Raw genomic sequence first — 57,553 nt, forward strand, 5'->3', positions numbered from 1 at the left:
CAACGACGCCTCGGCATGGCTTCCTCCACAACTTGAGGAAGATGATAGGATATATTCTATAGACTTTCAACGGCAAAATTTTTGGACGATTCGATCGGGGAGCGACGCAGCATGACGATAAAAACAGCGGTTGTCGTTGGGGCTGGGCAAGCAGGGGCATGGGTTGTCCAGACACTGCGTACTGAGGGGTACGACGGTCGGGTAGTGCTGATCGGGGAGGAGCCGTACCCACCTTATGAACGGCCGCCGCTATCAAAAGATGTCTTAGCGGGTAAGTTCGCCGCCGAGACAACTTACCTCATGCAGCAGCATCAATTGAACGCGTTGAATATCGATTGGTGGGCATCGGAAAGAGTCAGTCGGTTAGACATTCGGAGTAAGGCCATCGAATGTGAGAGCGGGAAATCGCTGTCGTATGACATCGCTTTTTTGGCAACCGGGGGTGTCCCGAAAACGTTGGCTTCGTTGCCCGCAGGTAATCGAGTGCACTATTTGCGTGATATCACGGACGCGCAACGATTGGGTAAGGCATTGGGGCGGGCGTCCTCTCTGCTAGTAGTCGGCGGCGGGTGGATCGGATTAGAGGTCGCGTCAACAGCAAGGCAGGCGGGCAAGACTGTGACGGTGATCGAGGCAGGTCCGAGATTGTGCGGCCGTTCCCTCCCTCCTGTGATTGCCGCTCGATTGGCGGATCTGCATCGGAAAAGCGGAGTGACATTGCACCTTGGCATAAGCGCCGAGTTCGAAGTCAGCGCAGAGAACGTTTCCGCGCATCTACCGGATGGGTCTGTTCTAACAGCTGATATCGCTGTAGTTGGCATCGGTATGTCGCCCAGGGTGGATCTGGCGGCAGCGGCTGGTTTGCAGCTTGACAACGGCGTGGTTGTTGATGACCAGGGGCGTACTAGCGATCCGTCGGTATTCGCAGTGGGAGACGTCGCCAGTTTCCCTGGAGAAAATGGCGGGCCACGCATTCGATTCGAGTCCTGGGCAAACGCGCAGAATTCCGCCATCGTTGCGGCTCGGGCCGCTCTTGGCTTGCCAGATCGCTATAACGAAATTCCATGGTTCTGGTCGGATCAATTCGGCGTGAATATTCAAGTTCTTGGCATCGTGCCTGACAATGTCGAACCGGTTGTCAGAGACTATGGGTCGGGAAAATGCAGCCTGTTCTTTCTAAAGGAAAGACACCTTTGCTCGCTTGTTGCCATTAACAGCGGGCGGGATGTCAAGTTGGCAAAGCGCTGGATGGTATCGCGGGTACCGTTGGAGGCAGAGGTCCTGGAGGACGTGTCGCTAAACCTGCAGAAGATCTCTAGATGATTGATACTTCCAGTACAGACCTTGACAAAGACGCGCCAGCACTGATGAGTTCCGTGTCAGCTGCCTTGCGGTTATTGAAGGCGTTCGGTGAGGAGACTGAGCTGGGGACCACTGCACTCTCGCAGCGCCTTGGTTTGTCGAAGAGCACCGTCCACCGCTTAGCCAACTCGTTGAAAGCAGAGGGCTTCTTAGAGCAAAACACAGAAACCAAGCGTTATCGGTTAGGGCTTCAGTTCTATTCTCTTGGTGCGCTCGCTAGAGGTCGGATGAAGTTGGTTGATCTTGCAATGCCGCTACTTCAGTCATTAAGAGACTCGTCGCAGGAAGCAGTCGCACTGGTGGTGCTTGACGGTAGCTACACTGTAGTCGTCGCGAACGTAGAAAGCACGCATGCTGTTCAGTTCAAGTTCACAGATGGCGAAAGAAAGTCGGCTAACGGTACATGCGCAGGAAGATTGCTCTTAAGAATGAGTGCCAAAGGCTGCAACACGCGGACTTTCAAAGAGACAGTCAAGGATGCCGCGCATTATGACCAGGGGCTTGATGGTCAAGGAATGCGTAGCGCAGCTGCGTTGGTGTTTGGTGCTAATGGTGAGGTCGTCGCAGCGATCGTCCTTGCTGGTCCTGCAGCGCGTTTCACGGGTAGAGTCTTGGCGAAGTTTAGGCCTTCTCTACTTGATGCGGCCAGATATCTATCGTCTTTGTTGGGCGCAGTTATGTAGCTCAGTCGTCTCTCGATTCTCTTTCGGGAGCCCAGATGCGCACGCAATCAACGAGTAACTGTTTGCGGCGCTCCAGCGCTTTGGTTAGGCTTTTGCCAGCAAAACACTAGGAAAGGACGCGGACCGTACCATCCATCTCATTTTGTATTGCGAAAAATAGAAGGCCTCGAGCCCAAGAAGCCTTCGAAATACGAAACCCGCATCGTCGCTGGCCATGCGGGTTTTTTCTTCCTATGCCGACCATAAGGTGAATAAAACGAGCGTCGGCTCCCTTGAAATGCTGTAGATACACATCGTTTCAGCGGACTGTCAGCCAGGACAGCTAGCATGCAGCCCAGTGCGTACGCACTTCTGCACTGGAGGCCATGTTGAGTAAGAAAAAGCCAGGCGCCTGGGCGGCGCTGGGGGTGGCTGCGGCCATCGTCGCCGCCTACGCCTACGCGCAGCAACCCGATACCGGGGCATCTGCCGCGCCCGCCGCCCAAGCCGCGGACACCACGATGATCGAACGCGGCGCCCGCCTTGCGGCCGTTGGCGATTGCATGGCCTGTCACACGGCCAAGGGGGGCGAGCCCTACGCGGGCGGTCTGCCCATCCATACGCCATTCGGCACCATCTATAGCACCAATATCACGCCCGATGCAGAGACCGGTATCGGCAAATGGTCGCTGGAGGACTTCAAGCGCGCGATGCGCGAAGGCGTTTCGCGCGACGGGCACAAGCTGTACCCGGCCTTCCCGTATCCGCGTTTCACCAAGACGACCGACGAGGATATCGCGGCCTTGTACGCCTACATGATGGCGCGTACGCCCGTGAAGCAGGCCGCCCCCGAGAACGACCTGATGTTCCCGCTGAATTTCCGGCCGCTGATGACGGCGTGGAACCTGTTGTTCCTGGATGAGGGCGAACTTCCCCCGCCGGACACTCCGCAATCGGACGAGTGGCTGCGCGGCCGTTATCTGGTCGAAGGCCTCGGCCACTGCGCCTCCTGTCATACGCCCATGAACATGTTCGGCGCCGAGAAAAGCAGCGCCGCCTATGCGGGCAGCGTGATCGACGGCTGGACCGCGCCGGCGCTGACCGAGCTGGGGCAGGCGCCCAAGCCCTGGACCGCCGAGCAGCTGGTGTCCTACCTGCGCACCGGCCTGGCCACCGAGCACGGCGCCGCTGCGGGTCCCATGCTGCCCGTCACCCAGAACCTGGCCGACGCCGATCCGGCCGACGTCCAGGCGATGGCGACATATCTGCTGTCGTTGCAAAAGCCGGCTGCGAACCAGCCTGCGGCGGCCGCCCCGGCCAATGCCGATACGGCCAGTATCACGCGCGGTGCAGCGCTGTTCGCCGCGTCCTGCGCCGGGTGCCATAGCGCCAGCGCCCCCATGAGCGAGATCGGCCAGCGTCCTTTGCTGGCGCTGGGTTCTTCCGTCAACGGCAGCAGCGCGCGCAATGCCATCAATATGGTCCTCTGGGGCAACTCCTGGCAGGGCTCGTCTTCCGCCCACTACATGCCTCCGTTCTCTGCGGTATTGACCGACGATCAGGTCGCGGACGTTCTTGCCTACGTCCGGCAGGAATACGCCAAGAAACCGGCCTGGCAGGATTTGCCGGGCATGGTCGCCAACGTTCGCAAAGAGGCACAGCCGCAATGATTACGCTCAACGTCAATGGGGTCGATCATGAACTGGACATCGACCCGTCCATGCCGCTGCTCTATGCGCTGCGCAACCATCTTCAGCTCAATGCCGCCAAGTACGGTTGCGGCGTGGGGCAGTGCGGGGCATGTACCGTCATGCTGGACAAGGAAGCGGTGTTCTCCTGTCTGGTACCGGTGTCGGCTGTCGGCAAGCGCGCCGTACGCACGGTCGAGGGTCTCGGGACAGCCGAAAATCCGGGGCCGCTGCAGCAGGCGTTTATCGAAGAACAGGCAGCCCAGTGCGGCTACTGCATCGCCGGCATGATCATGCGCGCCCAGGCGCTGCTCGATCGCCGTCCCGACGCCAGCGAAGAAGAGATCCGCGAGCATATGCAGCCCAATCTGTGCCGGTGCGGCACGCAAACCCGCATCCTGGCGGCCATCGTGCAGGCCTCCAAGAGCATGACGGCGTCCGCGCAGGGAGGCGGCAAATGAACCAGCGCGATCCGCACCACCTCCTGGAAAACGCCGGCCGCCGCCGTTTCCTCGCGGCCGGCTCGGTCACGGTCAGCTTTTCGCTCCTGCCCGGCGCGCTACTGGCGGCAACCAAGCAGGCCGCCACCGAATCGGCCCAGCCCATCGGCACCGATGCTGCGGCCGCGAGCCGGCCGGGCAACCTCAAGGGCACGCCCATGCTCGATGCCTGGATCCGCATCGACGAGCAGGGCCGGATCACCGTGTTCACCGGCAAGGTCGAACTCGGCACCGGCATCAAGACCGGCTTTATCCAGATCGCGGCTGAAGAGCTCGCGGTCAAGCCGGAAGCCATCACCATGATCACGGCCGATACTGAGCGTACGCCCAACGAGGGCTATACGGCGGGCAGCCACTCCACGTCCGACAGCGGTACGGCGATCTTGCACGCCGCCGCCCAGGTGCGTGCCCTGCTGGTGGCCGAGGCGGCTACCAAGCTGGGTGTGGACGCCGCCACGCTGAAAGTGGCCGATGGCTTCATCAGCGCGCCGGATGGCCGCAAGATGAGCTACGGCGAGGCCGTGAGCGGCGTGAACCTGCACCAGGAAGCCCAGTCGAGCTCGCCGCTGACCGATCCCAAGAACTACAAGGTCATCGGTCAGCCCATGCGGCGGGTGGATATCCCGGGCAAGGTGACCGGCGCTGCCAGCTACGTGCAGGACCTGCGCCTGCCCGGCATGGCGCACGGCCGGGTGGTGCGTCCGCCCTCGTATGGCGCCAAGCTGCTCAAGGTCGACAGCGCTGCGGTCGAAAAAATGCCGGGCGTGATCAAGGTCGTGCGCGACGGCAACTATCTCGCCGTGGTAGCCGAGGACGAATGGCAAGCCATCGTTGCGATGCGCGCCCTGGCCGCAGCGGCCGCCTGGGAGGAAACCGCCGTACTGCCTGCGCCCGACAAGGTCTACGACACGCTGCTCAAGCTGCCGGCGCAGGAAGTCCACTCGGGCCAGCGCACGGGCGCCGCCGCGCCCGCCGCGCGCACGCTTCAAGCGCGTTTCACCAAGCCCTATCTGGCGCATGCTTCCATCGGGCCTTCGTGTGCCGTGGCTCATCTGGACCAGGACAAGATGACGGTGTGGACCCATGCCCAGGGTGTGTATCCGTTGCGAGGCGGCTTGGCAGAACTCCTGAGCATGCCCGCGGACAGGATCCACTGCATCCATGTGGAAGGGTCAGGTTGTTATGGCCATAACTCCGCCGACGACGTCGCCGCGGACGCGGTGTTGATGGCGCGGGCTGTGCCTGGCCGGCCGGTGCGCGTGCAACTGATGCGCGAGCAGGAGTTCACCTGGGAGCCCTTCGGCCCGGCCATGGTGACCGAGGTCAAGGCCGCGCTCGACGAGAACAACACGGTGGTCGACTGGCAGTACGAAATCTGGAGCAATTCGCACAACCAGCGCATCGAGAATGCCGGCCGCCTGATGCCTGCCCAGCATCTGGCCACGCCGTTCACGCCGGCGCCGCCCAAGCCGATTCCCATGCCCGAGGGCGGGGCGGACCGCAACAGCCTGCCGCTCTACAACTTCGCCAATTTCAACGTCCAGCTCCACTTCCTGCCCGATATGCCGATCCGGCAATCGGCGCACCGTGGCCTGGGTGCGTTCATGAACGTCTTCTCGATCGAGACGTTCATGGATGAACTGGCCCACGCGGCCGGCGTCGACCCGGTCGAGTTCCGCCTCAAGCACCTCGACGACCCGCGTGCGCGCGACGTGATCCAGCTGACCGCGGAGAAGTTCGGCTGGGGCCCCAAGCGCCCGCGCCAGCGCAACAAGGGGGTGGGCTTCGCGTTCGCCAAGTACAAGAACCTGATGACCTATCTGGCCATGGCGGTGGAGATCACCCTGACGCCGGAGACCGGCGGCATACGCATAGACCGCGTGGTGGCCGCGGGCGACTGCGGCCAGATCGTCAATCCCGACGGCGTGCGCAACCAGCTCGAAGGAGGCATTCTGCAGGCGGCCAGCTGGGCGCTGTTCGAGGAGGTACGCCACGACGAGAGGCGTATTCGCAGCTTCGACTGGAGCACCTACCCGATCATGCGTTTCTCGGAAGTGCCGCGCAACGTCGAGGTCCACCTGATCAACCGTCCCGGCGAGCGTTTCCTGGGCACGGGCGAGGCCACACAAGGGCCGACCCCGGCCGCGCTGGGCAATGCCATTTTCGATGCCACGGGTCGGCGCCTGCGCAGCTTGCCTTTGGCGGCAGGCGGCAGGCTGCGGGAGTTCAGGAGTACTTGAAGGTTGCCGGGGCAACTCGGCGCGTTCAAGGCAAGGGGGCACGCTGGGACGACAAGCGAACGAAAGTCCCGGCGTGACCAGGCGACAAAATGCCGGGCACCCGCGCGAGGCGGCATGCCCGGCAGCCCGCAACCCGCAACCCGCAACCCGTTCAGTCCGGGTTCTTCGCCCCCAGCCTGACGGCGAGGAAGATCGTGTACAGCGCGGCCAGCCCCACGAGCCCGTAAACGATGCGCGCGCCCACGGTGCCGGCGCCGAATATCGACGCGACCAGATCGACCCCGACCGCGGCGATGAGACCCCAGTTCAGGCCCCCGATGATCACGAGGACCAGCGCGATCCAATCCACCGGATTCAAATGCGCGGATACCCTTGTTCGTTCGTTGTACGGCGACGTCTCCACTGTGCTCATATCGTGCTCCCTGAATGTAATGCGGCTAGCCTGCCTGGGCAGCCGGGGTGCCCGGGCACCCGGTGTATCCTGAGCACGTTTCATTCCCGCAATGGAGATTACGGACGCCAGACCCCGATGTGCGGAGCGCTGGCGGCGTCGATCAAGGCCGGGCCGACGCATTCAATGAGGTGAGGCGAGGCCGCGAACACGTCCCGGCACGACAGTTCGGCGTCGCGCTGCTCGGGGCGTTTACCCCGAAATACGCGGAGCCGGACGGCATCGATGCCGTACACCACGCGCCGGATGTTGGACCAGAAGATCGCGCCTGCGCACATGACGCAGGGCTCGGCCGACGAATAGATCGTCGCCCGGGCAAGGGTCTCGCGGTCTACCTGCGGCGATACTTGGCGTAGCGCCATCATTTCGGCATGGCCGGTGCAGTCGCCGGTTTCAGTGCCGTTGCACCAGGCCTCGGCCAGCACCTCGCCATTGTCGGAGACTACGACCGCGCCAAAAGGGCGGTTGCCCCGTTCACGGCCCGTGCGCGACCACGCGATGGCGCGCATCAGGTAGGTGCCATCGCGCTCGTCCAGCGCGACTTCCCCCGGCAGGGCGGATGCCGCGCTGCTTTCGGCGACCTGCAGGGGCGGAGCGGTGACGCCCGCGGGAAGGTCTTGGGCGCCGATCCGAAAGACATTGTCCTCGGGATCGGCCAGCACGGCCTGCCACTGGCCGTAGTAGGTAGGGTAGGGGCCCTGGATCACATGGCCGCCGAGTTCGGTTACGCGTGCGGCGAGCCGGTCCACCTCGGCGTGGTCCTGGAGCATGAAGGTGGGGTAGCCGGTCAGGGGTTGCGGCGACGGCGCGGCAGGAGCACGCTGGCGCAGGCCCAGCAGGTCATAGGCCGGTTGCGCGTGGAATCCGAACTGGAAGTGTTCGGTTTCCACGGCCCGGAAGATGGCGGAACGGCTGTGTACCGATTCGGGCAGGCCCAGCAATTCCTGGTAGAAGCGCAACTGGGCCTCGATGTCGCGGCAGAAAAAGTTGAACAGCAATTTCATGCGGCGGCCTCGGCGCTGCGGTGTTTCAGCCCATAGGTCTTGGCGTACATTTCCTTGAGATGCTCGCCGGCGGTGCAGGGATGGAACTTCGGCGTTTCTCCGGGCGGCACCGTGCCGGGCACGGCCCCGATGCGCGCCAGGAAGTCTGGCTCGTAGAAGAACGGAATCGAGTAGCGAGGCGCGCCGGCCGAGTACAGGTTGCGCACGCGGTGGGGGTTGGAGTGATACAAGCCGTTGGTCCAGCGGGGAATCATGTCGCCCAGATTGACGACGAATGTATCCGGTATGGGGGTGGCAGGCACCCAGCTGCCGTCCGGCATCTGCACCTCCAGGCCGCCGTGTCCGTCCTGGGCGAGCACGGTAATGGCGCCCCAGTCGGTATGCGCGCCGGCACCGAAGGTGCGCTCGTCCGCTTCGCGGGGGTGAGCGGGATAGCGCACCATGCGCAGTGTGACCATGGGTTCGCGGCAGGAGGCGTCGAAGTAGTCCTCGGGCAGGTCTAGCGATAGCGCCAGCAACTGCATGAGCCGCAGCGACAGCTTGTTCAGCGCGTCGATATAGGCTTGGCTCTGCGTGCGGGCCTCAGGCAGTTCTTCCGGCCATTGGCTCGGACCGTAGGTCTGGTAGCCGGCCACTACGTACGGGTGGTCCGCCGGCCAATCCATGCCGCAATAGAAGCTTTCCTTCAGGTCGGGCTGCGCGTGTTCGTCCAGGGTCTGGGCGCCCAGCGCTTCAAAGCCGCGCATGATGGGAGAGTGGCGGATGGATAGCGCCTCACGCCGGGCCAGGGGCAGGTCCATCAGCCGGCGCGCCGTGTCGAACTGGCGAGCTACCAGGTCCGGCGGCACGCCATGGTTACGCACATAGAAGAAGCCGGCGCTCATCGCAGCGGCGCGTATCTGCCGCGCCACGTCGATGCGGCGCGGACCGCCGGGAGCCAAGGCGCCGGCGAGATCGATGACGGGTATGCTCATGGGCAAATCTCAGGCCTTGAGCCGGCGATCGGCAGGTGCCGGCAGGAACCGGTCGGTCCAGAATTGGTCGAGCGTGAGCGAACTCTTCAGGCCGAAGGCCGATACGGTTTCGTCGATGGTGGCCTGCAGGCGCGCCGGCGTCGCGGCGCCCCAGCCGTTGGCCATGGTGTCGGCCGTTCTCATCGTGCCGTCCACAATGAGCTGGAGCCGTTCCAACTCCAGTTGCTGGTCGGCCAGCGGCTCACGGGCCTTGACGGCGGCGGCGCCGGCTTTCGGGTCGGCGATGCAGTCGATCCAGCCGCGCGTGCTGGCCTTGATGAATGCAGCCATGGCCTCCGGTGCGCGCGTCATGCTCAGGGGATTGGCAACGATGCCGTTGCCGTAGGACTTCAGGCCGAGCTCCGAGAAACGGAACACGGTGAGCCGTTCCGGCCCCATGCCGCGGGCCTTGAGATTGAGCAGGCCGGTGAAGTAGAAGTAGGCGGCCGCATCGAAGTCGCCTTTGACGAAGCGCGTGTCGCCGATGTCCGGCGTGACGTTCTCCCATTTCACACCGCTGGGATCGAAACCCTGGGCCTTGGCGAATACCGGGAACAGTTTGCGCGAGGCATTGAAGGGCTGCCCCAGGATGGACTTGCCGGCAAGGTCCGAAGGTTGCTTGATGGGCCCGTCCTTGCGGACGATGACGGCGTTGGGGTTCAAGTCGTACTGGATGGCGACCGCCTTGAGGGCGGCCTGCGGGTTGCCGACGTTGAATTCGATCATCGTCGACAGGTCGGCCGAGGCAACGTCGTAGGCGCCGCCTGCTACCAGGCTGATGGCCGCGGCCGAACCGTTGCCGGTGTCGATGGTGACGTCCAGGCCCGCGTCCCTGTAATAGCCGCGCTGCTGCGCGAGCAGGAAGCCCGCGCCCGAGGCTTCGATTTTCCAGCCCAGGTTCAGCTTGAACTTGTGTAGCGAGCCCTGGGCCCGGACAAAAGGAGTAGCGGCGAACAGGGTAGCGGCGCCGGCGGCGCGCAGCAGGGAACGGCGTTGCATGTAGAGCTCTCCGTACGAGTCGGCAAAACTGATCCTGCACGGCGGATGGACCGCGCTGGATAACAGCAGGCGGCCGATCCCGTGCAGCCATTGCGATGCACATTTAGAACTGCAAGAGCAATTTCCGGGCGGCCGGGGAGGCCGCTGAACGCTTCTACCCTTCGCTCGCTGCTGCAAGCAGGTTCCATGCCATTCGAAAGCCCGTAGGAGGCCGGTCCGTCTTCGCCTGTTTTCCGCACCATTGCGCGGCATGGCGGCAGCGGGCTAGGCGAGGTGGCAGCCCCCGGTGCACCGGTTGGGTGCCCGGGGACAGGGAGGCATGGAGGGACTGCGTCATGGCCGTACGCCGCCTCGGCGCACGGTGGCTCCGCCCTAGCCGGCGGCGGCTTCGAGCAGGATTTGGGCTATCCGGTCGGGCATGTCCAGCATGACGTCGTGACCGCATGCCAGCTTGTACGCTTTCCAGCCGGGATCGTTCTTCGCTTTCTCGTAAGAAGCGTCGAACGCGTCGCGCGCATACTGCTCGCCGCGCACATAGACCTTTGTCTTCACGCGTTCACGGGCACCGGTAATGGTCAGCGTCTCGGTGAACGTCCGGATAGGCTGTGGCGTGCATTTGGCGTCCACCATGGCGCGGTCCTTCTCGTTCACCGCGAATACTTGCGCGGGTGGAGCGGGAAGAGAGACCGTGCCGCGGGCCTGCGAGGCCAGGACGTTATCCCGGCTGGCCGGAGAAAGATCGATGATCCTCTCCCCGGTTTCGGGCATGAAGGCATCGAGGAACACGATGGACCCGATCTTCGGCAGCATGGCCTCGGCAACACCCGAGATGACGGCGCCGCCATAGGAGTGGCCGCACAGGACGATGTCGTCGAGATCCTCCCACTTCATGAGGTTCACCACGTCGTCGACGTGCGTCTGCAGCGTGATGGCGGGGCTCATGAGGTGAGAGCGGTCCGCCAGGCCGGTCAGCGTAGGCGCGTAGACCTTGTGGCCCGCGGCGGCCAGTCGTTCGGCGACGCGCTGGTAGCACCAGGCGCCATGCCAGGCACCGTGGACCAGTACGAAGGTACGCTTGGCGGAAGCGGCGTCGGCAGCGGCCGGGATCAAGGCGGACGCAGATAGGGAGAGCGTGCCCCCGATCATGGCGCGCAAGGCAGTACGGCGGTTCGTGGAAAGTCTAGCTGTCTTGGACATCCTTGCTCCTTGTTGCGAGGAGCAGGAATATTCCCAATTAATAGCTTTGTTAGCAAGATTTCTTTTAAATTGAAAGCCGCCATCGCGCTCAGGCTGCGTCGGGCAGTCCTACAACGATGGCGGCTGTGCGAGGCGGTCCCGCCGGCGATGTCCGCACAGTTCCGCCCGGCCGGCGTTATGCCGGTGCCATCCCCATCAGTTCTTCCTTGCGGGCTGACATCATTTCCGCGGCTTCCCGCAGGTCTATTTTCTTTGCCACGATCTTGGGGAACATTTCTTCTTCCTCTTCTTTGACGTGGTGGTTGATGTACTCGCAGAGAACCGTGACCTTTGCGTCGTACATGTCGTCGCCCGGCTTCATCGACTGGATCTGTGCGATGAGGTCCTTGGCGCTGGCGTGTTCGACGACGGCTTCGTCCAGCATGTCGGAAAAGGGCTGGCCGCCTTCGCGCCGGACGAGAGGATAGAAAACCTCTTCTTCCAGCATCGTATGAATGGTCAGTTCCTTACAGACCGTTTGCGCGATGTCTGCTTTTTCGCGGTCCGAGCTGGCTTCCTTGAATTGCTTGAACAATTTCTTGACGTTGCGATGGTCGTCGAGAAGCAAACTCAAGGCGGCTTTTTGCGCCGTCGGGATGGTCGATTTGTTCATGGGAATCTCCAAAGTGCCCTCTTGCCGAGGTGTCGCTTGTTCAGCAAGCGGTGTGCCCGCAGGCACCGGGATTCCTTCGTACTGCCATGCCACCGACCGGATCGCCGGGCTGGCGTCCGGGCGAGGCGGAACAGGTTCGGGAGACTTTCGCCCCCGCCGTTACTCGCCAGGTGCGACCTTCGGGTGCAGCCGCAACGCGGGCTGGGGACTCTGGCGCATCGTTCGCATGTCGGCGACGTTCTCGATGCCTTCGTCCTTGACCCGCTGCAAAAAGCTCACCCGCTCTCGGTAGTACTCGGCATATATCAGCGCATCGCGAACCCGCTGCTCCGCGCGATAAAGCGCCAGACGCGCCTCGTACAGTGCCTTCTCCGCCTCCTTTTCCGGCGTCGGAGCGTGGCTAAGTGCCCACCTACGAAGCCACTCGAGCATCGTGTCCTCCAATTGGGGATAAGGTTGGCAAAGCTTAATACACCCAGTTCGCAAGACGCCGATTTTGCGGGTCGTGTAGTCCTTTTTTATATGTAACGCTTTCTCTTTGCAAAGCAGTATCAACCCCAATACCTGGCGGTATACCGGCGGGCGCAGCCGGGCGGGCGGTTACAACACGTAGGAATAGTGTTGCGGACAGGCGAATCGCCCCCGCCGTTTTACTCGGCGGGGGCGACCGACACGCCGCTGACCTGGTGGCGGCGGAGCGCCTCGGCGACGAAGCCGTTTGCCTTCATGTCTTCGACGAAGGCTCGGAGGTGAGCAATGGCTTCAGGCGGGCGTCCCTTAGGAATTCCCATCGCCTGGCGGATCTCCATGAATCGCCCGGGAAGCAGGCGCAGACCGCCGAGCCGGGCGGCATCTGCCTCCAGTTGTTGTTTTACTCCCGCGGCGACGTCCGCCCCTTCGGCAAGGAAAACCTCGACGACGGCAGGCGAGGTGGGTGCCCGGACGATGGTGGCGCGGGACAAGGTCCGTGAAAGAAACAAGTCATAGGCGCTGCCTTTGCCGACCACCACGGTGGTGCTGTCGCGGTCGACCTGCTCCATGGCCGTGAGCGGCGAGTCGTCTCGGACCAGGTAGTAGCCTTCGATGATGACGTAGGGAGCGGTGAACGCGATGCCCGCTCCCCGCTCCGGATCGACGGCGAAGAACCCGATGTCTGCCTCGCCTTGTGTGACGGTTTCCACCGAAGCGCCGGCGCTCTTGAGCACTTTCAGTTCGAGCGGCACTCCCAGGCGTTTCGCCAGCGCATCCGCGAGGTCGACGGATACCCCTTGCGCAGCCCCGGTTGCGGGGTCGGAGTAGGCCAGGATGGGGTTGCCGACATTGATGGAGGCACGCAGCACGCCGGTAGGGGCGAGCAAGGTGCGGGCGCTGGGATCGACGGACATTGGAGGACTCCTGTGGAGGGTTGGCGGGCGGACTCTTGCCGCCACTGTACGACACTTCGCCGGCGCAGCTCCCTGCGCTCCGTGTCGCCTAAGAATGCAGCCGAAGTTTGATATGGATGTTCTTTTCCTGCGTAAAGGCCAGAAGTTCCCCCAGGCACTCTTCGCGGCCTAATCCCGACTGCTTGGCACCGCCGAAGGGGGCACCGAGGAAATGCTTGCTGACCTCGTTGATCCAGACATATCCGGCCTCGACCTGGTTCGCCACCCGGTGGGCCCGGTTCAGGTCACGGGTGTAGATCGCGCAGGTGAGCCCGTACTCGACGCCGTTGACCTCCTCCAGCATGCTTGCTTCGTCGCGCCAGCGCAATACCGATAGGACCGGGCCAAAAATCTCTTCCCGGGCGATGCGCATGTCGGCCGTCACGTCGGTGAAGATAGTAGGCTCGATGTAGAAGCCGCAGGCCAGTTCCGGAGCCGTTGGGCGGCCGCCCCCTGCGACCAGGCGGGCGCCTTCGGCGATGCCGCTCTCGATGTAGTCGAGAATGCGCTCGCATTGCCGCGCGTTGATGATGGCGCCCATGGTCGTCGCCGGGTCCGTGGGCAGGCCTGGCTTGAACGCGCGGATCTTCTGCTGAAGGTGCGACAGCACCGCGTCATGAATGTCGTCATGCAGGTAGAGGCGGCTGGTCGATCCGCAGGACTGGCCGCACCACGCGAAGTTCATGCCGGCGACGGCCGCGTCGGCCACCTCTTCGGGATCGGTGTCGGGAAAGGCGATGAGGGCGTTCTTGCCGCCCAGTTCCAACAGGACCGGTTTGAGCGTGTCGGCCGCGGCCCGCATGACGGCGCGCCCGGTACCGACGCTGCCGACCAGGCCCACCATGGCGACCTTTGCGTGCGCGGTCAAGGCGGCGCCCAGTTCCTGCCCCCCGGTCAGCAGGCTGAATACGCCCGGCGGCAACAGGTCGCCTACCAGTTCGGCAAGGCGGATCGACGAGAGGGGTGCCTGTTCGGCCGGCTTGATGATGACGGCATTGCCGGCCGCCAGCGGGGCGGCAAGTTTGCTGGCCGAGAACATGAAGGGATGGTTGAAGGCGACGATGCGGGCCACCACCCCCCAAGGCTGCCGTATGGAGAAGTTGACGGAGCCCGGACCCATGGGAATCGAGTCGCCCTTCATTTCGCTGACCAGGCCGGCAAAGAAGTCGATGCGGGCTGCCGCCACGTTGGCATCTTCGAGCATGGCGGTGACGGGGTTGCCGCTGTCCGCCGCGTCCAGCAGCGCGAGCTCATGTGCATGGGCCCGGATGATTTCCGCCATACGTTTGAGCGTCCGCGCGCGGGCCATGGGGGGCGTATCGCGCCATTGCCGGAAACCTTGGCGCGCGGCGGCTACCGCGGCGTCGACGTCTTCGGCCGTGCCCACGGCGACGTCGGCCAGCCGCCGGCCATCGCCGGGCGATACGACCTCGGCATAGCGTCCGCCCGCCGGCGCGTGCCAGGCGCCGCCATAGAACAGGTCACGGTGGGAGGGAAGAACGATGCTCGCGGCTTGCGCGTCAGGCTGGGACCTCGTCATGGTGTTTCCTTAGTGCTGAATGGGGCGCATGTATCAATGGCGGCCTTCTTTGACTTCGCGCAGCAGGCCCTTGGCCATCAAGGAGTCATAGCCCGGTACGACGCGGGCATCGATGACGCAGACCCTGCCGGACCGCACATCCGCGATCCCTCGTTCCAGGGCCTGTGCCAGCTCGGCCACGGTGCTCACGGGGCCATAGCCGACGGCGCCCTGGCAGCGGGCGATACCGGCGATGTCGATGTCGGGGTCTCCGATATGCTGGCCGATGGCCTTGTTCTCGGTGGGGCGGGAACGGGTGCGCGCCACTTTCTCCTGATGCAATTCGTCGTTGAAGTAGGCAGTGTTGTTGGCGACTACGAACAGCAGCGGAATGCGGTAGCGCGCGGCGGTCCAGATCGCGCTGACGCCCATCATGTAGTCGCCGTCGCCAATGACCGCAAGAGGCAGCCGCCCTGTACCGCGCAAGGCCAGCGCTGCGCCGACGGACATGCCGGGACCGGATCCGAGTCCGGCGCCGCCGTCCTTGCCGAGAAAGTCCAGCGGATGGCGGAAATGCCACGCATTGCCCGGCCAGCCCAGCGGGGTACGCAGCAACGAGACTCCCATGCCTTCGGTTGCTCGCCGCAAGGCATGCGACAAGGTATGCAGCGTGATTTCGGCATCGCCGGCGGGGGGCGGAGAGGGGGGACGCTCCGGAGCCGCAGCCGGAGGGCGTGCACGGCCGTCGAAGCACTGTTCTTTCGCGTCCAGCGCCAGCAGCGCATCCACCAGCATGTCCGGCTCGCACAGCAGGTGCTGGTCCAGCGGCGGGAGGGCCTGGTAGTCCATGCTCCAGCCTTTGTGGGAATACTGGTCGGGCGAGCAATGGACGACGCGCGCTTCCAGCGGCCCGGCCTGGGAGGCAACCTTGAGCGTGCCGCCCAGGTCGAGCCAGTCGAGGCTGAGGACAAGGTCCGCGTCGCGGAGGAGGGCGCCGCCCTCGTCGCCCATGAAGAAAGCCGGTGCCACAGGATGCAGCGGGTGGTCGGTCGGGAACGCTGCGGGTTGCTTGAGGTCGGTCAGTACCCGGGCCCCGAGCCGCTCGGCCAGTTCGATGCGACGTTGCCACGATTCTTCGCTGCGCGAGACACGGCCCGCGAGCAGGACCGGGCTGCGGGCCTGCGCCAAGGCATCGGCGAGGCGGCGCACGCTGGCAGGATCGGGATAGGGAGGAGCCGGCGGCGCAAACCGGCCAGGCTCCGGCAACTTGATCGAGGGATCCAGCCGGGCTTCTTGCAAGGAAACGTCGAAGCACAAGTACACCGGTCCGCGCGGCGCCGTATTGGCGATCAGGCTGCCTCGTATCATCGCCTCAGCCGCCGCTGCCAGCGAACCCGGCTGGTCATCCCATTTGGTGAAGTCGCGTACCAGCCCGCCCTGGTCGCGCGAGGTGTGGATCCAATCTATCCACGGTCGCCTTTCTGCGGCGTCCACCGGGCCGGTGGCGCCGATCACGATCATGGGAGCGCGGTCGCACCATGCGTTGAAAATGCCCATGGAGGCATGCATGAGTCCGACGTTGCTATGGACGACTGCCCCCATGGGCTTGCCGGTTACCTTGGCATAGCCGTGGGCGATCGAGACGGCGTGGTCTTCATGGAGGCACAGCAGCATCTGCGGATTCTCGTTGCCCAGGTAGTTGACCAGGCTGTCGTGCAGGCCTCGCAGGCTGGCTCCGGGATTGATGGCAAGAAAGGGCAAGTCCAGCCGGCGTATGACTTCGGCCAGGTAGTCGCTGCCCCATTGCATCTCGACGGGTCCGTCGATGACCGGTTTTTCTACGTCCATGAAAGGGTCCTGGGAGTATGGATGAGAGGAAGGGCGGGAACGGCAGGGCGGCACGCCGTCAGGGCTGGGCGTCTTTCCGTGCGGGTTGGATATAGGGTTTCCAGTGTTCGATCTCCGACTTCACGTAGCGATTGATCGCCGCGACGTCCATGTCCATGGTTTCCATGTTCTGGCGTCGCATTTCGTCGACCACGTCTGGTGCACGCAGGGCCCGACGCACTTCCGTGTTGAGGCGTTCGACGATGGCTGCGGGCAGGTTGGCCGGGCCGGACAACGAGAACCAGGTCGTGCCTGTGAGCGCGGGGTAGCCGAGCTCGGTGAAAGTCGGGACGTTATCGAAGCCCTCGACCCGCTTGGTGGAGGTGATCGCCAGGGCGCGCAGCTTGCCTGACTGGATGTATGGAGTGGTTGTGCCGAACGACATGAAGGCCGACGTGATGTGCCCCGCGAGCAGGTCCGTCATGGCGGGATTGCCGCCCTTGTAGTTGACCGGAACCATCTTGACCTTCGCAGCGGCTGCGAACGCTTCGCCTATCATGTAGCCGTGCGTACCTTGGCCGGGCGATCCCCAGCTGATGGCGCCGGGACGCGCTCGCGCCTGTTCGACGAAGCTCTTCAAGTCCTTGTAGGGCTGGTCGGGATGGGTGACCAGGACAGTGGGAGGGCCGCCCAGAAACGCGATGTGCGTGAAGTCCTTGATCGGATCATAGGTGTTCCCTTGCAGCAGCGGCGCGACGACATGGGACCCGATGCCGGAGACCACCAGGGTGTAGCCGTCGGGTTCGGCGCGTGCGACCATTTGCGACCCGATCACGCCTGCGGCTCCGGCGCGGTTCTCCACTACGAACGGCTGTTTGAACGTCTCGGACAAGTGCTTGGACACGAGCCGGCCCAGGGTGTCGGAGCCGCCGCCGGGCGCATAGGGAACGATTACACGTACCGGCTTGGTGGGCCAATCAGCGGCGGCATGCGCGGCGTTGGCGGCGGTGAGCGAAAGCAGCGACGAACTGAGCAGCGTCACACACGCAAAGCGACGATCCATGGGGTCTCCTGGTACGCAGCGCGCACGGCCCCGCTGGCGGGAGTGGGGGCTGCGTCTTTATTCGAATGTTCCTTTATAAGGAACAATGATTCTCTATACGGAATACGCAAAAAATATAGAGGCTGCGCATGAAGCGTGTCAATGCGCGGCGACCGGATACCATGCGCTTGCCGCGGCTAGTGCGTACTCCGGAAAATCGCGTCCCCGGCTTTGTAGGAGATGCGCCAGCCTTCGCTGGTCAGTTTCAACCCGTCTTGCCCTGGCGCTCCCATACCCCGTCGGGCAGCATTTGCGCGGCCAGCGCTTCGTAATCGCCCGGCGTCTCGTTGTTCATTGCTCATCCGCTACGGTGTTGGCCAGGGTGCCGATTGCGGTGATCTCGACTTCGATGCGATCGCCGTGCTTCATCCATACCTGCGGATCCCGGCGGTGCCCGACGCCGGCGGGTGTGCCTGTGGCTATCACGTCTCCGGGTATCAGTGTCGTGATTTCGGACAAGTAGGAAAGGATCAGGGGCACGGGATAGATCAGCATGTCGGTACCGGAATGCTGCATCTCGTTGCCGTTCAATCGGGACGTCAGCGTCAGCCTGGAGGGGTCGGGTATCTCGTCCGCGGTCACGATCCATGGCCCGTAGGCGCCGCTGCGGTCGAAGTTCTTGCCGGCGGTGACCGAGAATTTCTGGTAGTCACGAACGCTGCCGTCCATGAAGCAGCTATAGCCGGCAACGTACTGGAGCGCTTCGCGTTCGGGCACGAGGTGCGCGGTCTGGCCCACTACGGCCGCCAGCTCGCCTTCGAAATCGAAGCGGGTCGACACCTTGGGGCGGATGATGGGGGTTTCGTGGGGGACGATGCTCTCGTGCACGCGGATGAACACCGAAGGCCGGGGGGATACCTCCCGGCCGGTCTCTTCGGCGTGGGACTTGTAGTTCACGCCGACGCAGAACATGCGGTTGGCCGCGTCGATGGGGGCCAGCAGCGACACCTGGCCGAGTGGGTAATCCGCGGGCCGGTGGCCGGCCAGCCTGCGTACTTCGTCCAACGCCGACAGCATGGCCTGCATCGTGCCGAGATGCGGCGCATGGCGGCCGATGTCTATCACGCCGGAGTCGACGACGACGCCCGTGCTGGTCTTGCCCTGTGTCTCGAACTTGATCAGTTTCATGGGGTTCCTTGGGATAGAGCGGTTCAATCCGCCTTCGCGCCCGACGCCTTGACGACCTTGCTCCACTTGGCCACCTGCTCGTCCAGATATTTCTGGGCTTGCTGCGGCGTGCTGCCCACCGCGGTGGCGCCCAACTCGGTCAGGCGTGCCTGGATCGCCGGGTCGCGCATCGCCTCCCGCGCTTTCTCCGAAAGCTGGTCGACGATATCGGTGGGTGTGCCCTTGGGCGCGACCAATGCAAAGAAGGAGGTGGACTCGGCTTCGGGAAAGCCTTCCTCGGCCAGAGTCGGCACATCGGGCAGTTGCGGAATGCGCTGGTTCGATGTGGCCGCGAGCGCCCGCAGCTTCCCGGCGCGAATTTGCGGGATGACGTTGGGCGTGTTGTCGAACATGACTTGGATCTGGCCGCCCATCAGGTCGGTCATGGCCGGCGCATTGCCGCGATAAGGTACGTGCAGCATGGTGGTCCCTGCCTGGCTGTTGAAAAGCTCGCCGGACAGGTGGAACGGCGACCCGCTGCCGGGAGAGCCGTAAGCCACGCCCTTAGGGTTCGCTTTCGCGTACGCAATGAATTCCTTGAGCGTCCTGGCCGGTACGGCCGCGTTCACCACCATCACGCTGGGAGACTCGGCCAGGATCGACACCGGCAAGAAATCTTTCACCGGGTCGTAATCGAGCTTGGAGAACAGGCTGGGATGGATGGCCAGCGTACTGGTGTTGCCCAGCATAAGCGTGTAGCCGTCTGGCGCTGCGTGGGCGGCATGGGATGCGCCTATGGTGCCGTTGCCGCCGGTACGGTTCTCGACAACGAAAGTCTGCTTGGTGAGCTCGGTGAGTTTCTGCGCGACGATACGTGCCACGATATCGTTGGTGGCACCTGCCGCCAGCGTGACCACGATGGTCACCGGACGGGATGGATAGTCGGACCGGGCCTGGGCGATGCCGGATGCCAGCACTGCGCTTGCGGCGATGGAAAGGATTAGTTGGCGTCTCATCCTGAACCTCCTGGTGATCGGGGTTTCTTGACTTATCGGGTGGTGGTTGCCGTGCGTTCCCATCCCAGCATGCGCATGAGCGGCGCGTCGGAAACGCGCAGCAGCACGGCATCGCTCGAGGCGTGAACGCGATGATCGTGCCAGCTCGGAATCGCGATCATGTCGCCTGGATTCCACTGGAACGAGTATTCGCCGGAAGTGGTGGTGCCGCTGCCCTGGACCACCACATAGATCTGGTTGATGGTCGTGCGCGGCCGCTCCCACTGGGCGCCGGCGATCAGGCGCACGACTACGCGATCGAAGGTGGCGAGGCGTGGCGGCCCCAGTTCCATGCATTTGATGCCGGGTGCGGCATCCTGGACGGCCGCCAGGCTCACGCTGTATTCGCTGTAGGCGAAGCGCATGCTCGACAATGGCTCGACCTCGTTTCCTTGCTCGAGCGTATCGGGATGGATCTCGAAGAAAATGGGGCCCAGGTATTCCGCCAGCGGCACATCGAGGAAGTCGATCCAGTAGGCGTCCTGCCTGCTCTGGTTGTGATGGCCGTGGTAGCACCAGTTCGGCGTCAGCAGGACGTCGCCCGGCAGCATGGGAATGCGCTTGCCGTCGACGATGGTGTAGGCTTCGGGCGACCCCTCGAGAATAAGGCGCATGGCGTTGGGGGTATGGCGGTGGCTGCGCGCGAATTCCCCCGCCTTGACCATCTGGTAGGCACCCACGATGGTACGGGTGGTGCCGTAGTCGTTGCCGGGAACCGGGTTGGCCATGATGAGATTGCGCCGCTCCGCCCGGTCGGTTCCAACGAGCCGGCCCGCGGTGTGCAAGGCCGCACGCGCGTCGACATAGCGCCAATGCGCCGGAATGAAGGGGCGCTTGGGTTCCGGGTAGAGCGAGGGGGTGGGCTTGGCCCAGCCGTTCTTCATCCGGACACCGTCCAGCATGGCGTGCAGTTCGTCCAGGCTTTGCGCGTCGTCGAAGGCCAGCACCGGTTTCAAGGTTTTAGTCATGGTGGTTCTACCCTTTTCTATCTGACGTCGAGGGTCATCTCGCCGATGTGCTCGATGGCGATCCGCACGCGGTCCCCCCGCTTGACGGGCCCCACGCCTTCCGGCGTACCGGTCGCGATGATGTCCCCGGGGTAGAGCGTGGCGACCCTGGATGCGATTTCGATCATCTCGGGTATGTCGACGATCAGGTCCCGCGTGTTGGCGTCCTGGCGCAGTTCCCCGTTGACCCATAGCCTGGCCTGGAGGTTGGCGGGATCGGGAATTTCGTCTGCGGTAACGATCCACGGTCCGAACGGGCAGAAGGTGTCGTAGGACTTGCGCATGACCCGTTCTTCGTTGCCGCGGACCACCATGTCGATCAGGCAGGCATAGCCGAACACGTGCCGATAGGCATCGGCGCGGGAGATATGCCGGCCGCCCTTGCCGATCACGATGCCTACTTCACATTCGTGATGGATCTCGCGGCCGGGCAGGTCGGGAAGGACGATGGGATCGTTCGGACCGGACAGCGACGAGTTCGCCTTCAGGAAGAACCCATTGCGGTCGGCCCGGTTGGTCGAGTTCATTTCCAGCCCGTGCTTCACGTAGTTCACCGGATAGGCCAGCAGTTTGTTGGGCCACTCGATGGGCGTTTCCAGCCGCAACTTGGACAGGTCGTCGATGGGGCGGGTCTTCGTGTGCTTCTCGATGCCGGCCATGCGCTCGTCGAAGTGTGCGATCAGTTGCACCATCTGCACGGGCGGCCACATGGACGTGGCTATCCCCAGCGCGTCGGTGACGTCATAAGAGTCGCCGCCGATGGTGACGCCGATGCGGCCTCCATTGAATCGGAAAAGTTTCATGGGATCAGCTTCCTTTGTGACCGGTTACAGTGGCGAGGAGCGCCGGCGCATCCTCGGGAATGCGGTTGCCTCGCCAGGCGACATGGCCGTCGGGGCGAACCAGGACGAAGTTCTTTTCGTACAGTGCGGCCACGTCGGCCTGGGCGATGTGGACGTGCTCGACGGGCGTGCCCGCTTGCCGGGCGGCATCGGCAAAGGCTGCGCCTTGGCCACCGTGGTCGCCGAAGCTCAGCAGCACGAACTGCCGCCCGAACAGATCCAGCGTCGACCGGCCGTCTTCCAGCCAGGCGTGGGGTGCCCGGCAGCCCGGGCGGGAGGTCGGGCGATAGTGGATCGCGTCGTTGAACTCAGCCTCTATCGCCGCCGGGTCTTCCGGCTCCGAATAGACGATGACCGGCGAGGAGGTATAGCGGTTGCCGAGGTGGATGTTCATGGAAAACCACTCCTGCTTCAGCCCTTCGGCGAGTGCACGCCCCGCCATTGCGCGCGCCTCGGCTCCTTCTGCGCTGTCATCGAACAGCTTTGCGCTGGTCGGGACCTGTTTCATGGTCTGCAGGTTCATGGTCGAGAACGCCGTGATCCGTTTGGCAATGGGCCGCCGTTCATTGTCGTAGGCATCGAACAGGGCCGGACCGCCCCAGCCTTCGAGGTGAGCCGCGAGTTTCCAAGACAGGGTGACGGCGTCGCCGATGCCTGTGTTCATGCCCAGGCCCCCCGTCGGAGAGGTCAGGTGGCAGGCATCGCCGCAGATGAACACCCGGCCTTCATGGTAGCGGTCGGCCACCAGTTCCATGCGCGCCCAGCGTAGTACCGACAGGATCTCCAGATCGAATGGCCTGCCCAGGGCGCGGTAGGCGAAGGCCTTGATCTGCTCGTCCGTGTACTCGGGGCGTTCGTGGGCATTGCCGATGATGGACATGCGCCACTGGTCGTGTCCGTTGATGGCGACGATGGTGGCCCATATGCCGTCGGGACCGACGAACATATAGCGATAGCCCGGCTTCTTGTCGTGCAGCCGGTTGAACTCCGGGCAGCGGAAGATGACGTTCGTGGTATTGGTCAGGAGCCCGCGGCCCTGCATGCCGATGCCCAATTGCGTCCGGACGACGCTGCGGGCGCCGTCGCAGCCCACCAGGAAGCGGGCGCGTACCGTTTTCTCGACACCGGCGGCAAGGTCCATGACCTTGGCGGTTACGCCTTCGCTGTCTTGCTCGAAAGAGACCAGCTCGTGCCGGTACGACAGGGTGGTCGTTGGTTGCGATGCGGCGAACTTGCACAGAATGGGATCGAACATGTTCTGCGGGCAGCGTTCGCGGTGTTGCGGGCTTTCCGGCGGCGCCTGCTCGTCGTTCATGGACGGCATGGGCTGCCGTTCGAGCTCGTAGCCGTTCAAGGTGGTCAGGTAGACGTTGTCCTGGGGATAGTCACGGTTGTAGGGGCTGGCTTCGACGTCGGCCACCAGTCCCCAGCGGCGGCAATATTCCATGGTGCGAATGCCGACCAGGTCCATTCTCGGTTGGCCGATGACCCCGTCGCCGCGTTCGACGACCAGGCATTGCCGGCCGCGCCATCCCAGGTCGCCCGCGAGGGCGAGGCCGACCGGCCCCGCGCCGACCACCAGAACTTCTGTTTGCAAATGCATATGCCTTCTATCTGTATGGAGGTTGAGCTATGGGGCGCGATGGGTCACAGGCTGCCGGGTTGAGAATTTCCCACAGCACCGCGGACGTAGCGGGCATGGGGATTTCCTCGGCCGTCACATCGCGCAAGGCATCGGCCAGCGCGTTGAAGATGGCCGCCGTCGCCGGCGTGATGCCGCTTTCGCCGCCGCCTTTGATGCCTAGCGGGTTGCCGCGGGTGGGCGACTCGGTCATTTCTATGCGTAGCGGAGGGACCGCGCCCGCACGCGGCACGCCGTAATCCATGTACGAGCCGGATAGGACCTGGCCGCTCTCCTGGTCCACGTAATAGGCTTCCGACAGCGCCTGGCCGATGCCTTGGGCCAGTCCGCCGTGGACCTGGCCCTCCACCACGAGCGGGTTGACCGGGCGGCCGACGTCGTCCACCGACGTATAGTTCAGCAGCTCGACTTCGCCCGTTTCGGGGTCGATCTCCAGCTCGCATACCGCGGCCCCGGTCGGATAGGCGGGAATGCGGCCGGTGAAGTCCGCGGCCGCGGCGAGCGTCCTGATGGAGCGGTCCGCCGGCAGTCCCGCCGCTGCTATATGCGTCGCGACCTCGAACAAGGTCGCCCGCCGGGTTCCGTCGGGTGTCGCGTAGGCGCCATGCTCGAAACTCAGTTGCTCTGCGGCCAGCAGCTCGCGGGCGGCTTGCCGGCCGGTTTCGATCAGTTGCACAGCTGCTTCTACCAGCAGGGTGCCGACCAGGCGCATCGAGCGGTCCGAGTGCGTGCCGCCGCCGGCCGTGACGAATTCGGTGTCGCCCGTACGCAGTCGGACCGAGTCGAGCGGAATGCCCAGCTGCGAGGCGAGGACTTGCGCGAATGTGGTGGCGTGGCCCTGTCCCTGGCTTTGCGTGCCGGAAACCAGATCGATGATGCCAGCCGGCAGGACGGTTATTTCGACGCGCTCGCGTGCTGCGCCCACCGGCGACTCGATGTAGTTGGCTGCGCCTATGCCGCGCAGCCTGCCGCGAGCGCGCGCCTCCCGGCGCCGCGCCTCGAAGCCATCCCACTCCGATAGCGCCACGGCGCGGTCCATGTTGCCTTCGAAGTCGCCGCTGTCATAGGTCAGTCCCATCGGATTCCGGTAAGGCAATTGCCCGGGCTTGACGAGGTTGCGCCGACGAATCTCGATACGGTCGATCGAGAGCTCGCGGGCAGCGATGTCCAGCATCCGTTCGATGACGTGCATCGCTTCCGGCCGGCCAGCGCCGCGGTAGGGCGCAGTGGGCACGGTATTGGTGAGCACTGCCGTTACCAGTACGGAAGAGGCGGGAATGTCGTAGACCGACGAGACCACGCGCGAGCCGTTGCCCATGGATACGAAAGCCACCGTATGGGCGCCCAGATTGCCGAGCCATTCGTAGTCCAGGGCGAGGACGCGGCCGTCCCGCGACAGGCCCATCGTGGCGCGGATCACCTGGTCGCGGCCCTGGTAGTCGGAAACGAAGGCTTCGCTTCGATCGCCGGTCCATTTCACCGGGCGGCCGATTACCCGGGCGGCCCAGACCACGGCCACCTGTTCGATGTAGATGGCCGTGCGCGCGCCGAAGCCGCCGCCCACGTCCGGGCAGACGACGCGTACCCGGTCCGGGGCGGCGCCCAGCGCCTCGGCCAGCGTGAGCCGGAGCCGGATCACGCCTTGGCTGCCCGATATAAGGGTGTAGCGGCCGTGCGCCGCATCGTAGAGGCCAAGCGCCGCCCGCGGCTCCATCTGGCAGTTCACGACGCGGCTGATACGGAATTCGCGGCTGACACGCAGATCGGCGCGGGCCAGCATCGCGCGCGCAGCCTCCCGGTCGCCGCACTGCTCGCGGAACGCAATATTGTTCGGCGCGTCGTCCCAGAGTTGCGGGGCGCCGTCGCGGGCGGCCGCATCGGCTTGGACGACGGCATCGAGCACCTCGTAATCGACCTGTACCATCTCGGCCGCATCCCGCGCTTGCGCCGCGCTTTCCGCGACCACCATCACCACCGCTTCGCCGACGTGGCGGACCTTGTCGTGCGCAAGGGGCAACTGCGGATTCTGGAACAGGAAGCCGTCCACGGTATTCCTGAACCAGGGTTGCGAGACGTCGTTGGCGTCGGGCGGGTTGGCGGCATGGCGAATGGGCTTGCAGCCCGCCTCGAGGTAGTCGGCAGCCGTCAATACCGCCAGGACGCCCGGAGCGCCCTTGGCCGCGCCCGTGTCGATGGCCAGGATGCGGGCATGCGCGTGCGGCGAGCGCAGGAAGACGGCATAGGCTTGGCCGGGCTCGTTGAGGTCATCGGTGTAGCATCCCCGGCCCAGGACCAGCCGGCGGTCTTCGAGGCGCGGGATGGGCTGTCCGATCATGCATGCGCCCCTCGGGCGGCATTGCCGCCCCACGCCTGGGGATACATCGCGGCCGCGGCATGGCGGACCGCCGCGATGATGTTCACATAGCCCGTGCAGCGGCAGATATTGCCTTCCAGCGCCTGGTGGATGGTTTCGTCATCCAGCGACGATGGGCAGGTGGAGAGGAAGTGCTCGACCGCCATGATCATGCCAGGCGTGCAGAAGCCGCATTGCAAACCATGGCATTGCACGAAGGCTTCCTGTACGGGATGCAGGCGGTCTTCCCGCGCCAGTCCTTCCACGGTGACTACCTGCCCGCCGTCGGCCTGGCAGGCCAGTACGGTACATGACTTGACGGCAGCGCCATCGAGTTTGACGGTGCATGCGCCACACTGCGAGGTGTCGCATCCCACGTGCGTGCCGGTCAAGGCGCAATGCTGGCGAAGGAATTCGACCAGCAGCGTCCGGTCGTCGACCTCGTGCTCCACGGGCCGTCCGTTGACGTGCATCTGAAGGTTCACGCTGCCTCCTGATTGTCTTGTTGCATCTGTGGCGCCGCGATCGTCCGGGATCCAGAAAATTCCATCGATGCAATCCTCCGGGTGATTCCGTTTTCCGGGCCGGTCAGCACGCCGGCGCGCTTGTCATCCGCCCGACCAGCCGGCGCGTATAGACCTCGGTCAGATTGGCCCGGTAGCGTTGGGGCGCGTGGACGTCGCCCTGAAGGGACTCCGGGTCCAGATGCAGATCGGCAATGGCCCGCTCGGCGAAGTCGCGCTGCAGCCGTTCTTCGGCCTCCCGCCAGCGGAATACGCATGGACCGGCGCCGGTAATGGCGACGCGTACGCCATCGTCGCCGCGCGCGATGAAGACGCCGGTGACCGCATAACCGGAGGCGGGATGGCGGTGCTTGAGATAACCCGCCTGGCGGGCAATAGGGAACTCGACGGCGACGATCAGTTCGCCCGGCTGCAGCGCGGTGTCGAACATCCCCTGGAAATAGTCGTCGGCGGCGATCGCGCGCTCGGTCGTCAGCACGGCAGCGTTCAATCCGAGGACCGCGCTCGGGTAGTCGGCGGCAGGGTCATTGTTTGCCAGGGACCCGCCGAGCGTGCCGCGATTGCGTACTTGCGGGTCCGCGATCAGCCGGGCCAGATGAGACAATGCGGGGATAGCCTGGGCGACCTCGGGCGAGTGCGCGATCTCGGCATGCCGGGTGGCGGCACCGATTCTCAGCACGCCCTGGGTAACCGTTATCCCGCGCAAGGCTTCCAGCCGCGCGAGATCCACCAGGTGGGAGGGGGCCGCCAGCCGTTGCTTGAGAGTCGGTATGAGGGTCATGCCTCCGGACAGGGGCCGGGCTTCAGGGTGATCCCTCAGGAAGGCGACCGCTTCATCGAGCGTGCGGGGTCGTACATAGCGGGTAGCGTACACAGTGATGTCTCGATTTTTTCGCGGCCGGGAGACCGTGCTTTATGTGGACCCATGCTAATATTATTCGCATGTCGAATTAACTATCTGCTTTGCGAAAAATTTAGCCCACCCCCGCGCGACTGTCAATTTTTTCGACAGCCTCGCCGGCCGGGCTTTACCCCTGCGACGAGGAACCCTGCTACATGAAACGAACGTCTGCCCAATCCGACAACGACGAACAGCTAGAACAGGAAGGAAAAGGCAAAGACCGGCAATTCGTGACTGCGCTGGCACGCGGTCTGCAAATCCTGCGCTGCTTCACCCGTGCCCAACCGGCGCTGCGCGCCTCCGAGCTGGCGCGCATGACGGGCCTGCCGCAGCCGACGGTCTGGCGGCTGTGCTATACGCTGATACAAGAGGGGTACCTCGTCCACGTCGACGGCGGGGAGAAGCTGCGTCCCAACTATCCGGTCCTGGCACTGGGCTACGCGGCGATTGCCGGCGCACCGATCGCCGAGCTGGCGCGTCCGGAAATGGAAGAGCTGGCCAACCGCTATCAGGGTGCAGTCACGCTGGGCGTGCGCGACGGAATGCACATCATCTACCTCGCCCGTTCACAGCGGTCGGACATCCTTATCCGTAACGCGGACGTGGGATCGAGGGTGCCGTTGGTTTCCGCTCCCATCGCATGGGGCTATATCGCCGGCCTGGACCCGGAGGGGCGCAAGGGCGTCCTGGCCGAGTTCTCCCGGTCGCGCGAGGCGCGCTGGCCCGAGCTGCAGCCCAAGCTCAAGAAGGCGCTGGTCGATTATGAAAAGCTCGGGTATGTGGTCAGCAAGGGTATCCTGCATGAGCAGATCAACGCGGTCGCCGTGCCGGTGTTCGCGGAGGACGGCAGCGTAGCCATGTCGCTAAGTTGCGGCGGGCTAGCGCCGATGTTCCCTGACAAAAGGCTGGCCGCGATCGGCAAGGACCTCAAGGCGCTTGCCGATCGCTTGAGCTCAGCCATCAAGTCCACGCATTGATACGATTCCGGCCGCGTGCGGTTGGCGTACGCGGCCACCATCCTGGAGGAGAACCATGAGTAATGAACTGCTTGTGCAGCAAGACGGACCGATCTTGCGCGTAACGATCAACCGCCCGGAGCAGGGCAACGGGATGAGCGATGCGATGGCGCTCGAGCTGGCCGGCTTGCTGGACCGGGCACATGAATCGGCGGAGTTGGTGCTGTTACGCGGCGCCGGGGCCGACTTCTGCACCGGCCGGGCCCGCGATCCGAATGCGCCGCCGCCGTCTCCCGAGGCCTATGCCCGCCGCGACGAGTACGATGCCATCTTCAATTGCTACAGCGCGATCCGCCGCTGCCAAGTGCCGGTGGTGGGCGCGGTGCAGGGCAGGGCGATGGGCTTCGGCACCGCGGTCATCGCGTTGTGTGACGTATCGTTCGCGAGCGACGCGGCGACTTTCAACATCCCTGAAATGGCGCACAACATCATGCCTACCATGGTCATGTCGGCGCTGTTCGATCGCATGAACCGCAATGCCATCCTCTGGATGACTTACTCGCGCGAATTCATCGACGCCCAGCGGGCGCTGGCCTATGGCTTGGTGAGCACCGTCGTGCCGGCCGCCCGGCTGGACGACGAGGTGGAGTCGTTCTGCGCCAAGCTGGCGGCCACTCCGCGTCCCGCCGTGCGTGGCTTGAAAGAATACTTGCGCGTGGCTCCCGGTATGAGCGAGCAGGGAGCGGTCGATTACGCGCGCAGCCTGCATGCCATGGTCAACACGGCCAGCGCAATGAAAAAGACCTCCGGTCGTTCCTGATCCCTCCTGCTGCGCCGCCCGTACAGGGATGTATGGGCGGCGTCTTGCCGTTCGCCTGGCCTCCCTCCAAGTTTTCCCTGAGACGCGCCGCGACTGTTGACGGCGCACGTCATCGCCTGTACCTTTGAATTCGCAATGCAATAAATTTATTCGCAAAGCGAATAGAAAGATACGGGCACGCCCATGCTCGCCAGAAGCCATATCCGGAGCGTCGCCAGCGGCTGCCCCGGCATCCCGGCGCCAAGTACGCCGGTGTCTGGCAGGGCACATAACAAGGAGGAGACAAACCATGGTTGGAAAGAGGAGAGCATGGCTCGCCGCGTTGCTTGCCGCGGCAACGTACGCGGTGGCGGGACCGGCGCCGGCGGCTGACGGCAGCTATCCGGAGCGCCCGGTGCGTATCATCGTGGCGCTAGGGCCCGGGTCGGCGACCGATTCATTCGCCCGCATGCTGGCCGAAGGTCTGCGCAGCGAATTGAAGGGCGATTTCATCGTCGAGAACAAGGCGGGCGCGGGCGGGGTGATCGGCGGCAACTTCATTGCCAAGGCTGCGCCGGATGGCTACACATTGGGCGTGCTCCATTCCTCGGTGGTGACGAGCGCGACAGTGATCCAGCCGGCTGTCCAGTACGACCCGCGCACGGATTTCACTTATCTCGGCAACACCGTATCGAATCCGGTCGTGTTGCTCGTCCCCGGTGCGTCGCCGTTCAAGAAGCTGGAGGACCTCATCGAGGCTGCGAAGAAGGAGCCGGGCCGATACAACACCGGCATCATCGGCATGGGCTCGCATAGCCACTTCAACCTGGAACTGCTGAAGTCGTCCTCGGGCGCGGGATTGACCCGTGTCCCGTACAGCGGAGGCACGAGCCAGATCCTGGCGGATCTGGTCGGCAACCAGGTCGATAGCGCATCCCTGATCTGGGCCGGCCTGACCGAATTCATCAAAGAAGGAAAAGTGCGGGCGCTGGCCGCGACGAGTCCGCTGAAAGGGTTTCCCGACGTACCGACTTTCGAGAGCAAGGGATATCCGAAAGTCCACTTGGAAGTGTTCCTCGCGGTGGTAGCGCCGCCAGGACTGCCCAAGGAGATCAGCGACAAGCTGGTGCCGGCCATCGAGCGGATCGTCAAGAACCCGCGCAGCGAAGAAATGATGAGCCGCCTGGGGTACCGGGTGAACTACGAGCCGCCAGCCAAGGCGGCGCAGACCATCAAGGATGAACTGGAATTCCTGGTTCCTCTCGCAAAGCAGCTTTCCCTGACCGTCAAGGAGTAAATGCCGTCCGCGGCGTTGGACAGATGCGTCACGCCGCACCCGGCTTGAAAGAGTGAGCCATGAAAAGAGATCTCCCCAACCTTGACCTTGACCGTTTCCGCCTGAAGCGTTTCCTGGATAGCTTGCGCGAGCTGCCCCATGGCGCCGATGAAATCGAAATACGGTCCGCGCCCACCCGCCTCGCCGACGTGGCCTCCATTCTCCATGACAACCCCCGGGCGGTGCTGTTCGAGAAGGCCGGCGCGAGCGGCTATGCGCTGGTCGGAAACGCGCTCGCCAGCCGCACTCGCATGGCGCACGCTTTCGGCGTTGCTCCGCGCGGCCTGCTGCCCGAAATCCTGAAACGCTTGCGTGGCAAGCCCGAATTCGTCGAGATCAGCCGCGAGCAGGCGCCCGTGCAGGAAGTGGTGATGACGGGAGACGACATCGATCTGACCACGCTGCCAATCAACCTCCAGCACGAGCTGGATGGTGGCCCGTATATCTCGGCAGCGGTGGACTTCGCGCATGACCAGGCCTCCGGCTGGACCAACATCGGCCTGCGCCGGCTGATGATCCGCGGCCGCAAGGAAACCGGCATCGACCTCGTCGCGCCATCGGACCTGCGGGTGATCCTGCTGGCGAGCCTGGCCCAGAAAAAGCACCTGCCTTTGTCCATCGTCGTCGGCAGCCATCCTATCGATTACTTTGCCGCGACGATGCGCCTGCCGGTGGACGAGCTCGGCTTGATGGCACAGCTGCGCGGTGCGCCGCTGCCGGTGGTGAAAAGCCTTACCAATGACCTGATGGTGCCGGCCGACGCGGAATGGGTCATCGAGGGATACCTCGATGCCGCCGGCTATACCGAGCCCGAAGGGCCGTATGGCGAGTTCCTCGGCTACTACGGCGGGGTCAAGATCAATCCGGTTCTCCGTGTGACTGCGATCACGCGCCGCAAGGATGCGATTTTCCAGACCCTGACCATAGGCGGCAATGCCATGAGCCGCACCGATACCGCCCAGTTGTGTGCGTTGCGCACGGAGGTGCTCGCCTGGCGCGCGCTGGAGTCGGCCGTGCGGGAGGTGAAAGCCATCTACGCGCCACCCGCCACCGGCGGCGTCTACAACCTGAGGATCGCGCTGCAGCAGCGCGTGCCGGGCGAAGCGCGCAATGCAATCGCCGCCGTATTCGCCTCGGTGGCGAATGTGAAGAACGTATTCGTGGTCGATCCGGACATCGATATTTTTTCGGACGAACAGATCGAGTGGGCGATGGGAACCCGGTTCCAGCCCGAGCGCGACCTGGTCGTCCAGGGCGGCTTTCGTACTTTGCCGCTGGATCCTTCGTTGGACGAAGCAGCGACCACCGGATCGAAGGCGGGTTTCGACCTGACGTGGAGTTTCGGCTCCGGCGGGCGTATGGAGGCGACCACGCCCGTCCCTCCCAAGTACGAAGGACAGCGTTTCGAGTCGGTGCGCGCGGCACTGGCAGATGGTCCGAAGTTCTTCGAGCAACTGATGGCCGCTGTGGGAAGCGAGGATGGCGGCGATGTGGTACGCGCGTTGGAGGACTTGCGCAACGAAGGCGTGCTGGCGCGCGATACCGAGCGCGGACGCTACCGGTTACAGGGGTAGACAGGGCCTGCGCCATCGGGGCCGGAAGCCGGCAAAGATGCACCGGCCTCCGGCCCCGGTACCGGCCGGGATCAGTCTTGCACGGGAACGAACAGTTGATCGACGGGCAGCGTGTCGCGGATCAGGCCCTGTTCCTTCATGTATCGCATCAGGGTGGACAGGGTGTGACGGTTGGCTTCGAGACCATAGGTCCAGGGATCGGCGCCGAATACCTCGTCGAGTTCGTCGAGGTCGTCGGGCAGCCACGGCAGCATGTAGCGCAGGGCCGCCAGATTGCGCATGTTCTTGTAGGCCAGCTGCTTGGCTTCATTGAAGGCGCGATACAGCGATTGCGCGATAAAGGGATGCTGCTGGTAGACCGGTTTTCTGATGGCGACGAGATGCATGATGGGGAAGATGCCGGTTCGCCGGTAATAGGCCTTTTCCACCTCCCGGAAGTCCGGAAACAGCCGCTGGACCTCGGGGTTGTGGCGCCGGCATTCCGGCAGGGTGGTGCCAAAGATGGCGTCGATCTTCCCCTCGTCCAGAAGCTGGCTGAGCGACTTGCCATCGCCATAGCCGCGTTCCACTGCAACCTCGCGTACCAGGGGCATCAGGGACGGTGTTCCGTGGCTGGTGGCGCTGTTGATCGACCCTTCGACCCAGGTCACGCTGGAAAAGTCGACGCCGAAATCGTCCTGCAGGTGACCGCGGATCCATACCGCCGCGGTCATGGTGTAGAGCGGCACGCCGATACGCTTGCCCTCGAGATCCTTGGGCGACCGGATTCCTGAACGCCGGTTCACGGTGATGAAGCTATGACGGAAGGTCCGCGACGGAAACACGGGAATGGCGACGAAAGAGTCGTCTCCCATGCTCATGCGGGTGATGAATTCGGACGTCGACAGCTCCGAAACGTCGAAGGCTTGTTCGCCCGCCATGCGGTCGAAGATTTTCCGCGGGGCGTCGATGTTGACGAACTGCAGGTCGATGCCCTCGGGCACGACCTCGCCCGTATAGAGCGCCTGCATGCGGTCGTACAGGCCGCAGGCGAAGCGCACGGGCACGCGCGGGGAAGGAGCGGATGGAGTGGCTGGAGTGCTTGCTTGCATGGCGGATCCCCTCTGGTAGATGTCGCGTTTATTCGTATAGCGAATTGTAAATCTGTACTGCGAATTATAGTGGCTTTGCGCTTTATGGCGCCATACACATGGAGGAGACTCGCATGATCCGTTTTCCGCTTCCAACCCTTGCTGCCTGCGTGGCCGGCTTCGTTTTGGCCGGCCACGTCCCCGCAGCCGGTGCCCAGTCCGCGCCGGCCGACTATCCATCCCGGCCCGTGCGCATCATTGCCCCGTATGCGCCCGGGGGAACCGTGGATTCTCTGGCCAGGGCGATGGGCGCTGCCTTGAGTTCCATGCTGGACAAGACCTTCTTTGTCGAGAACCGCCCCGGAGCCGGCGGCAACGTCGGCCTCTCCGCACTCGCCAAGGCCGCTCCCGACGGCTACACCCTCGGGCTTGGGGCCGCCAACATGCTCGCCACCAATCGCGCGCTATACAAGTCCCTGCCGTTCGACACCATCAAGGACTTCACGCCCGTCGGCTTCATCGGCAAGGTGCCTTACGTCCTCGTCGTGCACCCGTCGGTGCCCGCGCGTACGCTGCCCGAGCTGATCGCAGAACTGAAGGCGCACCCGGATAAGTACAGCTTCGGATCGTCGGGGCAGGGTAATACGGCCCACATCTTTGGCGAGCTGTTCAAGGTGCGGACCGGGACGAAAATGGTGCACGTTCCCTATAAATCCAGCGGCGAGTCGCTGCAGGATTTGCTGACAGGCAGGATCCAGCTGCAGTTTTTTACGCCGGTGGACCTGCTCCCCCACATCCGGAGCGGGGCCTTGCGGCCCATCGCCATTGCCTCCAGCCGGCGCTTGCCCAGTCTTCCCGACGTGCCGACCTTAGGGGAATTGAACATAAGCGGCTTTGAAACGCCCACGTGGTTCGGCTTGATCGCCCCTGCGGGCACGCCGCCCGCCATCGTGGATTACTTGCATGCGCAGATCGAGCGCGCCAAGGCGAATCCGGAGGTCGCGCAGCGGCTCGAGCGGGCGGGCGTGGAAAGCGAGAACCTGAGCCCCGAGCAGTTCGCGGCCTTCATCCGCCAGGAGGTCTCCCATTGGGCGAAGGTCGTCAAAGAGTCCGGTACGGCGATCGAGTAGCGAGGTTTGTTCCGGTGCCGCGCCTATGGCGGCCCATCCCCCATCCTTCGAGGAAGTGCAATGTTCCAGCTACCCAATCTCATACGCGACCTGGTTACTGCCAACCACATCCTGGCCGACCAAGGGGTGGTCGATGCCTATGGGCACGTCAGCGTGCGTCATCCCGGCGAACCGGGCCAGTATCTGTTGTCGCGCTCCCGCAGCCCCGAACTGGTGGAGGCCGGCGACATCAAGCTCTACCATCTCGATGGCACGCCGGTCGACGACGACGGGCACCAGCCCTACCTGGAGCGATTCATCCATGGAGCGATCTACGAGGCACGCCCCGACGTCCATGCCGTCATCCACAGCCATGCCGGCGCGGTGCTGCCGTTCACCGTCTGCGACGCGCCCCTGGTGCCTGTCATCCATACCGCCAGCGACATGGGCCACAGGGTGCCTTTGTGGAATATCCATGAGCGCTTCGGCGATACCAATCTGCTGGTGACCTGCATGGAGCATGGCCGCGACATGGCGTGCTGCATGGGGGAACACCGGTCGGTGCTGATGCGGGGCCACGGATTTACCACCACCGGCCGCTCGTTGGTCGAAGCGGTCAAGGCGGCGATCTATATGCCAGAGAACGCGCGCGTGCTGATGCAGGCCATGCAGATGGGCAAGGTCATTCCGCTCACGGCTGGCGAGATCGAGGTGCGCCGCCAGGTCGCGCCCGATTCGCCGCAGATGCAGCGTGCATGGGAGTACTGGAGCCGGCGTGCCGGCATAGCGGCGGCTCCCCAGGCGCCCGAAGGGCAATAAAAAAGCCCGCGACGCCGGGAACGTCGCGGGCTTGCGGCCTTGCCATGGGCAGGCCCGGCGTCTTACAGGCCGCGGGCCTTGAGCTGCGCGTCGAGGCGGGGATAAACACGCCGCGCGTTGAGTTCGAACACCTTGCGCTTGTCTTCTTCGGAGATGTCCAGCGCGTCGATATAGCGCTTGGTGTCGTCGAAGTAGTGCCCGGTTTCAGGATCGATGCCACGCACCGCGCCCACCATCTCCGAGCCGAACAAGATGTTGTCGACGTCGATGACCCGGAACAGCAAATCGATGCCGGCCTGGTGATAGACGCAGGTATCGAAGTACACGTTCTTCATCACATGCTCGGCCAGCGGCGGGCGCTTGAGCATGTCGGCCAGGCCGCGGTAGCGGCCCCAGTGGTAGGGGACGGCGCCGCCGCCGTGCGGGATGATGAAGCGCAGCGTGGGGAAGTCACGGAACAGGTCGCCCTCGATGAATTGCATGAAGGCGATGGTGTCGGCGGCCAGGTAGTAGGCCCCGGTAGCGTGCATGGCGCAGTTGCAGGAACCCGAGACGTGGATCATGGCCGGCACGTCCAGTTCGACCATTTTCTCGAAGAAGGGATACCACGAGCGATCGGTCAGCGGCGGGGCGCTGAAGCTGCCGCCCGAGGGGTCGGGGTTGAGGTTGCAGCCGACGAAGCCCAGTTCGTTGACGCAGCGCTCGAGTTCGGCGATGGAACTGGCGATGGAGGTGCCGGGCGACTGCGGAAGCTGGCAAACGCCGATGAAGGTCTCGGGATAGAGGTCGACGACCCGCTTGATGAGGTCGTTCGAGCGGCGCGCCCAGACCTGGCTGACGCGTTCGTCGCCGACGTGGGGTTCCATGGCCGAGGCACGCGGCGAGAAGATGGTCATGTCGGCGCCGCGCTCGCGCAGCAGGCGCAGCTGGTTTTTCTCTATCGTTTCGCGGATCTGGTCGTCGGAAATGTTCGGATAGGCCGGGTCGATGTCGCCGCTGGTCTTGAAGTTGGCCTTCTGCTGATCGCGCCACTGGTTATGGGCGGCCGGTGCGGTGGTGTAGTGACCGTGACAATCGATGATCATGCTGGCGATTCCTGTTTGACGAAGATGGCGTCGGGCCGGGCTTCCCGGCCTGTCCGGCCGGGGCGGCGCGGCCCCCTTGCGCAGCGCGCCATTGTAGCGTTTTGCAGGTGAACAGACCCTCTGTTTTCCGCATTTCTGCTTTTCGTATTTCCACGGTGTGCATGGATGCCGCGGATACCGGGCGCTGGCGTCAGCGTTGGGCCACCAGCGCCGTACGCAGGCGCTCCCGTTCGGCAGGCGCGGCCTCGACCAGGTAGCGGATGTCGCCGGCAACGGCGGCCGCCACGGGAACGCCGTCGCGGTAGAGGACGCGGTTGCCTGCCAGGGCCGGGACCTTCTCGCCGGGCAGCAGCGTGCCGGTCAGGTTGAGCGGATCGGCGGCCGATACGCAGGCCAGTTCGCCGCCGGGCTCGCGGCGCCGGATGCCGCGCAAAAGGGGGATGGCCTCGGGCAGCGCGAATTGTTCGCCCGCCAGGCCCGCGACGAAGCGGCCGCCTCGCACGTCGCCGCGCGCTTCCATGCGGTGGAATACGGGCAATAGCTCGCGCCAGGGAGGCAGCCAGCGCGCCTCGCGTTCCAACAGGCGCCAGAACACCACGCCATACCGGCGCAGCAGCACCAGCGCGATGTGTTCCAGGACCTGCGGGTCGGTACGGGGACGCCTGCCGCCGGGCGCCGCCGGTGGCGGCGCGGCGGAACGGCGCAGCAGCGCCCACCGGCCCGCCTGGTCCATATGGTGCAGTGTCGTGCCATGGCGCGCGCGGCGCCGCTCGCGGGCGGTGCGCTGCGAGGCGGGTATGAGCAGCGCGCGCAGGCCGGCGAAGCTGTCGGCGTTGGCCACGCCCGCGGCCACCAGTTCTCCCAGCGCGGTCTCCAGTTCGTTGGGCAGCAGCCGGGTCTCCGCCAACAGTTCGTCGAAGAACATGGCGCCTTGGCTGGCCAGGGCTTCGTGGACGCGTTGCGCGCGTGGAGACAGCTCGGGCTGCCAGTCCGGCGGTACCAAGGCCTGCCACCGGCCCAGGTGGCGCCGCGGCAGCAGCGCCATGGGCGTGGCGCGGACTGGGCCCGCCGCGGAGCGGCCCTGGCCGGCCAGGCGCATCCAGACGATCTTGCCGGCCTGGCTCAATTCGTCCAGCCAGCCCGGGCCGTAGCCTTCGAGCCGCGCCGGCAGCAGATCCGATTCCCAGGCGCCGGCGGCTGCCTCGTAGCCTTCCAGTTGGTCGATGACCTGCGGCAGCGCGCCAGGTCCGTGCAGGCGGGCATCCGGAGCGACGTGCTGCCATTCGAGCAGGAAGCGCATGAAATCCTGGCGCTCGACCGGCTCGATTTCGCGCCGCAGCCGCTTGATGGTGTAGCGATGGATACGGGCCAGCAGATGGCGTTCGCACCATTCCTCCTGCACGGCGTCGGGATTGAAACGGCCCCGCATGACGTAGCCTTCGGCCTCCAGCACGGCCAGAGCGGCGGCCACGGCGGGCTCGGGCAAGGACAAGTCGGTGGCGATGCGCGGCAGCGATAGCGGCCCGAAGCCGGTCAGGCGGGCCCTCACCACTTCCACCAGTGCCGCTTCCTGCTCCCACGATTCGTCGTAGCCCGCCGGGATGGCGATGTCGGGCTCGGCGCCGGCAGCGGGATAGACCGCACGCAGGCACGCGAGCCGTTCGACCGGCACCCACAAGGCGGTTCCCGGCTGCACGCGCAGGCGCGCCGCCCGTCCGCTTGCAGCCAGGGACCCGAGCCAGTCCGGCCAGCCTTCGTTGGCCGCGGCCTCGGCTTCGGTCACGCAAGCCAGGTTCATCAAGGCCTCTTGCATTTCGTCCTCGTTGCGCACTTCCGGCCATGCTTCCGCGGCGACCGCCGCGATCGCGTCCACGTCGAGCGCCCCCAGATCGTCGGCCGAGGCGGGGTCGGTCCAACGCCGGGCCTGAACCGCCTGCGTGCGCCGCTCTTCCAGCGGCGCATCGTCGAGAAAGGCATAGGGGCGCGCGCTGAGGATCTCCATGGCCAAGGGCGAGGGGGCAGGGAGGTCGCGGGCGATCAACGCGATGTCGCCGCGTTCGACCCGGCGCAGCAGGGCCAGCCAGCCTTCGGCGTCCATCGCGTCGTGCAGGCAATCATCTATGGTCTGGGCCACCAGGGGATGGTCGGGAATCTCGCGTTCGCCCACCACGTTTTCCAGGCAGGCGGCCTGGTCGGGGAAAACCGCGGCCAGCAGGTCGTCGCTCTTCATGCGTTGCAGCTGCGGCGCGACTTTCTTGCCGCCCACATAGCGCGGCAGCGCGAGCGCGGTAGTCGCGTTCCAGCGCCAGCGGACGTTGAACAGCGGCGCGTCGAGCAGGGCCTGGATCAGCAGGTGCTCCGCTGTGTTCGAGTGCAGATAGCGCCAGACTTCTTCGAGCGGAAAGCTGTGGCTGGTGGACAGCGACAGGATGATCGTGTCCTCGGTCGCGGCGGCCTGTAGTTCGAAATTGAAGCTGCGGCAGAATCGCTTGCGCAGCGCCAGGCCCCAGGCGCGGTTGAGCCGGCTGCCGAACGGCGCATGGATGACCAGCTGCATGCCGCCGGATTCGTCGAAGAAGCGTTCCATGACCAGGACGTCCTGGGTAGGCAGCCGGCCGAGCGCGGCGCGCGCCCGGGCGAAATACTCGACGATCTGACGCGCGGCTGCGGCGTCCAGGCCGATGGTTTCCTCCAGGCCGCGGACACCGGCATCGATATCGGGTAGAGGGCCCGACCCCGACCCCAGCAGTCGTTCGACATCGGCCCGCAGCCGCGCCACGGCGGCGGAAAGCTCGTCACTGCGGCCAGGGGCTTCGCCGAGCCAGAAGGGAATGCTGGGGGCGGCGCCGTGTGCATCCTCCACGCGTACCCGGCCGGTTTCGACCCGCAGGATGCGGTAGGAGGTATTGCCCAGCTGGAAGACGTCGCCGGCCAGGCTTTCGACCGCGAAGTCTTCGTTCACCGTGCCTATCATCAGGCCTTGCGGCTCCAGCAGCACGGCATAATCGGCGTTGTCGGGGATCGTGCCGCCGGACGTGACGGCGGTCAGCTTGCTGCCGCGGCGGCCACGCAGCGTGCCGGCTACCGGATCTCGATGAAGGTACGACGCCCGTACCCCCTGGCGGCTGGTATAGCCTTCGGCCAGCATGCGCAGTACGGCATCGAAGGCAGCGCGTTCCAGGCCGGCGTAGGGATCCGCGCGCCGCACCAGCGCGTAGAGTTCCTCTTCCTTCCACTCCTGGCACGAAACCTCGGCCACCAACTGCTGGGCCAGCACGTCCAACGGCGCGCGCGGCATGCGCAGCGCGTCGAGCTCGCCGCGCCGCACGGCGTCGAGCAGCGCCGCGCATTCGACCAGATCGTCGCGCGAGGTGGGAAACAGCCGACCTTTCGGCACGCCGCCTACCTGGTGTCCGGCACGGCCCACGCGCTGCAGGAAGGCAGAGATGCTGCGTGGCGATCCGACCTGGCAGACCAGTTCCACGTCGCCTATATCGATGCCCAGTTCGAGTGACGCGGTCGCAACCAGTACGCGCAGTTCGCCACGCTTGAGCCGCTGCTCGGCATCCAGCCGGTGCTCTTTCGCGAGGCTGCCGTGATGGGCGGCGACCGCCGTCTCGCCCAGGCGCTCGGCCAAGTGGCGTGCGGCGCGCTCGGCCATGCGCCGGGTATTGACGAAAACCAGCGTGGTGCGATGCTGGCTTGCCAGTTCCGCCATGCGATCGTAGACCCGGTCCCAGACGTCCGTGGCCATGACGGCCTCCAGAGGAACCGGAGGGAGTTCGATGCCGAGGTCACGCCGCCGGGCATGGCCGATGTCGACGATCTCGCAGCCGGACTCCGAGGCGTCTCCGACCAGGAAACGGGCCACGGCAGAAAGAGGCTTCTGCGTGGCGGACAGGCCGATGCGCACCGGCCGCTTGCCGCACAGCGCGTCCAGGCGCTCCAGGCTCAGGGCCAGGTGGCTGCCCCGTTTGTTGCCGGCCAGCGCATGGATCTCGTCGACGATGACACTGCGGGTGTCGGCGAGCATGCGGCGTCCGCTGTCCGACCCCAGCAGGACATACAGCGATTCCGGGGTGGTCACCAGGATATGGGGCGGCCGCTTGCGCATGGCATGGCGAGCCTGGGCCTCGGTATCCCCCGTGCGCACGGCAGTCCGGATGCCCGGATCCGGCAGCCCCATGCGCGCCAGTTCCGCGCCTATGCCCTCCAATGGCGTCTGGAGATTGACCTGGATATCGTTGGAAAGGGCCTTCAGCGGCGAGACGTAGAGCACCGTGGTGGCATCAGGAAGCGCGCCGCCCGCCGCCACGCCTTCGCGCACCAGCTCATCGATGGCCGCCAGGAAAGCTGTGAGCGTCTTGCCCGAACCGGTCGGCGCGGCGACCAGCGTGGGGCGGCCGGCGCGGATGTGCGGCCAGGCGCACCGCTGGGCATCGGTGGCGGACCCGAAGGTGCGGCGGAACCACGCGGCGACGGCGGGATGAAAGCCTTCGAGGGCATCCACGGGATGGCGGGCGGAAGTCATGCCCCACTATATGAGGCTGGTTCCCGGGATCGCAACCGGCCGGAAATCGTTCAAGATGGCCGGCCCGCCGGCAGGCAGTGCGTCAAAATGATGCGTATAGGCTCCATATCGGTACGGCGTCGTGCCGGCGGGGCGGAACGGTTCAATCCTCCGGCAGCTTCGGCCATTTCTTGCGAAAGATTTTCTTTGCCTCGGCGCGCGGCATGCCGGCCATGCCCAGCAGCAGGATGACGGCTTCGTCGATGCTTGCGGAACTCAGGTGGCCGTCGCAAATGGCGCGGCAGATGCCGACGATGGCATCGGTGGTCAGCCGGTAGACCAGCTCGGCGTCTTCGAAGTGGAAGCGGCCAGCCGCGGCCGCCAGGCGAAGATCGTGCGTGGCGTAAGGGCCAAGCACGCGGAACATGGCGTCGGCGATGACCTCCGAGCGCCGCAGCAGCCAGTTCCAGCGCTGGTCGGTCGTGGCGATCTGGATGGTGGATCGCACACCGAAGGCATAGACGCTGGCCGGGTCGTCAAAACCCTTGGTAGCGACGCTGATGCGCCACGCCAGCCTTTCCATCACCCGCTCCATGACGGCCACGGCAAGCTCGTCCTTGGAGTCGAAGTAGTAGTAGACCGTGCCCGCGCTGACGTCGGCCATTTCGGCGATCTCCGACATCGTCGCGGCGTCGATGCCCTTGTCGGCGATGAGTTGGTACCCCGCTTCGATCAGCGCCTCGCGATTCTGCCGACGTTTTCTTTCACTGCGTGATTCCGTCTTGGGCGAGTCCGGCACGGTCATTGCTTTTCTTCCTTGGTGCGGTGGTGTGAAGTCCGTGACGCTTGCGCGTCGTCGCTTGCTTTCGCTATTTCCAGGCATACCCTAAGTTTAGAAAAAATTCTTGACTCACGTTCGAATTTGAATAGCATTCAAAAAATGAGTTGTATTCGATAAGTCCGGTTTTGCCGTCGCGACGACATTCGCGAAAGAGGGGCGGCACGCACCGTTCGAGAGCAGCAAGCACCAAAAGCAGGCCCATAAGAACCCGGAGACACGCTGGGAAAAACGCGGATCCACAAGGATCGCGAACACACAAGGGGAATGTGAAATGAGCATGATCCGTAAAGCGTTGTCAGGTGTTGCAGTGGCGGTATCGGTGGCAATCGGCTGTGCTTCCGCGCATGCGGCTGAGCTCGATCGTCTGCGTGGCGTAATCAAGGAAACGAAGGCGAAGAGGCCCTACCGCGTGGGCGTGACGCTGGTCCACTTCGTCGACGACTACTGGAAGGGCATCGCCTACGGCCTGACCCAGGAAGCGGCCCCGGCTGGCGTGCAAATCGTCCGGCTGATGGGCGCCGGCGGCTATGGCAAGGTGGCCGAGCAGATCGCCCAGCTCGAAAGCTTGTCCACCATCGACCTGGATGCTGTCATTCTGGGGGCGACCAACTACGACGGTTTCGACCGCGCGATCAAGCGCCTGACCGATAAGGGCGTCAAGGTAATTGCCGTCGGTGTGCCGGTCAACAGCAAGCTGGTGCAGGCTGGCGTCACCATCGACGAGGTAGAGGTGGGCGAGATGCTGGCCGACTATATCTGCCGCCAGAAGCCCAATGCCAAGGTCATCACCGTGCCAGGTCCCAACGGCCCCGCATGGAACAAGCTGCGCTTTGACGGCGTGCAAAAGCGCGCGAAGGAATGCCAAGGCATGACGCTGCTGGGCAATACCTTCCGGGGCGATACCAAGCTGGAGGATGGCTTGGCCCAAGCCTCAGACCTGCTGGTGAAGTATCCGGAGGCAGATTTCATCTATACCGCGGCCGCCAATCTGGGCATCGGCGCAGGCATGGCGGTCAAGCGCATGAAGAGCAAGGCCAAGGTCGCGACCGGCACGATTACCGACCGCACCGTGACGCTCATGCAGGAGGGGCAGGTAGCGGTCGTGGTTTCCGAGCAGCCGATCCTGATGGGCCGCTCGGCCATACAGGTGCTCACCCGTCTGTTGAACGGCGAGCCTTTGCCCGAGATGACCCCGGCCGGCGCCGTGCCTTACCCCGAGTTCCATGTTCCGCTGGTCGAGATGACGGCCAAGGATCTGGCGGGCTACGACTTGTCGAACTACGACCGGCCGCCGGCAAGCTGGCAGGTACCGTCTTTTCAGTAAGCGCGAGCGCGCTGTCCCGATTGGCAGGTGTCGCCTCGGCTGCAAGCCGGGGCACGGGGCGGCGCTCACCCTCCGGTCCTTGAGACGAGCGGAATCATGACTGAGTCGCACCAGAACGACGGCGCTGCCGGCACACCGGTATTGGAAGTGTCGGGGCTTTCCAAGGCCTTCGGCGCTACGCAGGCGCTGGCCGATGCCTCGCTGCGCGTACGCGCCGGCGAAGTGCACATCATGCTGGGCGAGAACGGCGCCGGGAAGTCGACGTTGGCGAAGATCGTGGCCGGCGTACACGTTGCCGACGGCGGCGAGATCCGGTTGTGCGGCAAGACCGTGGCGCCTCGCAGTACGAAGGAGGCCCGGGCCCAGGGCATCTCGATCATTTTCCAGGAGTTGTCGTTGGCGCCGCACTTGAGCGTCGTCGAGAATCTGTTCCTGGGTACCGAGGCCGGCAGCCATCCGTTCCGCCGGCTGGCGCGCGCCAAGGAACGCGAGCGCGCTCGCGCCATGTTGGAGGAGCTGTCGCTCGACCTGCCACTGGACGCACAGGTCGGCGCGCTGACCGTGGGCGAGAAGCAGATGCTGGAAATTGCGAAGGCCTTGCTGCAAGGCCCCCGGTTGCTGATCGCCGACGAGCCGACGTCGGCACTGAGCGAGCATGAGAAAGTGGCGTTCTTTGCCCTGGTGAGGCGGCTGCGGGCGCGCGGAACTGCCATCCTGTACGTCACCCACCACATGCGCGAGGTATTCGAGATCGGCGACACGGTCAGCACCATGCGCGATGGCCGCATTACCCGCACGGTCGGCGTGGACGATCGACTGGACGAACAGGCGCTGATCGAAATGCTGACCGGCCGGCAGTTGGGCGGAGAGTCCCGGCGCGGGCCCAAGTCTTCGCGCGATATCGTTTTGCAGGTTTCCGGCCTGCGTACCGCGGACGGCTGCGAGGGCGTCGACCTGACCGTGGCGCGTGGAGAAATCGTTGGCGTCTATGGCGTAGTGGGCAGCGGCCGTGAAGCCTTGGCCCGGGCGCTGGTGGGCATCTCGCCGCCCGTGGCGGGCGAGATGTCGTTCCAGGGCCGGCCTTATCGGCCGCGCGGGCCTTCGCAGGCACGCATGCTGGGCTTGGGCTATTTGGCGATGGACCGCAAGGAGCAAGGCATCTTGCCGCAGCGGTCGATTCGGGAGAATCTGTCTTTGTGCTCGCTGCGGCAGCATGCACGCCTCGGCCTGATCCGCGGCGACCGCGAAAGGCGCCAGGCACAGGAGGCGCTCAAGGCACTGCGCGTGCGCTTCGGCTCGGAAGAGCAGGCCATTACCAGCCTTAGCGGCGGCAACCAGCAGAAGGTGCTGATCGGCCGCGCGCTCGGGTGCGATCCGCAAGTTCTGGTGATGGAGGAGCCGACCGCGGGTATCGATATCGGCGCCAAGCACGACATCTACGAGAGTATCCAGGTCCGTGCCGACGCCGGCCAGTCCTTCCTGGTGTTGTCGAGCGACCTGACGGAAACGCTGACCCTGTGCGACCGGGTCTACACCATCTACCGCGGCCGCCTGACCGACGAAATCATCAACCCTTCGATGGCGGACGAAGACCGTGTCATTGCTGGCGTGCTGGGGCGCGCCGCTATGCCGGCTCCCGCCGCCCATGTGGAGTAACACCGTGACGACGAGCGAGATGAACGTGACCCAGGAGCTGAGCGGCCAGGCTGTCAAGCCCAGGAAGCGTTTCCAGAGCAAGGACTACATCCTGCCGGCCTTCATTGCCCTGCTGGCGACTGTGACGGGTATTGTCGAGCCACGCTTCTGGACGACTGAGAACCTCTTGAACCTGAGCCGGCAGACCGCGCCGTTGCTGATCCTGTCGGTCGGCCAGGCGCTGGCGGTCATCACCGGCGGCCTGGACCTTTCGCTGGCCGCCAATCTGGCGCTGTGCGGCGTGTATGGGGTGTTGGCCATGAACCAGTTCGGGCTGTTCGCCGGATTGCTGGTCATGCTTCTGACCGGCGCCGCGGTGGGCCTGGTCAATGGCTTGTTCGTGACGCGCTTTCGCGCCTCGCCGCTGATCGTGACGCTGGGCATGCTGTCGGTGTGCCAGGGCTTGGCGCTGATGGCTTCGTCCGGCCTGCCCATCTACGACATGCCGGATTCCTTCATCGAGCTGTTCGGCTACGGCGCGGTGGCTGGCATCCCGGTGCCGACGCTGGTTGCCGTGGCAACGCTGCTGCTGGGCATCCTGCTGCTTCGCTTCACCGTGGCCGGCCGCTATTTCTATGCAATCGGCTCCAGCGCCAGGGCGGCCTACGCCTCCGGCATCGACGTGCGCTTCTACACCGTGCTGGTCTATGTCATGAGCGGGCTGACCGCCGGCATAGCCGCCATCGTGCTGACAGCCTGGGTCAACTCCGCGCAGCCCATGGCGGGCGCCGGCCTGGAGCTGCACTCGGTAGCGGCCGTGGTGCTGGGCGGCATCGCGCTGACCGGCGGCAGCGGCTCAATGCTGCATGCGCTCTACGGCGCCGTGATCCTTTCCATGCTTTCCAACTCGTTGAACCTGATGGGCGTGTCTTCTTTCATGCAGACCCTCATGACCGGCCTGGTCATCCTGACCGCCGTGGTGCTCGACAAGACCCGCCGGAGCCAGCGCGGCGAATGAGCTGCGCATTGGCATCGGTCCTGACACAACCGTGCTATCGAACAGGAGTCATAGCAAATGGATGCAACCCTGACACTCCGGGAAGGAGCCTCGACGACCCCCGCCCATCAGGCCAGGAAAGGCTGCCTTCGCACAGGCAAGGAGTACGTTGAGTCGCTTCGCGACGGCCGCCGTGTCTGGACTGGCGGACAAGAAGTCGAGGACGTGACCGCGAACCCGGTACTGGGGCCGGGCATCTCGCTGCTGGCCGAAACGTTCGATGCGCAATTCGACCCGGCGTTGAGGGACGTGACCACTATCGTCGGCGACGATGGCACGCGCACCAGCCGTTCCTGGCAGCTGATCACCAAGCCCGAGGATTTCGTCGAGCGCCGCAAGCTGATCGAGTACACCACGCTGAAAACCGCAGGCAGCTTCGGTCGCCCGCCCGACCTGGCGCCGTTGATTGCGGTCGGCCTGTATGCACGCAAGCCCATTTTCGAGCATGCCAGCCAGGACGTGGACTTCTCGCGCAATATCGATACCTATCTGGAGTACGGCCGCAGGAACAACATTATTGCGGCCGAGGTGCTGGCTGACCCGCAGGCCGACCGCTCGGCGGGCTCCTCGGCATCCAAAGGCTTGTTGCGGGTAGTCGAGCGGCGCAAGGACGGCGTCATTTTGCGCGGCGCGAAATCCGTAGGTTCCATTGCCGCCCAGGCCGACGAAATCATTTTCTCGAACCTGACTCGCCCGGACTTTCCGCCAGAAGGGTGTGTCTGGGGCGCAATCCCCGTCGCGACCGAGGGCTTGAAACTGGTCTGCCGCGAGTCGGTCTCGCATCCCGGCGCCGACCCCTTCGATCATCCGCTCGCCAGCCGGGGCGAAGAATCCGACCAGCTCATCATCTTCGACAATGTGTTCGTGCCGAACGAGCGGTTGTTCAACGTCGGTGATCCGGAGCTGCTCAAGCTGTATGGGCCGGTAACGTTGTGGGTGCACTGGCATATCCTCAGCCGCCTGGCTGTCAAGGCCGATCTGTTCGTCGGCATCGGCCAGCTCGTGATGGACGTGCTGGGTACGGCCCAGATCCCGCAGGTGCGCGCCTATCTGGCCGAGCTCATCTGCTATGCGCAGACGCTCAAGGCGTTCGTGGTCGCCGCCGAGCGGCTCGCGCAGCCGTCCGAAAACGGCGTGCTGGCGCCGGACGTGAACATGCTGACTGCCGGCCGGCTGCATTCCATCGAGCACTACCCGCGCATCATCCATACCGTGCAGGAACTGTGCGGCCAGGGCCTGGTCATGCGCTTCCAGAAGGCCGATTTCGCCAACAGCGAGATCGGCCCGCTGCTCGACGAACTGCTGCCGGGCCGCAACATGAGCGCGCGCGACAAGAACCGGCTGATGAATTTCATCTGGGACCTGACGACCGACTCCCATGCCGGCCGCACGGAGCTGTTCGAGAACGTCAACGCTACGCCCGCCAACTTCCTGCGCGAGCGTCTCTACAGAGAATACCCGCGCGAGAACATCATGAGCGTCGCGCGGGACCTGGCCGGCATCTAGAGGAGGACACAGCGATGAATTTCTCTTCTTGCGTGGCCTATGTCGTCAAAAGCGGGATGGAGGAGTCGTTCCTGGCCGCCGTCACCGAACTGGCCAAGGCGACCCGGGCCGAGCCGGGCTGCCTGGCCTATCGCTTTCACCGCGATCCGGCAGATACGGCGCGCTTTTTCCTCTATGAGCTCTACGTGGACGAAGCGGCCTACCTGGCGCACCAGTCCACGCCGCATTTCGAGCAATGGGCCAAGAAGGCCATTCCACCCTGCCTGGACGAGCGGCGCATCGAGCGCTACGTGGCGCTGGACCTCTAGCCCCATAGGCGTGAAGGAGAACATCATGGAAGCGGCAGTCGTCGATAAAGAGTGTTTCCGCCGGGCCATGCGCGCCATGGCTTCATCCGTCACGGTGCTGGCTACCGACGGCATGGCAGGGCGGGCCGGCCTGACGGTATCCTCGCTCGTCTCGCTATCCATCGAACCGCCGTCCGTGCTGTGTTGCGTGCATCGGCAGAGCCAGGCACTGGGCGCGTTATTGGAGAACGGCGTTTTTAGTGCCAACATCCTGTCCGAGGGCCAGTCGCGCGTCGCCGACGTCTTCGCCGGGATGGTGCCGGAGTATCGCGACGATCGCTTCGGCGTCGCGGAATGGAGACGGGGCGTGACGGGGGCTCCCATGCTGCCTGGCACGTTGTGCAGCTTTGACTGCCGCCTTGCCCGTACCTTCGAGTTCGGCACGCATCACATTCTCGTGGGCGAAGTCCTCGCAATCGAGGTCGGCGCGGATCACCCGTTGATCTATGCCGACCGGACTTATCGCCGCTTGGCTTTGGCTTGAAGGGGATCCTTGCCATGGATATCGAGATCCAATCCGGCACTTTTGAATTGGGAGACTTCCCGGTGCAATCCGGCGAGATCCTGCCGGATGCGAAACTATGCTGGAAGAGCTTCGGGAGGCTTTCTTCCGCGCGGGACAATGTCATCGTCTATCCGACCAGCTTCGGCGCGCATGACAAGGACATCGAATGGATCATCGGCCCGGACAAGATCCTCGATCCGCGGCGATGGTTCATCGTGATCATGAACACGTTCGGCAATGGCTTGTCTTCGAGTCCGTCGAACAACAAGGGCTTTCCCAGCCTGGTGACGGGTGGGGACAACGTGCGCGCCCAGGCGCGCCTGCTCGAGGAAGTGTTCGGCGTCAGGCGCGTGGCATGTGTCTACGGATGGTCGATGGGCGCCCAGCAGGCCTATCACTGGGCTGCGCGGTTTCCCGGCCTGGTCGATAGCATCGTGGTCAATTGCGGCAGCGCCCGGACGGCGCCGCACAACCGGGTATTCCTGGAGGGGCTCAAAGCGCTGCTGGAAGCCGCGCCCGAATACCAGGGAAATGGACGCTTCAGCCAACGGCCGCAGGCCGCACTGCGCGCCTTCGGCAGCGTCTATGCCGGCTGGGCGCTGAGCCAGGAGTTCTATCGCCACGGCGACTATCGCACCATCCCCGGCATGGACAGCCTGCAGGACTATCTCGGCAAAGTATGGGTGCCGCGCTTTGCTGCCCGCCATGCCTCCGACCTCTACGCCCACCTGACGACCTGGTGGCACAGCGACATCAGCGCCGACGAGCGGTTTGGCGGCGATCTGTCCAAAGCCCTGGCCTCGATCGAGGCGCGGGTGTTGCTGCTGCCAGGGCGCTCGGACCTTTACTTCCGCGTGGCCGACAACGAAGCCGAGTTGATACACCTGCGCCGGGGCCTATTGTCCGTGATTCCGAGCGACTGGGGGCACCTGGCCGGCAACCCGGCGCAGAACCCGGCCGACGCGGCCTTCTTGCGCAAGACCGTGCGCGCTTGGCTCGACGCATGAACTTTCACCCTCTACATCCACCGATCCACGGAGAACCCCATGAGCGCTCTTGATTTGCTTGCGTTGTTCCGGCGCGAACTCGAACTATGCAAAGTTACCCAGGGTGAAACCCTGGCGGTGTTGAGCGGCCCGAACACGCGCCAGGATTACGTCGACGCCTTCCTTGCCGCGGGCCAGCAGCTTGGCGCGGAAGTCTTTAACCTGAACTTGCCGGCCCCGGTGAAATCCTTCGGTACGCCGACCACTGCGCTGGGCGCGGTCTGGGGGCGCTCGGCGCTGACGGGCCACCGCTCCGGCGTCGAGGTGCTGAAGAAGGCGGATATCCTGATCGACCTGATCGGCTTGTTGCATTCCCCCGAACAAGTCGAGATCCAGAAGGCCGGCACGCGCGTGCTGATGGTGGTCGAACCGCCGGAGATCCTCGAACGCCTGCTGGCCCGTCCGGACAGCCGGGCAAGATCCGAGGCGGCGGGCCGCCGGCTGGCGGCCGCCAAGACCCTGCGGTTTACCAACGAAGCCGGCACCGACATCACTTACGAGTTGGGCCAGTACAAGCCCATCGTGCAGTACGGCTTTACCGACGAGCCCGGCCGCTGGGACCATTTCCCGGGCGTGTTCGCCTACACCTGGCCGAACGAAGGCAGGAGCAACGGCAAAATCGTGCTGCGCGAAGGCGACATCATTTTTCCCTTCAAGGACTTCGTGCGCAGCGAAATCCACATTACCGTGAAGGATGGCTTCATCCAGAATATCGAGGGCGGGTTCGATGCCATGCACCTCAAGCATTTCTTCGAGGCATGGAACGACCCCGACGCCTATGCCATGGCGCACGTGGGCTGGGGCCTGGACGAAATGGCGCTGTGGAACGGCATCAGCTTGATCGACAAGGAATCAGCCATCGGGCAGGACGGCCGCGCCTTCTACGGCAACGTGCTGTGGTCCACCGGTCCCAATACCGACGTCGGCGGCACCCGCGATACGCCTGCCCACCTCGACATCGTGATGAAGGGTGCGAGCTTGTACCTGGACGGCGAGCCCATGGTGCTGAATGGCGATGTGATTCCGGACGACATGCGGGTCAAGCGTCCATGAGCGCGCAGGAGAAGTCGACGGGCCCGGCCCAGCAGGCGCTGAGCCGGGCGCTTGCATGCATCGCCGGGCAAGAGTCGCGGGTGGGGGCATGGCAGTGGCTGGATGAAGGCGCGGCGCGGCGCATGGCGCGGGAAATCGACGACGTCCGGGCCGGCCGGCCGCTGCACGGCATGCTCATTGGCGTGAAGGACATCATCGATACGCACGATATGCCGACCGGCTTGGGTTTTGCGCCGTACGCCGGCCGCCAGCCCGCCTGGGACGCCGGCTGCGTGGCCGCTTGCCGGGATGCCGGGGCGCTGGTTCTGGGCAAGACGGTGAGTACCGAATTCGCCTATTTCGCCGCGGGCAAGACTCGCAATCCGCATGATTTGGAGGCCACGCCCGGCGGCTCGTCCAGCGGTTCAGCTGCGGCAGTCGCCGCCGGCATGGTGGAGGCGGCCTTCGGGAGCCAGACGGCCGGTTCCCTGATCCGTCCGGCCGCCTATTGCGGCGTGGTCGGCTACAAAGGCAGCCACGACGCCTTCGGCCTCTCGGGCATACGCCCCCTGGCCCAGTCCTTCGATAGCCTGGGCATCATGGCTCGCGAGGTCGAGCCGATCGCGCGCATCCGCCAGGTCTTGAATGGCGAAGCCGTCCTGCCCTTGGTGGTGCCCATGCGTGCGCCCCGCCTGGGATTGTGCCGCACGCGCCAATGGGGGCTCCTGGAACCGGCGGCCCGCCAGGCCGTGGAAGACGCCGCCAAGGCGCTTGCCGCCGGCGGCGCCAACGTCGAGGCCGTCCAATTGCCGGAAAGCTTCGAGGAGGCGTTCGATTGCCACGGCCTGGTCATGGCCTATGAAGTGGCGCGCAACTACGCTTTTGAATACAGCCATTACGCCGACCGCTTGAGCGCGGCGTTCAAGGGCCTGTGCGAGAAGGGCCAGGCAGTCTCCCATGCCAGTTACCGCGCGGCCAAGGAAACGCTGGGACGCTTGAAAGCGGAACTCGGCATGCACCTGGCCGGCTTCGATGCCTGGGTAGCCCCCGCCGCGCTGGGCGAAGCGCCGCTGGCCGTCGAAGGCACCGGCAGCCCGCTGATGTGCATTCTCTGGACCGCGCTGGGCGCTCCCTGCCTGGCCTTGCCCGTCGGAAAGGGGCCCCGCGGTTTGCCGCTGGGCGTACAGCTGGTCGCAGCGCCGGGGGCGGATGCCAGTCTGCTCGCCGTGGGCGCGTGGGCCCAGGCCAGGCTACGGCCAGCCTGAAAAGCCAGACCATGCGAGCCCTTTCAATAGGGTGAAACAAACGCATCGTTAGGTCTCGGTGACTTCCCTTAGGGGGTCACCAACGCCCAAAAATACATATAGTATGTTTGTTAGAGTGATCCGGCGCCGGCACGGCATGCCGGGCGCCTCGCTTCGTTGGCCGTAGAGCCAGTGGAGGTTCACCGGTGTATCGCCGGGAGCTTCCAGACAGATGAGGAGACAAACATGAAACGCATTCTTTCCCCCACCCGGGTTGCGCTCGCCGCCACCTTGGGCGTGGCGGGTATCGGGTTCCTGGCCGGGGCTCGGGCGGGAGAGGTCTATCCGTCGCGGCCGGTCAAGATCGTCGTGCCCTATACGCCCGGCACCAGTCCCGATACGTTCTCCCGCCTGTTGTCGGAGAAGCTTGCCGCCAGGCTGGGGCAGAGCGTGGTGGTGGAGAACAAGCCGGGAGCTTCGGCTGCGATCGGTACCGCCTACGTGGCCAAGGCTGCGCCGGACGGCTACACGATCATGATGTCTCTGAACACCCACGTCGTGACGCCGGCCTCGCGCAAGACCCCCTACGATCCGATCAAGGATTTCGCCCCCATCGGCCAGATCGCTTCCGGCCAGCTGGCCGTCCTGACCCATCCGGCGATACCCGCGAAGACGTTCCCGGAGTTCGTCGCCTACCTGAAGAAAATGGGCGAGGACGCCAGCTACAGCTCGCCAGGCCTGGGTTCGACGACCCATCTGTTCACGTTGGTCTTGCAAGATATGCTGGGCACCAAGATGCGGCATATCCCGGCCAACGGGATGGGTCCGGCGGCGATGGACGTGATGCAGAACAGTTCGACCATGCTCATCGGCTCGGTGGAGGCGTCGCGGGCCAACATCGCCTCGGGCAAGCTCAAGGTGCTGGCGCAGACCGGGCGCATGCGGTCCCGCCTGCTGCCCGACGTGCCCAGCGTGGCCGAGTCGGGATACCCGGACTACGACCTGACCATCTGGGTAGGCATGTACGCGCCGGCGGGCACGCCGCGGTCGATCGTCCAGCGACTGCACGACGAAGTCGGCGCCATCATGGACACGCCCCAGATGCGCGAGACGGTGCTCGAAAAGGGGTATGACGTGGTACTGACGTCTCCAGAAGCCTTCGGGGAGTTGAACCGGAGGGAGTTCGCCCGTTGGAAGGACGTGGTGGCGCGCCACGGACTGCAGAACGAATAACATCTGTTACGAACTTGCGAAGCCTTGGCCGGCGCGCGTCCTGGCGTGCCGGCCGGAGGCCGTTTTTCCTGTCCCTATTGCCTTATGCGGCCTGCGGCCTTAATTTCAGGCTATGGGCCGGCAGGCCCGCGTCAGGACAAGGACCATGATCTATCGCAAGTCCTCCAATGCCATGTGGATCGATGCGGTCAAGCTGCTGGAGCAGGCCGACGACCTGCATCGCCAGTTCTTCCGGCTCAGCCACGGCGGCCCGCAGGGGCCCACCTGGGAGCCCCCCGTCGATATCTTCGAGACTGGCCGGGCGTTGTCCGTCCTGGTCGCGCTGCCCGGCGTATCGCCTGACCAGGTCCAGGTCCTGATCGAGGGTGCCACGCTTTCGGTGGTCGGCGAGCGGGTCTTGCCGGCGCCGGCCGAATCGCACATTCGCCGGATAGAAATCCCCTACGGACGCTTTGAGCGGCGCATCGCGCTGCCGCCGGGCACCTTCGAGATACGCGAGTCCAGGATGGTGGACGGCTGCCTCCTGCTGACCTTGCTCAAGCTGGGATAGACCACCGGGACAGGTAAGAAGCCATGGAAAACGAATTTCGAGACCAGCAGTCCGCCCCGGAAACACCTAATTCCCAGGAGGGCGCCAAGCCGGGCGGCCAGGCCGCAGGCGCCGTGACAGCGCTCCCCAGCGACGCCCTGACGCTCATCCCGGTACGCAACCTCGTGCTGTTCCCGGGGCTGGTGGCGCCCATTTCGGTCGGCCGCGACAGCTCCGTACGCGCCGCGCAGGAGGCGGCCCGCGCCAATCGCCAGGTCGGCATCGTGCTGCAGCGCAATCCCGAGGTGGACGATCCCCAGGGCGCAGACCTGCACGCCATGGGCACGGTGTCCAATATCCTGCGCTATGTGACCGCGCCCGACGGCACCCACCATGTGATCTGCCAGGGCGTGCAGCGCTTCCGCATCGTGGAGATGCTCGAAGGCTATCCCTTCATGGTGGCCAGAGTGCAGCGCTTCCAGGATCCCGAGGTGATGACCTCGGAGATCGAGGCGCGCCTGATCCAGCTCAAGATGCGCTCGCAGGAAATCCTGCAGTTGCTGCCCCAGGCGCCGGCCGAGCTTGCCGCGTCGATCCAGAACATGACCTCGGCGCCGCTGCTGGCCGATTTTCTTGCCGGGATGATGGAAATCAAGCCGGAAGAAAAGCAGGAAGTCCTGGATACCGTCGACGTCATTGCCCGGGCCGACAAGGTCCTCACGCACATGGCGCACCAGATCGAGGTGCTGCGCATCAGCCGCGACATCGACCAGCAGACCAAGGCGCGCTTCGAGGACCGCCAGCGGGAAGTGATGCTGCGCGAGCAACTGAAAACCATCCAGCAGCAGCTGGGTGAAACCGAGGGCAATAGCGCGGAACTGGCAGAGCTGGCCGAGCGGATAACCCAGGCCAGGATGCCGGAAGAGGCGGAGAAGCAGGCGCGCAAAGAGCTCAAGCGGCTGGAAAGCATTCCCGAGGCGTCGGCCGAATATTCCATGATCCGTACCTACCTGGACTGGTTGATCGAGCTGCCGTGGTCGGTGTCCACCGAGGACCGCATCGACATCGCCGAGGCACGCCGTATCCTGGACCAGGACCACTTCGGCCTGGACAAGATCAAGCGCCGTATTCTCGAGTACCTGGCCGTGCGCAAGCTCAATCCCGGCGGCAAGAGTCCCGTGCTGTGCTTTGCCGGCCCGCCGGGCGTGGGCAAGACCTCGCTCGGCCAGAGTATCGCCAAGGCCACAGGCCGCAAGTTCGTGCGCCTGAGCCTGGGCGGCGTGCACGACGAGGCCGAAATCCGAGGGCACCGGCGCACCTATATCGGCGCCTTGCCCGGGAACGTCATCCAGGCCATCCACAAGGCCGGTTCCAACAACTGCGTGATGATGCTGGACGAAGTGGACAAGCTGGGGGCCAGCGTGCAGGGAGACCCGGCCGCGGCGCTCTTGGAAGTGCTCGATCCCGAGCAGCACGATACCTTCCGCGACAATTATCTGGGCGTGCCGTTCGACCTGTCCAAGGTCTTGTTCATCGCGACGGCCAACGTGCTCGATTCCATTCCCGGACCCTTGCGCGACCGGATGGAAGTCATTTCGCTGCCGGGCTATACCGAGGAAGAAAAAGCGCAGATCGCGCGCCGGTATCTGGTCCCCCGGCAGTTGGAGGCCAATGGCTTGCGTCCGGAACAGTGCGAAATCACCGATGCCGCCATCCACGAAGTGATCAATGGCTATACCCGCGAGGCCGGCGTGCGCAATCTCGAGCGCGAGATAGGCAGCGCTTTCAGGCATGCGGCCATGAGCATCGCCGAGGGCACGGCACAGCAGGTGCGTATCGACGTGGGCGACCTGCACAGTGTGCTGGGTGCGCGGCGGTTCGAGAGCGAGATCGCGATGCGCACCGGCCTGCCGGGCGTGGCCACGGGGCTGGCCTGGACGCCGGTGGGCGGCGATATTCTTTTCATCGAAGCCAGCAAGACGCCGGGCAGCGGCAAGCTGATACTGACGGGGCAGTTGGGCGAGGTAATGCGCGAGAGCGTTCAGGCCGCGCTGACCTTGCTGAAGGCGAGAGCGGTTTCCCTGAACGTCGATCCCGCGCTGTTCGAGCGCAATGACATCCATGTCCATGTGCCCGCCGGTGCGATACCCAAGGATGGCCCGAGTGCGGGCGTGGCCATGTTCATCGCGCTGACCTCGCTCATGACCGACACCCCGGTACCGGCCGACCGCGCCATGACCGGCGAGATCAGCCTGCGCGGGTTGGTGCTGCCGGTGGGCGGCATCAAGGAGAAAGTGCTGGCGGCGTTGCGCGCGGGTATCAATACGGTGTTGCTGCCGGCACGCAATCGCAAGGACGTCGACGATATCCCCGAAGAGTCGCGCAAGCAGCTGCAGTTCGTATTCCTCGACACCGTCGAAGATGCAATCAAGGCGGTCGCGCCGGCGGATGCCGCTCCCCAGGTGGTCGAAGCGGCAGGCTAGCCCGCGGCGTATGATCGTCTCCTTTGCTGCGGGCGGTTTCCCTGGGAGTTCCATGCGTTCGAGTGCACGGCTTGCGAATATCGATTTCCATGCCTCTTCGGCCGAGGTCGCGCGCCTGCTGATAGGCGTGACGCTGCTGGTGGATGGCGTAGGCGGGCGCATCGTGGAAACCGAGGCCTACGACCGCGAAGATCCGGCATCGCATAGTTTCTCGGGGCCGACGGCGCGCAACGCCTCCATGTTCGGCACGCCCGGCCGGGCATATGTCTATCGGTCTTACGGCATACATTGGTGTCTGAATCTGGTCTGCCGGGAATCCGGGCACGGCGCGGGAGTGCTGATACGCGCGCTGGAGCCCACGCACGGCCTGGACCGGATGCGGGCGCGCCGACGAGTGGACGATCTGAAACTGCTGTGCTCCGGGCCCGGGCGCGTCGGCCAGGCCTTGGGCATCGACGCCAGCCTCGACGGCCTTGCGCTGGACCGGGCGCCGTTCGCGCTGGAGCCGAGGAGGGACGAGCCGCCTATCGTGACGGGGCCCAGAATCGGGATATCCAAGGCACGGGACGTGCCATGGCGTTTCGGCTGGGCCGGCTCCCGCTTCCTGAGCAGGCCGTTTCCTGCTGCTCGAAGGGAATAAGCGTTTGGACCGGTCGTGCGCGAATGGGAGCACGTATCGGCCGCGCGCCGCTCAGGCGCCGCCGTCGGCCCGCATGGGCAACCCCAGCTTGCGCATCAGTGTCTTGGCATTGCGCGGCGCTTCGACCTTGGCGTCGTTGTCGAAATAGCAGAACACGTCGCGGCCCGGACTGCGTGCGGCCTTGGCGCCGATGCGGTGGGCGTCGCGTGGCTCGCTGCCGCGGTTCCAGGCCGCGATACGCTTGCCCCAACGATCGAGCGCGGCGTCGGTATAGCCGCTGACGTACAGTTCCTTGTCGCCATGCAGCCGGATGTAGACGAAGTCTGCCGTGACGTCTTCCTTGTAGGGCCATTTGCCGGCCGTGTCGGCCACCACCAGCGCGACGCGATGGTGGCGCAGCATCTGGACGAAGGCGGGGTCGACGAAACTTTCGTGCCGGACTTCTATCGCATGGCGCATCGGCATGCCAGGCAGCGCGGCCAGGCTGGAACGGTCCCGCATGCGGTCTTCGTGGCGCGCCGCCATGGCGCGGGCCTGGTCGGTGTCGCGCGGCAGGGCGCGGAAAAACGGTTCAAAGCGCTCCGGATCGAAGCGCAAGGTGGGCGGGAATTGCCACAGGATCGGTCCCAGCTTTTCTTTCAGTTCGAAGATGCCGGATGCCAGGAAGTTGGCCAACGGACGATCGATTTCCTTGAGCCTCAGGATATGGGTCAGGTAGCGCGGGCCCTTGATGCTGAACAGGAATCCGCGCGGCGTGGCGGCGTACCAGTCGGCGTAGCGTTCCGGCCTTTGCAGTGAATAGAAAGACCCGTTGAGCTCGATGGTGGAGAATTCCCGCGATGCGTAGGCCAGCTCCAGGCGCTGGGGCAGCGCGTCCGGATAGAACACGCCCCGCCAGGGGGCATAGCGCCAGCCGGAGATGCCTACGCGAATGTCGCTCATGGCATCATGATGCCGGGCCGGGCAGCGTGTCCGCGCCCGGGCCCAGCGCGCGCTGCATCAATACCGTGTCTACCCAGCGGCCGTGCTTGAACCCGACGCTGCGAAGCACGCCCACCATCTCGAATCCCATCCTCTTGTGCAGGGCGATCGAGGCCGTATTGCCGCTGTCGCCGATCACCGCCACCATCTGGCGCCACGGCCCGGCCTCGCAGCGGGCGATCAACGCTTCCATCAGCGCGACGCCGATGCCGCGGCCGCTCGCGCCCTCGGCGACGTAGACCGAGTTCTCTATGGTGTGCCGGTAGGCGGGGCGTGCGCGGTAAGAGCCGGCATAGCTATAGCCAAGGATGACGCCGTTCTGTTCCGCGACGAGGTAGGGCAGGCCCAAGCCGAGCACCGTCGCACGCCGGGTGCGCATTTCTTCCAGGGACGGCGGGACTTCTTCGAAACTGGCGACGCCATGCAGGACATGAAAGGCGTAGATGGCCTGGATGGCCGACATATCGGCGTCAGTCGCGTCGCGGATGGCAAGTGTCGATGGCGAGCAAGCCAGGGCGGGAGAACTGGGCATGGCAATGAACTCCAAGGCCTCGGCCATTGCCGGGCATGGCGTTACTTTACCTAAGAACGCCACGGCCCGCGCCGGATGCGCCGAGGTCTTGGCGTTTCGGCCGGGTGCGCGCGGCGCCCGTCATGCCGGAACAAAAACCGTCCCGTGCGAGCACGGGACGGTGGTGCCGGGATCAGCCCTGGACGGCGTACAGGTAAAGCTCGGTGCGGCGGTTGGCGGCGCGGCCTTCCACCGTGTTGTTGTCGGCAATGGGGTCGTTCGGACCGCGGCCTTCGGTGCTGAGCCGGTT

The 57,553-nt window shown here is 64.7% G+C and carries 50 protein-coding genes and 1 pseudogene (1 of these 51 cut by a window edge); 24 read left to right on the forward strand and 27 right to left on the reverse strand.

From position 1 onward, the window contains the following. The first annotated feature begins 81 nt into the window (after nt 1-81). The 5 genes from QHC78_RS18120 (at nt 82) to QHC78_RS18140 (ending at nt 6,452) form a co-directional block, all read left to right on the forward strand. Nucleotides 82-1,323: an NAD(P)/FAD-dependent oxidoreductase gene (locus tag QHC78_RS18120; RefSeq protein ID WP_319747048.1), complete on the forward strand. Its 1,242-nt coding sequence runs from the start codon at nt 82-84 to the stop codon at nt 1,321-1,323. After that, nucleotides 1,320-2,045, forward strand: a complete 726-nt coding sequence (locus tag QHC78_RS18125; RefSeq protein WP_319747050.1) for an IclR family transcriptional regulator — start codon at nt 1,320-1,322, stop codon at nt 2,043-2,045. The genes QHC78_RS18120 and QHC78_RS18125 overlap by 4 nt, the downstream gene beginning before the upstream one ends. A gap of 365 nt (nt 2,046-2,410) precedes the next feature. Continuing rightward, complete coding sequence (locus QHC78_RS18130; RefSeq protein WP_319747052.1) at nt 2,411-3,694, forward strand: cytochrome c; 1,284 nt, start codon at nt 2,411-2,413, stop codon at nt 3,692-3,694. Then, complete coding sequence (locus QHC78_RS18135; protein ID WP_319747054.1) at nt 3,691-4,173, forward strand: (2Fe-2S)-binding protein; 483 nt, start codon at nt 3,691-3,693, stop codon at nt 4,171-4,173. The genes QHC78_RS18130 and QHC78_RS18135 overlap by 4 nt, the downstream gene beginning before the upstream one ends. After that, nucleotides 4,170-6,452, forward strand: coding sequence for a xanthine dehydrogenase family protein molybdopterin-binding subunit (locus tag QHC78_RS18140; RefSeq protein WP_319747056.1), 2,283 nt, complete (start codon nt 4,170-4,172; stop codon nt 6,450-6,452). The genes QHC78_RS18135 and QHC78_RS18140 overlap by 4 nt, the downstream gene beginning before the upstream one ends. A gap of 151 nt (nt 6,453-6,603) precedes the next feature. Here the strand turns inward: QHC78_RS18140 and QHC78_RS18145 are convergent, their stop codons facing one another. The 20 genes and pseudogenes from QHC78_RS18145 to QHC78_RS18240 form a co-directional block, all read right to left on the reverse strand. Then, a complete protein-coding gene (locus QHC78_RS18145; protein WP_319747058.1) occupies nt 6,604-6,864 on the reverse strand; it encodes a DUF378 domain-containing protein in 261 nt (86 codons plus the stop codon). 98 nt (nt 6,865-6,962) lie between these two features. Next, on the reverse strand, nt 6,963-7,490 hold the full coding sequence (locus QHC78_RS18150) for a nucleoside deaminase (protein ID WP_413816489.1): 528 nt from the start codon (nt 7,488-7,490) through the stop codon (nt 6,963-6,965). Between the two features lie 51 nt (nt 7,491-7,541). Further along, a pseudogene (locus tag QHC78_RS18155) lies at nt 7,542-7,907 on the reverse strand (VOC family protein); the annotation flags it as partial. Further along, complete coding sequence (locus tag QHC78_RS18160; RefSeq protein WP_319747060.1) at nt 7,904-8,881, reverse strand: isopenicillin N synthase family dioxygenase; 978 nt, start codon at nt 8,879-8,881, stop codon at nt 7,904-7,906. The gene QHC78_RS18160 and the pseudogene QHC78_RS18155, both read right to left, overlap by 4 nt. Nucleotides 8,882-8,890: 9 nt before the next feature. After that, nucleotides 8,891-9,919, reverse strand: coding sequence for an ABC transporter substrate-binding protein (locus tag QHC78_RS18165; RefSeq protein WP_319747062.1), 1,029 nt, complete (start codon nt 9,917-9,919; stop codon nt 8,891-8,893). Nucleotides 9,920-10,291: 372 nt separating this feature from the next. Then, the gene (locus QHC78_RS18170) at nt 10,292-11,116 is read right to left on the reverse strand and encodes an alpha/beta fold hydrolase (RefSeq protein WP_319747064.1); all 825 of its coding nucleotides are present in this window, start codon (nt 11,114-11,116) and stop codon (nt 10,292-10,294) included. 175 nt (nt 11,117-11,291) lie between these two features. After that, entirely contained in the window at nt 11,292-11,768 is a 477-nt protein-coding gene (locus QHC78_RS18175; RefSeq protein ID WP_319747066.1) for a hemerythrin domain-containing protein, read from the reverse strand. A gap of 159 nt (nt 11,769-11,927) precedes the next feature. Further along, nucleotides 11,928-12,200 carry a hypothetical protein gene (locus tag QHC78_RS18180; RefSeq protein ID WP_319747068.1) on the reverse strand — a complete coding sequence of 91 codons (273 nt, stop codon included), beginning with the start codon at nt 12,198-12,200 and terminating at the stop codon, nt 11,928-11,930. 218 nt (nt 12,201-12,418) lie between these two features. Next, on the reverse strand, nt 12,419-13,153 hold the full coding sequence (locus QHC78_RS18185; protein ID WP_319747070.1) for an ABC transporter substrate-binding protein: 735 nt from the start codon (nt 13,151-13,153) through the stop codon (nt 12,419-12,421). 88 nt (nt 13,154-13,241) lie between these two features. Beyond that, nucleotides 13,242-14,732 carry an aldehyde dehydrogenase family protein gene (locus tag QHC78_RS18190; protein ID WP_319747072.1) on the reverse strand — a complete coding sequence of 497 codons (1,491 nt, stop codon included), beginning with the start codon at nt 14,730-14,732 and terminating at the stop codon, nt 13,242-13,244. A 33-nt stretch (nt 14,733-14,765) separates the two neighbouring features. Beyond that, entirely contained in the window at nt 14,766-16,559 is a 1,794-nt protein-coding gene (locus QHC78_RS18195) for a thiamine pyrophosphate-binding protein (protein WP_319747074.1), read from the reverse strand. Nucleotides 16,560-16,617: 58 nt separating this feature from the next. Then, the gene (locus QHC78_RS18200; protein ID WP_319747076.1) at nt 16,618-17,601 is read right to left on the reverse strand and encodes a tripartite tricarboxylate transporter substrate binding protein; all 984 of its coding nucleotides are present in this window, start codon (nt 17,599-17,601) and stop codon (nt 16,618-16,620) included. Nucleotides 17,602-17,931: 330 nt separating this feature from the next. Continuing rightward, on the reverse strand, nt 17,932-18,768 hold the full coding sequence (locus tag QHC78_RS18205) for a fumarylacetoacetate hydrolase family protein (RefSeq protein WP_319747078.1): 837 nt from the start codon (nt 18,766-18,768) through the stop codon (nt 17,932-17,934). 23 nt (nt 18,769-18,791) lie between these two features. Then, nucleotides 18,792-19,763, reverse strand: a complete 972-nt coding sequence (locus QHC78_RS18210; protein ID WP_319747080.1) for a Bug family tripartite tricarboxylate transporter substrate binding protein — start codon at nt 19,761-19,763, stop codon at nt 18,792-18,794. A gap of 32 nt (nt 19,764-19,795) precedes the next feature. Continuing rightward, complete coding sequence (locus QHC78_RS18215; RefSeq protein ID WP_319747082.1) at nt 19,796-20,770, reverse strand: cupin domain-containing protein; 975 nt, start codon at nt 20,768-20,770, stop codon at nt 19,796-19,798. 17 nt (nt 20,771-20,787) lie between these two features. Next, nucleotides 20,788-21,612, reverse strand: coding sequence for a fumarylacetoacetate hydrolase family protein (locus tag QHC78_RS18220; RefSeq protein ID WP_319747084.1), 825 nt, complete (start codon nt 21,610-21,612; stop codon nt 20,788-20,790). Between the two features lie 4 nt (nt 21,613-21,616). Then, entirely contained in the window at nt 21,617-23,248 is a 1,632-nt protein-coding gene (locus tag QHC78_RS18225; protein WP_319747086.1) for an FAD-dependent oxidoreductase, read from the reverse strand. Between the two features lie 13 nt (nt 23,249-23,261). Continuing rightward, nucleotides 23,262-25,628, reverse strand: a complete 2,367-nt coding sequence (locus QHC78_RS18230) for a xanthine dehydrogenase family protein molybdopterin-binding subunit (RefSeq protein WP_319747088.1) — start codon at nt 25,626-25,628, stop codon at nt 23,262-23,264. Further along, nucleotides 25,625-26,119: a (2Fe-2S)-binding protein gene (locus QHC78_RS18235; RefSeq protein ID WP_319747223.1), complete on the reverse strand. Its 495-nt coding sequence runs from the start codon at nt 26,117-26,119 to the stop codon at nt 25,625-25,627. The genes QHC78_RS18230 and QHC78_RS18235 overlap by 4 nt, the downstream gene beginning before the upstream one ends. 115 nt (nt 26,120-26,234) lie before the next feature. Continuing rightward, a complete protein-coding gene (locus tag QHC78_RS18240) occupies nt 26,235-27,044 on the reverse strand; it encodes an FAD binding domain-containing protein (RefSeq protein ID WP_319747090.1) in 810 nt (269 codons plus the stop codon). Nucleotides 27,045-27,226: 182 nt separating this feature from the next. Between QHC78_RS18240 and QHC78_RS18245 the strand changes: the two genes are divergently transcribed. From QHC78_RS18245 to QHC78_RS18260, 4 genes are all read left to right on the forward strand, one after another. Next, nucleotides 27,227-28,048, forward strand: a complete 822-nt coding sequence (locus QHC78_RS18245) for an IclR family transcriptional regulator (protein WP_319747092.1) — start codon at nt 27,227-27,229, stop codon at nt 28,046-28,048. A 55-nt stretch (nt 28,049-28,103) separates the two neighbouring features. After that, the gene (locus QHC78_RS18250; RefSeq protein ID WP_319747094.1) at nt 28,104-28,847 is read left to right on the forward strand and encodes an enoyl-CoA hydratase/isomerase family protein; all 744 of its coding nucleotides are present in this window, start codon (nt 28,104-28,106) and stop codon (nt 28,845-28,847) included. Between the two features lie 289 nt (nt 28,848-29,136). Next, nucleotides 29,137-30,123, forward strand: a complete 987-nt coding sequence (locus QHC78_RS18255; protein ID WP_319747096.1) for a Bug family tripartite tricarboxylate transporter substrate binding protein — start codon at nt 29,137-29,139, stop codon at nt 30,121-30,123. Nucleotides 30,124-30,182: 59 nt separating this feature from the next. After that, nucleotides 30,183-31,736 carry a UbiD family decarboxylase gene (locus QHC78_RS18260; protein WP_319747098.1) on the forward strand — a complete coding sequence of 518 codons (1,554 nt, stop codon included), beginning with the start codon at nt 30,183-30,185 and terminating at the stop codon, nt 31,734-31,736. A gap of 71 nt (nt 31,737-31,807) precedes the next feature. Here QHC78_RS18260 and QHC78_RS18265 read toward each other — a convergent pair whose 3' ends face one another. Further along, nucleotides 31,808-32,827 (reverse strand): ABC transporter substrate-binding protein, encoded by a 1,020-nt coding sequence (locus tag QHC78_RS18265; protein ID WP_319747100.1) that lies wholly within the window; start codon nt 32,825-32,827, stop codon nt 31,808-31,810. A 113-nt stretch (nt 32,828-32,940) separates the two neighbouring features. On the opposite strand from QHC78_RS18265, the gene QHC78_RS18270 reads away from it, so the two are divergent. Together QHC78_RS18270 and QHC78_RS18275 are read left to right on the forward strand one after the other, a co-directional pair. After that, nucleotides 32,941-33,936: a Bug family tripartite tricarboxylate transporter substrate binding protein gene (locus QHC78_RS18270; RefSeq protein ID WP_319747103.1), complete on the forward strand. Its 996-nt coding sequence runs from the start codon at nt 32,941-32,943 to the stop codon at nt 33,934-33,936. Nucleotides 33,937-33,996: 60 nt separating this feature from the next. Further along, nucleotides 33,997-34,734: a class II aldolase/adducin family protein gene (locus QHC78_RS18275; RefSeq protein WP_319747105.1), complete on the forward strand. Its 738-nt coding sequence runs from the start codon at nt 33,997-33,999 to the stop codon at nt 34,732-34,734. Between the two features lie 62 nt (nt 34,735-34,796). Here the strand turns inward: QHC78_RS18275 and QHC78_RS18280 are convergent, their stop codons facing one another. From QHC78_RS18280 to QHC78_RS18290, 3 genes are all read right to left on the reverse strand, one after another. After that, nucleotides 34,797-35,819, reverse strand: a complete 1,023-nt coding sequence (locus QHC78_RS18280; RefSeq protein ID WP_319747107.1) for an amidohydrolase family protein — start codon at nt 35,817-35,819, stop codon at nt 34,797-34,799. Between the two features lie 190 nt (nt 35,820-36,009). Continuing rightward, nucleotides 36,010-40,350, reverse strand: coding sequence for a DEAD/DEAH box helicase (locus QHC78_RS18285; RefSeq protein WP_319747109.1), 4,341 nt, complete (start codon nt 40,348-40,350; stop codon nt 36,010-36,012). A gap of 142 nt (nt 40,351-40,492) precedes the next feature. Continuing rightward, entirely contained in the window at nt 40,493-41,134 is a 642-nt protein-coding gene (locus tag QHC78_RS18290; protein WP_319747111.1) for a TetR/AcrR family transcriptional regulator, read from the reverse strand. A 307-nt stretch (nt 41,135-41,441) separates the two neighbouring features. Here QHC78_RS18290 and QHC78_RS18295 point away from each other — a divergent pair, with 307 nt between their 5' ends. The 13 genes from QHC78_RS18295 (at nt 41,442) to QHC78_RS18355 (ending at nt 55,751) form a co-directional block, all read left to right on the forward strand. Next, nucleotides 41,442-42,494: a substrate-binding domain-containing protein gene (locus QHC78_RS18295; RefSeq protein ID WP_319747113.1), complete on the forward strand. Its 1,053-nt coding sequence runs from the start codon at nt 41,442-41,444 to the stop codon at nt 42,492-42,494. A gap of 96 nt (nt 42,495-42,590) precedes the next feature. Then, nucleotides 42,591-44,150 carry a sugar ABC transporter ATP-binding protein gene (locus QHC78_RS18300; RefSeq protein WP_319747115.1) on the forward strand — a complete coding sequence of 520 codons (1,560 nt, stop codon included), beginning with the start codon at nt 42,591-42,593 and terminating at the stop codon, nt 44,148-44,150. Between the two features lie 4 nt (nt 44,151-44,154). Next, nucleotides 44,155-45,147, forward strand: coding sequence for an ABC transporter permease (locus tag QHC78_RS18305; protein WP_319747117.1), 993 nt, complete (start codon nt 44,155-44,157; stop codon nt 45,145-45,147). 57 nt (nt 45,148-45,204) lie between these two features. Then, on the forward strand, nt 45,205-46,692 hold the full coding sequence (locus tag QHC78_RS18310; RefSeq protein WP_319747119.1) for a 4-hydroxyphenylacetate 3-hydroxylase N-terminal domain-containing protein: 1,488 nt from the start codon (nt 45,205-45,207) through the stop codon (nt 46,690-46,692). 14 nt (nt 46,693-46,706) lie between these two features. After that, entirely contained in the window at nt 46,707-47,000 is a 294-nt protein-coding gene (locus QHC78_RS18315; protein WP_319747122.1) for a putative quinol monooxygenase, read from the forward strand. Nucleotides 47,001-47,025: 25 nt separating this feature from the next. After that, entirely contained in the window at nt 47,026-47,523 is a 498-nt protein-coding gene (locus QHC78_RS18320; RefSeq protein WP_319747124.1) for a flavin reductase family protein, read from the forward strand. A 14-nt stretch (nt 47,524-47,537) separates the two neighbouring features. Next, complete coding sequence (locus QHC78_RS18325) at nt 47,538-48,551, forward strand: alpha/beta fold hydrolase (protein WP_319747126.1); 1,014 nt, start codon at nt 47,538-47,540, stop codon at nt 48,549-48,551. 39 nt (nt 48,552-48,590) lie between these two features. Further along, the gene (locus tag QHC78_RS18330; protein ID WP_319747128.1) at nt 48,591-49,643 is read left to right on the forward strand and encodes a 2,5-dihydroxypyridine 5,6-dioxygenase NicX family protein; all 1,053 of its coding nucleotides are present in this window, start codon (nt 48,591-48,593) and stop codon (nt 49,641-49,643) included. Beyond that, nucleotides 49,640-50,887 (forward strand): amidase, encoded by a 1,248-nt coding sequence (locus tag QHC78_RS18335; protein ID WP_319747130.1) that lies wholly within the window; start codon nt 49,640-49,642, stop codon nt 50,885-50,887. The genes QHC78_RS18330 and QHC78_RS18335 overlap by 4 nt, the downstream gene beginning before the upstream one ends. Nucleotides 50,888-51,112: 225 nt before the next feature. Continuing rightward, complete coding sequence (locus QHC78_RS18340) at nt 51,113-52,099, forward strand: Bug family tripartite tricarboxylate transporter substrate binding protein (RefSeq protein WP_319747132.1); 987 nt, start codon at nt 51,113-51,115, stop codon at nt 52,097-52,099. 145 nt (nt 52,100-52,244) lie between these two features. Next, nucleotides 52,245-52,649, forward strand: a complete 405-nt coding sequence (locus QHC78_RS18345; RefSeq protein ID WP_319747134.1) for an Hsp20/alpha crystallin family protein — start codon at nt 52,245-52,247, stop codon at nt 52,647-52,649. 23 nt (nt 52,650-52,672) lie between these two features. Further along, entirely contained in the window at nt 52,673-55,111 is a 2,439-nt protein-coding gene (gene lon, locus QHC78_RS18350) for an endopeptidase La (protein ID WP_319747136.1), read from the forward strand. A gap of 52 nt (nt 55,112-55,163) precedes the next feature. Continuing rightward, the gene (locus tag QHC78_RS18355; RefSeq protein WP_319747138.1) at nt 55,164-55,751 is read left to right on the forward strand and encodes a DNA-3-methyladenine glycosylase; all 588 of its coding nucleotides are present in this window, start codon (nt 55,164-55,166) and stop codon (nt 55,749-55,751) included. 51 nt (nt 55,752-55,802) lie between these two features. Here the strand turns inward: QHC78_RS18355 and QHC78_RS18360 are convergent, their stop codons facing one another. The 3 genes from QHC78_RS18360 to QHC78_RS18370 all read right to left on the reverse strand — a co-directional run. Next, on the reverse strand, nt 55,803-56,693 hold the full coding sequence (locus QHC78_RS18360) for a DUF72 domain-containing protein (RefSeq protein ID WP_319747140.1): 891 nt from the start codon (nt 56,691-56,693) through the stop codon (nt 55,803-55,805). Nucleotides 56,694-56,697: 4 nt separating this feature from the next. After that, nucleotides 56,698-57,264: a GNAT family N-acetyltransferase gene (locus tag QHC78_RS18365; RefSeq protein WP_319747142.1), complete on the reverse strand. Its 567-nt coding sequence runs from the start codon at nt 57,262-57,264 to the stop codon at nt 56,698-56,700. A 172-nt stretch (nt 57,265-57,436) separates the two neighbouring features. Further along, a protein-coding gene (locus QHC78_RS18370) for a YiaD family glycine zipper/OmpA-like lipoprotein (RefSeq protein ID WP_319747144.1) crosses the window boundary here: on the reverse strand, nt 57,437-57,553 show its final stretch. It continues 528 nt past the right edge of the window; only the last 117 of its 645 coding nucleotides appear in the window; the start codon falls outside the window, past its right edge; its stop codon occupies nt 57,437-57,439.

The organism is Pigmentiphaga sp., from assembly GCF_033795525.1.
Classification (GTDB): Bacteria; Pseudomonadota; Gammaproteobacteria; order Burkholderiales; family Burkholderiaceae_B; genus Pigmentiphaga.

Excerpts from the sequence above, each read along its gene's own strand:
- QHC78_RS18355 (WP_319747138.1), top strand. The coding sequence starts at position 55,164 with ATGCGTTCGAGTGCACGGCTTGCGAATATCGATTTCCATGCCTCTTCG.
- QHC78_RS18215 (WP_319747082.1), bottom strand. The coding sequence starts at position 20,770 with ATGACTAAAACCTTGAAACCGGTGCTGGCCTTCGACGACGCGCAAAGC.
- QHC78_RS18325 (WP_319747126.1), top strand. The coding sequence starts at position 47,538 with ATGGATATCGAGATCCAATCCGGCACTTTTGAATTGGGAGACTTCCCG.
- QHC78_RS18170 (WP_319747064.1), bottom strand. The coding sequence starts at position 11,116 with ATGTCCAAGACAGCTAGACTTTCCACGAACCGCCGTACTGCCTTGCGC.
- QHC78_RS18360 (WP_319747140.1), bottom strand. The coding sequence starts at position 56,693 with ATGAGCGACATTCGCGTAGGCATCTCCGGCTGGCGCTATGCCCCCTGG.
- QHC78_RS18335 (WP_319747130.1), top strand. The coding sequence starts at position 49,640 with ATGAGCGCGCAGGAGAAGTCGACGGGCCCGGCCCAGCAGGCGCTGAGC.
- QHC78_RS18300 (WP_319747115.1), top strand. The coding sequence starts at position 42,591 with ATGACTGAGTCGCACCAGAACGACGGCGCTGCCGGCACACCGGTATTG.
- QHC78_RS18195 (WP_319747074.1), bottom strand. The coding sequence starts at position 16,559 with ATGGACGTAGAAAAACCGGTCATCGACGGACCCGTCGAGATGCAATGG.
- QHC78_RS18190 (WP_319747072.1), bottom strand. The coding sequence starts at position 14,732 with ATGACGAGGTCCCAGCCTGACGCGCAAGCCGCGAGCATCGTTCTTCCC.
- QHC78_RS18130 (WP_319747052.1), top strand. The coding sequence starts at position 2,411 with ATGTTGAGTAAGAAAAAGCCAGGCGCCTGGGCGGCGCTGGGGGTGGCT.
- QHC78_RS18345 (WP_319747134.1), top strand. The coding sequence starts at position 52,245 with ATGATCTATCGCAAGTCCTCCAATGCCATGTGGATCGATGCGGTCAAG.
- QHC78_RS18230 (WP_319747088.1), bottom strand. The coding sequence starts at position 25,628 with ATGATCGGACAGCCCATCCCGCGCCTCGAAGACCGCCGGCTGGTCCTG.
- QHC78_RS18200 (WP_319747076.1), bottom strand. The coding sequence starts at position 17,601 with ATGGATCGTCGCTTTGCGTGTGTGACGCTGCTCAGTTCGTCGCTGCTT.
- QHC78_RS18310 (WP_319747119.1), top strand. The coding sequence starts at position 45,205 with ATGGATGCAACCCTGACACTCCGGGAAGGAGCCTCGACGACCCCCGCC.
- QHC78_RS18280 (WP_319747107.1), bottom strand. The coding sequence starts at position 35,819 with ATGATCATCGATTGTCACGGTCACTACACCACCGCACCGGCCGCCCAT.
- QHC78_RS18175 (WP_319747066.1), bottom strand. The coding sequence starts at position 11,768 with ATGAACAAATCGACCATCCCGACGGCGCAAAAAGCCGCCTTGAGTTTG.
- QHC78_RS18205 (WP_319747078.1), bottom strand. The coding sequence starts at position 18,768 with ATGAAACTGATCAAGTTCGAGACACAGGGCAAGACCAGCACGGGCGTC.
- QHC78_RS18140 (WP_319747056.1), top strand. The coding sequence starts at position 4,170 with ATGAACCAGCGCGATCCGCACCACCTCCTGGAAAACGCCGGCCGCCGC.
- QHC78_RS18340 (WP_319747132.1), top strand. The coding sequence starts at position 51,113 with ATGAAACGCATTCTTTCCCCCACCCGGGTTGCGCTCGCCGCCACCTTG.
- QHC78_RS18260 (WP_319747098.1), top strand. The coding sequence starts at position 30,183 with ATGAAAAGAGATCTCCCCAACCTTGACCTTGACCGTTTCCGCCTGAAG.
- QHC78_RS18320 (WP_319747124.1), top strand. The coding sequence starts at position 47,026 with ATGGAAGCGGCAGTCGTCGATAAAGAGTGTTTCCGCCGGGCCATGCGC.
- QHC78_RS18265 (WP_319747100.1), bottom strand. The coding sequence starts at position 32,827 with ATGCAAGCAAGCACTCCAGCCACTCCATCCGCTCCTTCCCCGCGCGTG.
- QHC78_RS18220 (WP_319747084.1), bottom strand. The coding sequence starts at position 21,612 with ATGAAACTTTTCCGATTCAATGGAGGCCGCATCGGCGTCACCATCGGC.
- QHC78_RS18245 (WP_319747092.1), top strand. The coding sequence starts at position 27,227 with ATGAAACGAACGTCTGCCCAATCCGACAACGACGAACAGCTAGAACAG.
- QHC78_RS18270 (WP_319747103.1), top strand. The coding sequence starts at position 32,941 with ATGATCCGTTTTCCGCTTCCAACCCTTGCTGCCTGCGTGGCCGGCTTC.
- QHC78_RS18145 (WP_319747058.1), bottom strand. The coding sequence starts at position 6,864 with ATGAGCACAGTGGAGACGTCGCCGTACAACGAACGAACAAGGGTATCC.
- QHC78_RS18165 (WP_319747062.1), bottom strand. The coding sequence starts at position 9,919 with ATGCAACGCCGTTCCCTGCTGCGCGCCGCCGGCGCCGCTACCCTGTTC.
- QHC78_RS18365 (WP_319747142.1), bottom strand. The coding sequence starts at position 57,264 with ATGCCCAGTTCTCCCGCCCTGGCTTGCTCGCCATCGACACTTGCCATC.
- QHC78_RS18210 (WP_319747080.1), bottom strand. The coding sequence starts at position 19,763 with ATGAGACGCCAACTAATCCTTTCCATCGCCGCAAGCGCAGTGCTGGCA.
- QHC78_RS18180 (WP_319747068.1), bottom strand. The coding sequence starts at position 12,200 with ATGCTCGAGTGGCTTCGTAGGTGGGCACTTAGCCACGCTCCGACGCCG.
- QHC78_RS18330 (WP_319747128.1), top strand. The coding sequence starts at position 48,591 with ATGAGCGCTCTTGATTTGCTTGCGTTGTTCCGGCGCGAACTCGAACTA.
- QHC78_RS18295 (WP_319747113.1), top strand. The coding sequence starts at position 41,442 with ATGAGCATGATCCGTAAAGCGTTGTCAGGTGTTGCAGTGGCGGTATCG.
- QHC78_RS18135 (WP_319747054.1), top strand. The coding sequence starts at position 3,691 with ATGATTACGCTCAACGTCAATGGGGTCGATCATGAACTGGACATCGAC.
- QHC78_RS18235 (WP_319747223.1), bottom strand. The coding sequence starts at position 26,119 with ATGCACGTCAACGGACGGCCCGTGGAGCACGAGGTCGACGACCGGACG.
- QHC78_RS18185 (WP_319747070.1), bottom strand. The coding sequence starts at position 13,153 with ATGTCCGTCGATCCCAGCGCCCGCACCTTGCTCGCCCCTACCGGCGTG.
- QHC78_RS18285 (WP_319747109.1), bottom strand. The coding sequence starts at position 40,350 with ATGACTTCCGCCCGCCATCCCGTGGATGCCCTCGAAGGCTTTCATCCC.
- QHC78_RS18290 (WP_319747111.1), bottom strand. The coding sequence starts at position 41,134 with ATGACCGTGCCGGACTCGCCCAAGACGGAATCACGCAGTGAAAGAAAA.
- QHC78_RS18275 (WP_319747105.1), top strand. The coding sequence starts at position 33,997 with ATGTTCCAGCTACCCAATCTCATACGCGACCTGGTTACTGCCAACCAC.
- lon (WP_319747136.1), top strand. The coding sequence starts at position 52,673 with ATGGAAAACGAATTTCGAGACCAGCAGTCCGCCCCGGAAACACCTAAT.
- QHC78_RS18125 (WP_319747050.1), top strand. The coding sequence starts at position 1,320 with ATGATTGATACTTCCAGTACAGACCTTGACAAAGACGCGCCAGCACTG.
- QHC78_RS18160 (WP_319747060.1), bottom strand. The coding sequence starts at position 8,881 with ATGAGCATACCCGTCATCGATCTCGCCGGCGCCTTGGCTCCCGGCGGT.
- QHC78_RS18315 (WP_319747122.1), top strand. The coding sequence starts at position 46,707 with ATGAATTTCTCTTCTTGCGTGGCCTATGTCGTCAAAAGCGGGATGGAG.
- QHC78_RS18250 (WP_319747094.1), top strand. The coding sequence starts at position 28,104 with ATGAGTAATGAACTGCTTGTGCAGCAAGACGGACCGATCTTGCGCGTA.
- QHC78_RS18255 (WP_319747096.1), top strand. The coding sequence starts at position 29,137 with ATGGTTGGAAAGAGGAGAGCATGGCTCGCCGCGTTGCTTGCCGCGGCA.